We start from the raw sequence: 40858 nt of genomic DNA on the forward strand, positions 1-40858 counted from the left end.
ACCCCTGCTTTTCGCGCTCATCGGCCTGGTGCTCTACACCGTCCTCGGCGGCGCGGACTTCGGCGCCGGGCTGTGGCAGCTGCTCGCCGGCCGGGGTCCGGCCGCGGACCGGATCCGCGAGCACGCGCACCAGGCCAACGCACCGGTGTGGGAGGCCAACCACGTCTGGCTCATCTTCGTCGTCACAGTCCTGTGGACGGCGTACCCCACCGTCATCGGCTCGGTGTCGGCCACGCTGTCGGTGCCACTGGGGCTGGCGGCGCTGGGCATCGTGCTGCGCGGGCTGACCTACGCGATGCAGACGGCGATCGGCAGACCCGTGCCGCTCGTCGAGAACGCGTTCGCCCTTGCCTGCCTCGTCTCCCCGTTCATGCTGGGCGCGGTCATCGGCGCCCTGGCCTCCGGGCGCGTCCCCGTGGGCACCTCGGGTGGGGACCTCGTCGGTTCGTGGGTGAACCCGACCTCGGTGCTCGCCGGTGGCCTGGCCGTGCTCACCAGCGCCTTCCTCGGCGCGGTGTACCTGGCGGCCGACGCCCGGCGGCTGCGGGCGGCCGAGCTGGAGCGCGCGTTCCGGCTGCGGGCGCTGATCTCGGGCGCGCTGTGCGGGGCCGTGGCGATCGGCGGGCTGGTCGTGGTCGACCACGACGCCCACCGGATCTTCCTGGGGCTCGTCACGGGCTGGGGCGTGGTGGCGGTGGTGGTGTCCGGCGCGGCCGGTGTCGTGTCGCTGGCGCTGGTGGCCCGCCGGTCCTTCGGGGTCGCGCGGCTCGCCGCGGCCACGGCGGTCGCGGCACTGGTGGCGGGCTGGGCGGTGGCGCAGCGGCCGTTCCTGCTGCCCGGCCTGACCCTGCGGATGGCCGCCGCGGACACGCGGACGCTGGTCTGCCTGGTCGTCGCGACGGTGGCCGGTGCGCTCATCGTGCTGCCCGCGCTGGGCTACCTGTTCCGGCTGAGCCTGTCCGGCCGGTTCGATCCCGGGCGGGCTCCCGGCGCCGCGGTGGCACCGGCACCGGTTTCCCGGTCCCGCCGCCTCCCGGCCGCCCCGGTGGCCGCCGCCTGCCTGGTCGCGGGCTTCGTGCTGCTGACCATCGCGGACGCCCCCGCCGCACACGCGGCCGGTGTGCTCCTGCTGTCCGGTGCCGCGATCGCCGGGTTCACCGCGGTCGATCCGGCCGGGCTCGCCGGGCGCGGGGACGCGGTGAACGAGTCAGATGACTGATCGCCCCCGCCGCGCCGCGGCCACAGACTGGGCACGTGCCTTCCGCCGAACAGTTGCTCGCCTCGATCCTCGAGTGCGTCCCGCAGCCGGTCTGGGTGTGCGACCAGTCGGGCCGGATCCTCTACGCCAACCCGACGGCTGTCCGTACCGTCGGCTACGACGACCTCGCCCAGCTGAAGGGCAAGTCGAGTCATCACACGATGCACTACAAGCGGGTGACCGGGGAGCCGTACCCGGCCGAGGAGTGCAGCATGCTGTCGCCGCGCTTCACCGGTTCGCCGGCCCATTCGGACGACGACTGGCTCATCCGCCGGGACGGCACGATGTTCCCGGTCTCCTGGTGGTCGGCACCCCTGGCGCTGGAGGACGGCCGGGGCGTGGTGGTGGCGTTCACGGACATGACCCGGCACCGCGCGGCCGAACGGGCCCTGCGGGAGCACGAGGCCGAGCGGATCCGCGCGGAGGAGGCCCGCGCCGCCCAGCGCCGCACCATGGAGACGACGGTGTGGATCCGGCGGCAGACCGCACGGGACCTGCACGACGGCGTCCAGCAGCGGCTCGTGGCGCTGCTCATCCACCTGCATCTGCTCAAGGAGGAGCTGCCGGAGCACCTGTCCGGCCTCGCTGACGACGCGGTCTCCGAGGCCGAGGCGGCGATCGAGGACGTGCGCGCGGTCGCGGCGGGGATCCACCCGGCCATCCTCAGCTCACGCGGCCTGGCCGCGGCGGTGGAATCGCTCGCCGCACGCAGCCCGCTGCCGGTGTCGGTGCGCTGCTCGATCCCCGCGCGCCCGGCCGAGATCGTCGAGGCCAACGTCTACTTCCTGGTGTCCGAAGCGCTCACGAACGCCATCAAGCACTCGGCGGCCACCGAGGTCACCATCGACCTCGCGGTACAGGACGGGACCCTGGTCGTCGAGGTCGCCGACGACGGGGTGGGCGGCGCGGCCGTCGGCGACACGGGCACCGGTCTCCTCGGTCTCGCCGACCGGGTGCTGGCGCTCGACGGGAAGTTCCGGCTGGAGTCCCCGCCGGGGCGGGGCACCGTCGTCCACGCGGAGGTGCCGCTCTGAGCGACCGGTTTCAGTGGGACCACTGATGCGGGATCCGAGGAGACGGAAGCGGTTGCAGTGGCCGCACGGGTGTGGGGGCCACCGCGGGCGCGGTACGAACAGGCGGTGCGGACTGCCCTGATTTTCCGGCCCGGGAGGGCGCGGCCGTGAACCCGGTGGAGGCGCCGCGTTCCGGCGGCCGCACGGGTCTGGTCGGCCGCGAGGACGAGCAGCGCCGGCTGCTCGCTTTCCTGCGTGCCGCGGACGCCGACGGCGGCGCACTGGTGCTGACCGGAGAACCGGGCAGCGGCAAGAGTTCCCTGTTGCGCTTGGCCGAGATGAGCGCGAGCGGGACAACCGTGCTGCGCGCGACCGGTGTGGGGGCCGAGACAGCGCTGCCGTTCTCCGCGCTCGGTCAGCTGCTCCTGCCGCTGCGGGTCGCGTTGGGCCTCGCGGATGGACCGGTCCCATCTGTACCGGCCGTCGCGCACGCGGTTCTCGCGATCCTCCGGCGGGCCGCCGCCACTCGCGCGCTCCTCCTGCTCATCGACGACGCGCACTGGCTGGACGAAGCGAGCGCCGCCGTGCTGGCGTTCGTCAGCCGGCGCCTTTCCGGCACCCGGATCGGGCTTCTCGTCGCGACCCGGCCGTATCAGGGCGGCACGTTCGCGTCCTGCGGGCTGCCGCGGCTGCCGCTCGCCCCACTGGACCACGTCGCGGCGGCGACCCTGCTGCGGGCGCGGTTCCCGGCACTGCACCCCATGGTCCGGACCACCGTGCTGGACCTGGCGCGGGGAAACCCGTTGGCACTGCTGGAACTGCCCCCGGTCCTGGGTGAGGGGAGCCGAGGAATCGGCGAGCCGATACCCCTGCCCGCCCGCCTGCACGAGGCCTTCGCCGCGGACATCCCGTCGTCGCCGCGGACGCGGCGCGCCGTGCTGCTGTCCGCTTTGGACACCGAGGGTGACCTGCGGGCCGTCCGCGCCGCGCTCGGCCCGGCCGCCCACGACGACCTCGCCGCCGCGGAACGGGCCGGGCTGATCGACGTGGACGAGCACAGGGGAGTGGTCACCTTCCGGTACCCGCTCACCCGGTCGGCCGTCGTCGGGGCGGCGTCGCCCGAGCAGCGCCGGGCCGCGCACCGGGCACTCGCACGCGCGACGCGGGACCGGCTGGAACGCCGTGCCTGGCACCTCGGGCTGGCGGCGGTCGGACCCGACGGGCCGGTGGCCGCGCTGCTGGAGCAGGCCGCGCAGCGGCACCTGGGCCGGGGCGAGACCGGGCGGGCCGCCGACGCGCTGGTGCGGGCCGGCCGGCTGAGCCCGGTCCGCGCGGACCGGGGCCGTCGCCTGGCGAAGGCCGCGTGGCTCAACGCCGACCAGACCGGCCAGGCCGAATGGGGGCGGACGCTGCTCGCCGAGGCCCGGCAGGCGGGACCGGACGCGGCCGGACGGCTCTACGCCGCGGCGACGGCGGCGACACTGCTCGTCCTCGACGAGGGCGACGTGGCGGTCGCCCATCGGATGCTGCTCGGCGAGATCGACGCGGCCGCGCCCGGGGCCGGTGCGCTCGCCACGACCCACGCGCTGGGCGTGCTCGGCGAGCTGTCCCGGCTGTGCGGCGGGCCGGAACCGTGGGGGGCGTACCGGGACCGGCTGACCCGGTACCCGCTCGCCTCGCCCCAGGACGGCGTCCTGGCCGAGCCGGCCCCGGACCGCCTCGACTCGGCCGTCGCCGCGCTCTGCGAGCACGACGCCGACCCCCTGCTGGTAATGCGGCTGTGCCCCGCCGCCGGAGATTTCGACCGGACCGGGCCGATCCGGCACCTCCTGCACCGGATCGCGCGGGAAGACGCGTCACCCCCGGCCGCCCGGGCGTGGTACTTCCTCGGCCTGGAAGCGTTCACCGCCGGGAACTGGGACGAGACCGGGCAGCACGCCGACCGCGGGCTCGAGTTGTGCGGCCGGATCGGTCATCCGCACCTGGCCTGGCGGTTCCACCACCTGCGCGCGCTGGTGTCCGCCGCACGAGGTGATCCGGCGACGACGAAGGCGCTGACCGACGGGATGGTCACCTGGGCGGCCCGGCGGGGTGCGGAAGGCGTGCGCCGCAAGGCCCTCCACACCCGGGCGCTGGCCGAACTGGGCGCGGGCAACCACGCGGACGCACTCCGGTACGCCACAGCGGCCAGGCAGGCGGGTGACCCCGCCGCCGACGTACCGACGGCGACGGCGGCCGCGCTGCTCGTGGTCGAGGCGGCCCTGCAGACCGGTGGCACCGAGGTGGCGGCGGCCGAGGCCGGCGTACTGCGGGCCGCAGGGGTCGCCGGGCTGTCGCCGCGGCTGGCCTTCCAGGTGGCCGGAGCCGCCGCGATGACCGCCCCCGACGACCAGGTGGAGGACCTGTTCGAGCGGGCGCTCGCGCTGCCCGGCGCGGACCGCTCGCCGTTCGAGCACGGGCGGGTCCAGCTGGCCTACGGCCGGCGCCTGCGGCGGCTGCGTGCCGGCCCCCGCTCCCGCGTTCCGCTCACCGCCGCGCTCGACACGTTCACCCGCCTCGGGGCGGTGCCGTGGGCCGACCGCGCCCGCGCGGAACTGCGTGCCGCCGGCCTCGGGCCGGACCGCCCGGCCGGACCCGCCACCCTCACCACGCAGCAGCTCCAGATCGCCCAGCTGGCGGCGGCGGGGCTGACGAACAAGCAGATCGCGGAGCGGCTGTTCCTGTCCGCCCGGACCGTCAGCGGGCACCTGTACCGGGCCTTCCCCAAGCTCGGGGTGACCACCCGCGCGGGGCTGCGGGACGCACTCGCCTGCCGGGACCGGGCTTGAGACGGCGGGGCCGGGCTAGGATCGCCCGCATGGCACGCGGTGGTCCCGCAACTCCTCGCGGTGACGAGCCGGCCGGGTCCTACCACCACGGAGACCTCAGGCGGGCCATGATCGCCGCCGCGCTGGAGCTGGTCTCGGAAAAGGGGCCGCAGGGCTTCACCATGACGGAGGCCGCGAAACGGGCCGGGGTGAGCGCCGCCGCGCCGTACCGGCATTTCGCCCACAAGGACGCCCTGCTCGCCGAGGTGGCCGACCACGGTTTCGGTCTCCTGAGCACGAAGCTCGACCGGATCGCGGGAGGCCACCAGGACCCTCGTGAGCGGCTGCTCGCGCTGGCGCGCGGCTACGTCCGGTGGGCCGTCGCACATCCGGACTACTACCGGGTGATGTTCGTCGAGCACGGAGCCGGTGAGCTCCGTCCGGCCGGACGGCGGTCGTTCCTGGCGCTGGTCGGCGCGATCGAGGCCTGCCAGACGGCTGAGCTGATCCGGCGGCAGGACCCGCTCGCGGTCGCCGGTCCGATGTGGTCACTGGTGCACGGCGCCGCGCTGCTGCGGATCACGGGGAGGCTCCGGGCCGTCGGCGTCGGGGAGAACGCGGAAGAGCTGGCCGCACGCTCGATCGCCGCGCTCCTGGACTCCCCGGCGATCGCGCCCTGATCGCGTCATTGCGCCACGGGATCCGCTGCGGCTAATGTTAAGACCCTTAACATCACGGCGGCCGGGGAGCGCGCTCATCGCGTCCGATGTGGACAGCGCCGGTGGCGGGGGAGGTGGGCGCGTGGCGTTGCTGGTCGGCCGTGAACGTGAGGTCGAGCTGGTGGTGGGCCTGCTGCGGGAGCTGCCCCGGCGAGGCCACGCGCTGGTGGTGACCGGGGAGGCGGGCATCGGCAAGTCGGCCCTGCTGTCGGTGGCCCGGGAGGCCGCCGCCGAGGGGGACCGGCAGCTGTTGAGCACCACCGGGGTGCAGTCCGAGGCGCAGCTGCCGTTCGCCGGTCTGCACCAGGTGCTGCGGCCGGTCTTCCCCCGCGCGGCCCACCTCCCGCCGCCGCAGCGCGACGCCCTGCGGGTGGCCTTCGGCCTGGCGGAGGGACCCGCGCCGGAACTGTTCCTCGTCGGCCTCGCGACGCTGGAGCTGCTGAGCGAGGCGGCCGCGCGGGCGCCGCTGGTGCTGCTGGCCGAGGACGCGCACTGGCTCGACCGCCCGACCGCCGAGGTCCTCGCCTTCGTCGGCAGGCGGGCGGAGCCGGAGCCGCTCCTCCTGCTGGCAACGGTGCGCGACGGGTACGACAGCCCGCTCGTGGAAACGCGTCTGCCCGAGCTGCACCTCGGCAGGCTCAGCGAGGCGTCGGCCCGGTCCCTGCTCGATTCCCGCTACCCCGCACTGGATTCCGGGACACGGGCGAGGATCCTCGACGAGGCCGACGGCAACCCCCTGGCGCTGCTCGAACTGCCCTCGGCGCTGACGCCGGGACCGCACCCGCTGCCCGCCCGCCTGCCGCTGAGCGCCCGGCTGGAAAAGGCCTTCGCCGCACGGGTCGACGAACTCCCGCCCGAGACGCGGACGCTGTTGCGGATCGCTTCGGCCGAGGACGAGGGGCTGCTGTCCGCCACGATCGAGGCCGGCCGGATCGTCACCGGCCGTGCCCTGTCCGTGGCGGACCTGGCACCCGCGGTGGCGGCCCAGCTCATCACCCTCGAAGAGTCCCGGGTGCGGTTCCGGCACCCGCTCGTGCGGTCGGCCGTCTACCAGGCGGCGAGCGCGGCGGAACGGCACGCCGCGCACTCGGCGCTCGCGCGGGTCCTCGCCGCCGATCCGGACCGGCAGGTCTGGCACCGGGCGGCGGCTGCGCTCGGCCCGGACCCGGACGTCGCGGACCGCCTGGCGGAGGCCGGTCACCGGGCACGGCGGCGGGGTGCCACGGTCACCGCGCTCGCCGCGTTCGAACGAGCGGCGGAGCTGTCCCCGGATCCGGAGCGCCGGGGCGCCCTGCTGCTCCAGGCCGCGGAGGGCGCGGCGGAGCTCGGCCGCCGGGAGCTGGTGCTCCGCCTGGTGCGGAAGGCCGACGCGCTCGAGCTGGGCGAGCAGGAGCGGGCCCGGTCGATGTGGCTGGGTGACGCCTACCAGGACGGACCACCGGGTGACCCGGCGCGAGTGCGCGAGCTCGTCGCGACGGCGGACGCCGTGGCCGACCACGATCTCGCGCTGAACCTGCTGATGTCCGCGGGATTGCGCTGCTACTGGGGTGGTCTGGACCGGCACGGTGCGGGCCGGGAGGTCCTGGCCGCGGCCGACCGGCTGCCGCCCGCCGTTCGTCACGATCCCCGGCTGGCGCACATCCGGGCGTGCGTGGCGCCCGTCGAACGGGGTGCGGCCGTCCTGGAAGAACTCGGCGGAAGCGCGGACGAGGACCCCCGCTCCCTGCACCTGCTGGGCCTCGCGGCGACCCTGGTGGGGGACTACGGCGGGTCGCTGGCCCTGCTGGGCTCGGCCGCCGCGAAGTTGCGCGAGCGGGGCAGTCTCGGCTTGCTCGCCCAGGTGCAGATGGCCAGGGCGTGGACGGCGGTGGAGGTCGTGGATCTGGCGGTCGCGGTCCCGGCGGCCGACGAGGCCGAGCGGCTCACCGCCGAGACGGCGCAGCCGCTGTTCGCGCTGGGTGCCCGGATGGCCAAGGCCGGGATCGCGGCCCTGCGCGGGCAGCCGGACGTGACCGAGCAGCTGACGGCCGCGGTCGAACGGGTCGCGTTGCCGGCCTCCGTGGCCAGCATGCTCGCGCTCGTCCAGTACGTGCGCGCGCTCTCGGCGCTGGGGCAGAGCAGGCACGCCGAGGCCTACGAGTACCTGCGGCGCGTGGTCGAGCCCGGCGACCCGGCGCACCACCACCTGGTCGGCGCGTTCTCGATCGCGGATCTGGCCGAAGCGGCTGTCTACAGTGGACATCGCGAGGAAGCCGTCGCGCTGCTGCGGGAACTGGAACCACTGGGCGGGCGGGAGCCGTCGCCCCGGTTCGGCGTGCTGATCCGCTACGCACGGGCCATCACCGCCGGGGACGACGAGCTGGGGGAAGCCCTCGAGCGCACCCTGGACGAGGGCCTGGCGGGATGGCCGTTCCTGCGGGCCAGGCTGCAGCTCGCGCTGGGCGGGTGGCTCCGCCGACGGCGCCGCCCCGCCGAAGCGCGGAGTGTGCTCCGCGTCGCCAGGGACACCTTCGACGCACTGGGTGCCGTTCCCTGGGGCGAGCGTGCCCGCCGGGAACTGCGCGCCTCCGGGGAGACGAGCTCGCAGCGCGCCCCGGACGCGCTGGAGCTGCTCACCGCGCAGGAGCTGCAGGTCGTGCAGATGGTGGCCGAGGGGCTGTCCAACCGCGAGATCGCGGGCCGGCTCTACCTCTCGCACCGCACGGTCGAATCGCACCTGTACCGGATCTTCCCCAAGCTGGGCGTCACGTCGCGGGTGCAGCTCGCCGGGCTGCTGAGTGCCCGGACGGGGCTGGGCTGACCTCCCGCGTCAGGCGAGTCCTTCGAGCCACCGTTGGTGCCAGTGCAGCAGCCCGGCGCGCACGCGCGAGGTGAACAGTCCGGGGAGGAGGCCGCGCTGGGTTTCCTCGGTGACCACGGTGGTGGTGCCGTCGGGGTTGGCGGTGAACCGCCAGCGGTGGTGGGCGCGCGAGCCGAGGAAGGCGCTGCTCCAGGCGAGCTCGCGGTATGGCCGGAAGGTGGTCACGGTGCACGTGCCTCGCAGGCCGAAGGTCGTCCACCGGAACCGGACGCCTTCGGCGAGTTCGGCGGCGCCGAGGACACGCACGTTGCGGGCGTTGGGGTACCAGGCAGGCCAGGCGGTGGCGTCGACGAGCCGGTCCCACAGGGATTCGGGAGCGGCGGGGATGGTCAGTTCGTTGCGGGCGTGCAGGGTTGCCTGGTCGGGGGCCATGCCCTCGGGCCAGCCGGACATGTGCGGATCTCCAGGGTCGGGTGGTGAGGGGCCCGCCCGGGAAGCGGGCCCCTCACCGCGGGCGTGACTACTTGTTCCGGTTGGCGTGCCGCGCGATGCTCGCGGCGTAGAGCGGTGTCTCCCGGCGGCAGTGGTCGCCCGACGCGGCCTGCCGGGCCGCGGCCGCCTCCTCGAAGGTCTGGCCCTGTGCCTCGATGAACCGCATGAAGTCGGCGGTCGGGTGGCTGGTGACGGTGTTGGTGTACTTGCTGGTGTGCTCGTCGATGCGCTCGGCCTTGAGGTCCCAGATGACCTGGGTGGTGGTCCAGCCCTTCGGGGTGAACACGTCCGAAAGGGACACCATGTGGCAGTGGTCCTTCTCGGCGATCTCGTACACGTAGTGCTGGATGACCAGGCCGGTGCCGATCATCTCGACGTTGATGGACATCGGCCTGCCGTCGTCGGTGACGGTGTAGCCCGCCGCCTTGTGGTCGGGCGGTGCGCAGCGCTGGTACTCCTTGTCCGGCAGCGTGCGCAGCCACTCCGCGATGTCGACCTTCTCGATCGGGGCGTCGATGGTCGCGGTGTAGACGGCGTGCGAGAGGACCTTGTCGGTCAGCACGGTGCGATCGGGGGTGATCGTCTCGGTCATGGTGGCCTCCTGTCCAGGTCAGCGAACTGGAGCCGTTCTACGGCACCGCGCGGGCCTGCCGCTGCAGTGGAATCACTGAATCGGGCCGAGTGCGGATCATGGCTCGACCGGCGGGCAAGCGCGCCCTCAGGCCCGGCAGGTCAGGGGGCGGCCGCCGTTGTAGGTGACCATGTCGCGGAACGCGCCCGGGATGTCGATGCGGGCGCCGGGCGCGGCCCCGTTCTCCTCGGCGTACGCGCGGTGCAGGTTGCCGACGATGCGCTCACTGTCGAGCCACCCGGCGTACTCGCCGAGGTCGCACTCGCGGGCGGCTTCGAGCGGGGAAAGCCCCGCCTCGACGCCCTGTTTCGCGACCTCCTGGACGAAACGCAGATACCCCAGTGCGTCGTCGATGACGTCGGGGCCGCACACCGGGCCGTGACCGGGCACGATCGTCTCGGCGGCGAGCGGGGCGATCACGTCCTGCAGGACCGCGATCGAACCCGCGACCGAACCGGAGAGCAGGAAGGGCGTGCCGCCCGCGAACAGCAGGTCGCCCGCGAACAGGACGGACCGCTCCGGCACCCAGATGATCGAGTCGTTCGTGGTGTGGGCCGGGGTGCCCACGTGCCGGACCTCGCAGCGCAGGTCGTCGACCCACAGCGTCACGCCGTCGCGGTAGGTCAGGAACGGGGGTGCCGGCGGCAGCGAGCCCTCGTCGATCGGCTCGAAGATCCCGGTCAGCGGCGGTGCGGCGGCCATGGCCAGCAGCTCCGCCCTGGTGTCCTCGTGCGCGACGATCGTCGCGCCGGGCAGCCAGCCGTTGCCCGCGGTGTGGTCGGGATGGCTGTGCGTGTTGATGAGCGTGTGCACCGGCCCCGGCGACACGGCACGCATCGCGGCGTCGAAGGCGCGGGTCCGCCGCTCCGTCGAGCAGGTGTCGACGGCCACCGTCCCCGACCGCCCGACGAGCATGCCGGTGTTGTTGATCATCCAGCCACCGTCGGGCTGCACGTAGGCGTAGAGCCCGCCGCCCAGGTCCTCGACCCGCGGTTCACCGACACCGTCGTCACTCATGTGTCCACCTTCGCGCCCCGCGCCCCGCTGGGAAAGCGCGTTCCGCGGATACCCGATATCGGTCCCGCTTATAGGCCACGCCGACGGGGCCGCGCGGCCGCCGTCATCGGTTACGCTGACTTCCCTGATTGCCACATCAACGAGAGCGATGTGGGGGCCGCGATGAAGCTGTCGAACCTGGACCTGAACCTCCTGGTGTCGCTGGACGTGCTGCTGGAGGAGCGGTCGGTGACCCGCGCCGCCGCGCGCCTCGGCCTGTCCCAGCCCGCGCTTTCCGGTGCGCTCGCCCGGTTGCGGCGGCACTTCGACGACCCGCTGCTGGTCCGCTCGGGCAACACGTCGGAGCTGAGCCCGCTCGCCCAGGCGCTGCGGCTCCGCACCTCGCACGCGCTGAACGAGGTCGAGCGCGTGTTCGCCAGCGAGGCCGTGTTCGACCCGGCGACCTCCCAGCGCACCTTCACGGTGCAGGCCTCCGACTACGCGATGGCCGTGATCGGGCCGCGGGTCGCGCAGGTGCTCGCGGAGCGAGCCCCGGAGGTCATGCTGCGGTTCGAAGCCCACCCGGCCACGCTCGCGGGCGATCCCGCCGACTGGCTCCGCGGCGTGGACGGCATGATCCTGCCGCGCGGGTTCGTGTTCGACGTCCCCTCGATCGCCCTGTTCACCGACGAATGGGTGTGCGTGGCCGACGAGGACAACGACGCCGTCGGTGACGCCCTCACCATGACCGACGTCGCCGAAATGCCGTGGGTGCTCACCTACCACGGGCCGACGCGGTTCCTGTCCGCCGTGCGCCAGCTGGAACAGCTGGGCATCGAACCCCGGGTCCAGGCCGTCGTCGAGAGTTTCCTCGTGCTGCCGTTGTACATCGTCGGCACGCGCCGGCTCGGGCTCGTCCAGCGCCATCTCGCGGACATCCTGGCCGCGCGGGGCGGCCTGCGGGTGCTGCCGTGCCCCTGGGACGTGGTGCCCGTGGTGGAAACGCTGTGGTGGCACCCGCTGCACACGCGCGACCTGGGGCACGCGTGGCTGAGGTCGGTCCTCGTGGAGACGACCCGGAGCCTGGCCCGCCAGGACTGAGGGCCGCCAGGAAAACCGCATCGGTCCGCCTTATACGGGGCATCAGCTATTTCGGCTTCCCCGATGCGCTGGGACGAGCAGATAGTAGTGGCCGTCACAGCAAACGGAAGGACCGCCTGTGGTTGCCCCTTTCGCCCTCGCCACGGTCGCCGACGGCGGCGCCGAGCGTCCCGCGCTCGTCGTCGGGTTCGACGAAAACCCGCGCTGGCGCGACCTTTCCGATCTCGCCCCGACGGTGCACGCCCTGCTGCAGGACTGGGATCCGGTGCTGCGCAAGCTGTTCACGCTCACCGGCGAGGCGACGCGGCCGCTGGCGCGCGAACAGCTCCGGGCTCCGCTCGTGCCGGGCCAGATCCTCCAGGCGGGTGCGAACTACCGCACGCACGTCGTCGAACTCGCGGTCAAGCACGCCGCGGGGGAGCGGCCGGAGTCCGAGGTCCGGGCCGAAGCCGTCGCGGCGATGGAACGCCGCACCGCCGACAGCGAGCCGTTCCTGTTCATCGGGCTGCCCTCGGCCATCACCGGTCCCTACGACGACGTCGTCCTGCCCGGGTACTCGCGGCAGCACGACTGGGAGCTCGAACTGGCCGCCGTGATCGGCCGCGAGGCGTTCCGCGTGGAGCGGGACCGCGCGCTCGAGCACGTCGCCTGCTACACCATCGCCAACGACCTCACGATGCGGGATCTGGTGTTCCGCAAGGACATGCCGGCGCTCGGCGCGGACTGGTACCGCGCGAAGAACGCCCCCGGTTTCACCCCGCTCGGCCCGTACCTGGTGCCGGCCGCGTTCGTGCCGGAACACCCGCGGATCCGGCTCGAGCTCAACGGCGAGGTGATGCAGGACGAGTCGACCGAGGACATGATCTGCGACGTCGCGGCCCTCGTCGCCGCCGCGTCGCGGACGACCCCGCTCCGCCCCGGCGACCTGCTGCTCACCGGCAGCCCGGCGGGCAACGGCATCGCCCACGGCCGCCTGCTCCGCCCCGGCGACGTCATGACCGGCACCATCACCGGGCTGGGCGGGCAGCGCACGCGGGTGGTCGCGCCGTGACCGCGGTCGGGCCGGTCGGCATCGTCGGCGCCGGGATGGCGGGGCTGGGCGCCGCCATCCTCCTCGCCGAAGCCGGTGTGCCGGTGGACGTCATCGAGACCGCGGGGGAGGTCGGCGCCCTCGGCTCGGGGGTTACCTTGCAGGGCAACGCTTTGCGCGTGCTGCGCCGCCTCGGCGTGTGGGAGGGGGTGAGCCGGGCGGGGTACGCCTTCAACTCGGCCGGCCTGCGCGCACCCGACGGCACGCTGCTGGCGGAGGTGCCGGACAGCCGGACCGGCGGCCCCGATCTTCCCGCCACAGTGGGGATCTACCGCCCCGACCTGGCGCGCCTGCTCGTCGACCGCGCCACCGGACTGGGGGTGAAGATCCGGACCGGCGTCCGGCCCGTCTTGCTCACCCAGGACGACCACGGGGTGGACCTGGCTTGCTCCGATGGCACGCGCACGCGTTACGACCTCGTCGTGGGCGCCGACGGCGTGCGGTCCTGGACCCGTGACGCGCTGGGCGTCCGGTTGCGGACCGAGGCGGTGGGCATGGGGATCTGGCGTGCCTTCGCGAAACGGCCGTCGTCGGTGACGCGTACCGACCTCTGCTACGGCGGCGCGGCCTACATCGCCGGGTACTGCCCGACCGGTGAGGACACGCTCTACGCCTACCTGGTCGAGGACGCGCAGGACCGGAGCGGGCTCTCCGCCGAGGAGCGGCTGGCGACCATGCGCGGGCTCGCCGAGCACTACCACGGCCTGTGGGACGACATCCGCGCGAACCTGACCGACCCGTCCCGGGTGCACTACACGTGGTTCGAGTGGCACTTCCTCGACGGGCCGTGGCACCGCGGGCGCACCGTGCTCATCGGCGACGCCGCGCACTGCTGCCCGCCGACGATGGCGCAGGGCGCCGCACAGGCGCTCGAGGACGCGCTGGTGCTGGCCGAACTGCTGACGACGCGCGAAACCCTGGACGAGGACCTGTGGTCGGCGTTCACCGCCCGCCGGCTCGACCGTGCCCGCACAGTCGTCGAAGGCTCGGTGCAGATGTGCCGGTGGCTGCTGGCCGGTGAGCAGGGTGACCTGCCGGGCCTGCTGGGCCGGGTCCGCTCGCTGCTGGTGGAGGAACCGTGAACACGGAGCTGGTGGTCGACGTGCACGCGCATTGCCTCGTCGCCGAGGTGGAGGCGCTGGTGGCCGACGAGCCGGGGCTCGCGGAACTCCGCGCGCTCGAGCTGCGGCGGCACGGTGCGGAGTCGATGGCGGTGTCGGGGGAGATGGTCAGGGCGGCCCTGCCCGCGCTGACGACCGTGGCCCGTCGACTGTCCGATATGGACGTCGCGGGCGTGGACGTGCAGGTCGTCTCGCCGTCCCCGTCGCACTACCACTACTGGGCCGGCCCCGATCTCGCGACCGCCGTCTGCCGGGCGGCGAACCGCGGCGTGGCAGCCGTCGTCGCCCAGGCGCCCGAGCGGCTGGTGGGGTTCGGGCTGGTTCCCTTGCAGCACCCCGGTTTGTGCGTGGAGGCGCTGGACGACGCATTGGGTCTCGGCCTCAAGGGCGTGGAAATCTCCTCCTTCGCCCCGGGTGTCGAGCTGTCCGACGAGCGGCTCGACCCGTTCTGGGCACGCGCCGCCGAGACCGGCGCCGTGGTGTTCCTGCACCCGTTCGGCTGCTCGCTCGACGAGCGGCTGGACCGGTTCTACCTGGCCAACACGGTCGGACAGCCGGTCGAAAACGCCGTCGCGCTCTCGCACCTGATCTTCGCGGGGGTCCTGGACCGCCACCCGGACCTGCGGGTGGTCGCGGCACACGGCGGGGGCTACCTGCCCACCTACCTCGGCCGCTCCGACCACGCCTGGCAGGTGCGCCCGGAGGCCCGCCGGTGCGCCGAACCCCCGTCGGCGTATGTGCGCCGGATCTGGTTCGACTCCCTCGTGCACACGCCGCAGGCACTGCGCGCACTGGTCGCCGCCGTCGGCGCCGACCGGGTCGTGCTCGGGTCCGACCACCCCTTCGACATGGGGGTGCCCGATCCGGTCGCCCGCCTCGACGCCGCCGGACTGGACGCGGCCGACCGCGCCGCGATCGCCGGCGGTACCGCCCAGAAACTGGGGCTCGTCCCCGGAAAGGAATCCTGATGCCGGACCTGGCGGTTCCACGCCTGATCACCCACGTGCGGCACGTCGACCTCGGCGTGCCCGACCTGGCCGCCCAGCGAGAATTCTACAAAGGACAGTGGGGGCTGACGGAGGTCGCCACGGACTCCGGGCTGTCCTTCCTCGCCGCGGAGGGCTCGCCCGAGCAGTACGTCGTGCGGCTGCGCCAGTCCGCGGACAAGCGGATCGACCTCATCGCGTTCGGCGCCGCGACCCCGGCCGACGTCGACGCGCTCGCCGACAGGCTCGCGCGGGACGGTGTGACGCTCGTGTCAGAACCGGGCACGGTGGCGACGCCCGGTGGCGGATACGGGTTCCGGTTCTTCGACAACGAGGGCCGCACGATCGAGATCTCCGCGGACGTCGCGAAGCGCGCCCACCGCAAGGTCGAGGAGGGCGAGTCGATCCCCGTGCGGCTGTCGCACGTGGTGGTCAACTCCGCCGATCCCGAGGGCACCGTCGCGTTCTACGAGCGGCACCTCGGGTTCGCCCTGTCGGACATCCTCACCCACCCGCACATGGGGCACATGATGTGGTTCCTGCGGTGCAACCCGTGGCACCACAGCTTCGCCATCGCCCGCTGCCCGCACCCTTCGCTGCACCACGCGAGCTTCGAGCTGCGCGGGATCGACGAGTACATGCGCGGCACCGGACGGCTCCTGCGGGCGGGCGTGGAGAAGATCTGGGGACCGGGACGGCACAAGGCGGGCAACAACACCTTCTCCTACTTCCTCGACCCGCAGGGCAACACGGTGGAGTACACGACCGAGCTGGAGCGCCTGGACGAGGACACCTGGCACCCCGGGCTGCACGACTTCACCGATCCCGAGGTGTCCGACCAGTGGGGCACGGCCAACCGGATGGACGAGTTCGTCGCGCGGAAGTCGTTCAACGACCCGGACAAGGGCCTGTTCCTGGCCCCGCCCGTGTGAGGCCGGCCGATGCGCTTCGCCACGATCGCCGAAGCCTGCGGGCAGGTGCGGTGCGGGGTCGTGCGGGACGACACCGTGCTGCGCCTGCCCGCCGGGACCACCGTGCTCGACCTGCTCCGCACCGGCGGGCTCGCCGACGCCGGAGCACGTGCCCTGGCCGACGGTGACGCCGTCCCGCTGGCCGGGCTGCGGCTGTTGCCGCCGCTCGAAGCGCCCACCGTGCGCGACTTCGTCGCGTTCGAGGAGCACGTCGAGGGGATGGCGGCCGGTGCCGGGGTGGGTGCCGAATGGTATGAGGCACCGACGTTCTACTTCACCAACCCGTACGCGCTCGTCGGCGCGCACGACGACGTCGCGGTGCCGCCCGGCTGCGCCAGGCTCGACTTCGAGTGCGAGGTGGCGGCCGTCATCGGCCGGGGCGGCGCCGACATCGCCCCAGCCGACGCGTCCGCCCACATCGCGGGCTACACGATCCTCAACGACTGGTCGGCACGCGACCTCCAGTACCGCGAGATGGCCGTGCGGCTCGGCCCCTGCAAGGGCAAGGACTTCGCCACCACGCTCGGCCCCGTCCTGGTCACGGCGGACGAACTGGAGCCCTACCGTGACCCCGAAGGCTTCCTCGCACTCGCCATGACGGTGGCGGTCAACGGGACCGAGATCGGCCGTGACCTGCTCTCCAACATGGGCTGGCCGTTCGAAGACCTCGTCGCCTACGCCAGCCGCGGCACCGAGGTCCGTCCCGGCGACGTCCTCGGCTCCGGCACGTGCGGCAACGGCGGCTGCCTCGCCGAGCTGTGGGGCCGCGGCCGGACCGACCTGCCCCCGCTCCAGCCGGGAGACGTCGTGACGATGGCGGTCGAGGGCATCGGCACCCTCCGCAACACGATCGTCGCCGGGCGGGAACCGCACCCGATCCCGGCCGCCCGGCCCCGTCCCCGCACGCGTCCCTGAAACCGTCCTGTTCCGTCCCCACAACGTCGTGAGGTCACCATGAAAACCGAGACGTCCCGAACCGCCGGGCTGCCGCAGCTGATCCTGCTGCTGGCGGCCAGTTCCCTGCCCGTGATGGGCGCCGTCCTCATCGCACCGGTGCTCCCGCTCATGGCCGCGCACTTCGCGGCCGTGCCCGGGGCCGGTGTCCTGGTACCGGTCGTGCTGACCGTGCCCGCGCTCGTCATCGGGCTGACCGCGCCGGTCGCCGGGCAGATCGTCGACCGGCTCGGCCGGCTGCGGGTGCTGCAGGCGGGCATGGTCGGCTACGCCATCGCGGGCACCGCGCCGCTCTGGCTCGACAGCCTCGGCGCGATCATCGGCAGCCGCGTGCTCGTCGGGGTGTTCGAGGCGGGCATCACGACGGCGGCGACCACACTGGTCGGCGACTACTGGAAGGAGAAGCGCGATCGCTACATCGGCCTTCAGGCGACGACCGCGTCCTTGGGCGGGGTCGCGTTCATCGCGCTCGGCGGTGCGCTCGGGGCCGCCGGCTGGCGCACCCCGTTCTGGGTCTACGCGATCGCGCTGGTGCTCGTCGTCCCGATGACGTGGCTGCTGTGGTCGCCCCGGCGATCCACGGCAGCGGCGGATCCGCGCCCGGCCGGTGTGCCGTGGCGCGCGCTCGCCGCGCCGTGCGGGGTCACGCTCTTCGGCGGTGTCGTCTTCTACGTGCTGATCGTGCAACTGTCCACAGTGCTCACTTCGATCGGGATCACGTCCCCCGCGACCACGGGCCTGCTGACCGGCGTCCTCGCCGTCGCGATCGCCGTCGGCGCGGCGCTCTACGGGCGGCTCGCGAAGCTGGGCAGGCGAACGCTGCTGCCCGTGGAGTTCGCGATCTCGGGGCTCGGGCTCGTGGTCGTGTTCGCCACGTCGAACGTCGCCGTGGTGATGGTCGGAGCCGTCGTCACCGGCTTCGCGAGCGGTCTGCTCTTCCCGACGCTCGTGTCCTGGGTGCTGGACAACGTCGACTTCCCCCAGCGCGGCCGGGGAACGGGGCTCTGGACGGGCACGGCGTACGTCGGCCAGTTCCTCTCGCCGCTGGTCGTGGCGGGGCTGGCCGTGTTCACCGGTGGTCTGCAGGGCGGGATCGGCGCGCTCGGGGTGCTGTCGGTCGTAGTGGGCGCCGTGCTGTTGCTGGTGTTCCGCAAGCCCCAGCCCCGCGGCGAGCAGGTGCCTCAGTCCGCCACTTCCCACAGCAGCCGGTAGTAGCTGGTCCGGTCCGGGTCGGGCTCGACCCCGTAGGCCCGCAGCAGCGGTTCCTCCCAGCCCGGACCGTAGTTCCACTGTGTACTCCAGGTCGCGACAGCGAGGTCGGCCCAGCGGTCGCCGACACCGAGCGCGCCGAGATCGACGTGCCCGGTGCACCGCCCGTCGTCACCGATCAGGGTGTTGGGCGCGCAGGCGTCGCCGTGGCAGACCACGAGCCGGTCGACGGGCGGGATGTCGGCGAGCACGTCGAGGTGCGCCGCCGCTCGGGTCCGCGCGTTCTCCAGCCGCGCCTCGGCCGACCAGTCGAACGGGCAGCCGGCGACGGGCAGGGTGTCGTGCAGCGCCCGGAGGCCCGCGCCGATCGCGCGCACGGCGGTGGCGGGGTCGCGTTTCCAGTGGTCGTCCACCGCGCTGCGCCCGGTCAGGCCGTGCGTGACGATCCAGGACCCGGTTTCGTCCGCGCCTTCGCCGAGTACGTGGGGCACCGTGGTGAATTCGGCGGCCCAGCGCAGGCGCACCGCCTCGGCCGCGAGGTCGATACCGCTGCCCGCCGGAGTCCACTTCACGAACTGCCGCGTGCCACCCGAGCCGATCTGGAAGGTCAGCCCGCCGAGTTCGTTCTCCCACACGGCTTTCGCCGGCCGTCCCGCGGCGAGCTCGGCAACGATCCGCGGTGTCTCGACAGGTCCCCGGGGCGCGGCGGCGATCATCCGCTCATTCTCGCCGCGGCCGCCGGCGGGCGGCGAACGATTTCCGCTCCTCTGGATACCGGGGTTCCCCGGGGTCGACGTGCTGCGACCCGCCCGAGTGCTCCGCAGAAGGTGGTCCAGCGCAAGCTCGTGCGCCTGGACCTGGACCTGCTCTGCGAAACCTTGCTGCTCACCCTCTGCGCGAGGGCGCTGGACACCAAGCTGCCCCACCCGATCATCGGTGCCACCCACTCCGCCGCCATCGCCGACGCGATCGACTACGACGTCACCAAGCTCAGGCTGAAGCCCAGCCTCATTTGCGGCACCGCCCTGCGCGCCAGGAAATTCGGCGAAGCGGTGCAGGCGCTGTGACCCACCTGCGCAACTGCTCACCCGCGCCCCGGAAGTCGCCCGTTTTCCGCAGCCACTGCGGGCGGCCACCCGGCTCATGAGCCACAGCACAGCACTGTCGCGGCGCCGGCGTCCGTTCCCGCCGCATTGCGGGAAGACCCGCTCCCCGTGGCGGGCGACACGACGTCAGCGGCCCCGTCACCACGTTCCTCACCCTCGGCCCCCGGCGGAATACAGCGTCCGAGGGGGAGCGCCCCGACGGCTGGGTCACCCACCGCGCTGGTCACCGCTTCTTCGGGTTGCTGATGGAGGTGCGGTGGCGCATGGCACCGATGGCCTCCGGCACCCGGGTGACCTCGAACGTCAACCCCGGGCCCGCGGCCGAGCCGCGCACCGCCGCCACCAGGGCTCGGGAGGACCACGATGCCTGAACAGCTGGAGCACATCGGCGGGTCGAATGGTCCGTGAACGCGGGGACCAACGGAGCGAACCGGGCGGGCCTGCTCCGCGGCGGAAGCCGCGGTCGGCGCGGACTGCAGCCGGATCAAAGAAATGCCTCGGCCACGACGGCAGGCTGCGGATGGCTGTTCTGCGACACCAGCAAGAACGGACCGCGTCGCTGGTGCAGCATGAGCGCCTGTGGGACTTGGCGGGAGAACAGCAGGCGCAGCGCCGCGGCAAGGAAAGGCTGAACCGTGGGCGGCCCGCCGCCGTCCAGGGAGACCCCGGTCCGTTGGTCGGCCCGCGGATGCTCGGGCGCGCTGGAGGAAACCTGCCGGGTCAGGCCGGTGTCGCACGCGCATCCGGTGAACTGCGGGCTCAGTGGCGCTTTGACCGTTTGCAGCTCATCTCGAGGATTACGCGGTCTACGTTTTGATCAATTCCCGCAGAACTGATATTCCGCTTCATGGAACGTGTCTCCGCGCCAGCGGGCGGATTACTCGTGCGCGTTCTGGATAAAAATGTGCGCCTCCAGTACAGTACGAACGTCCGGCTGGCTGCTAGCTTCGAGTGCCGGACTCGCCGTACCGGCGTGGTTCGGCCGGGGTCAGCGTCGATCTTGGAAAGACATCGACGCGACTCTGGTGAGGGAGCATGGGGGAAAAGTTTCGGCTACGACCGCCTGTGCCGTCGACAGCCGCCGTCGGCGGTCTCTCGCGAGGTCGCGTGGTGGGGCCGTCAGTGCGGGGTGCGCGATGCCTGTTCGCACGATGATCGTTGGCGGTTCGCCAGTGATCCGGCACGGATTGGTGCTGGTGCTCGGCGAATACGGCGAGGTGGAGGTCGTGGGGCACGCTGACGACCAGGGTGAAGACATGGCCGAACTGCTGGAAAGTCGGCACCCCGCTGTCGTCCTGCGCTACTGCAAAGCTTCGGAACGCACTGAGGAAATTCTCAAAGAGGGTATCGCCGGAATGATCACGAACGGTACCCCGAGAATTCTCCTGATGACGGCGAACGCCGAGCAGCTGGACGTCGGGCTCGCCGTCCGTCGTGGAGTTGACGGTTATGTGACCGAAGACGACGGCCCCCATCGGATCGTGGAGGCCATCGTCACCCTCTCCAGAAATCAGGCATGGCTCTCACCGCAATTCGCCACCAGCTTTCTGAGTCACTACCGGGAGGGCACGGTCGACCGGGCCGGGCCGGCGCCGCAGGCTTTGCTGTTGAGCAGCCGCGAGCGCATGGTGCTACGCCTGGTGGCGCTCGGCTTGTCGAACTCCGAGCTCGCGAACGAGCTCAGCGTGGCCGAGTCGACCGTCAAGACCCACATCTCCCGCATCCTCCGCAAGCTCGACCTGCGCGACCGCACTCAGCTCGCCCGGTTCGCGCACGAGTCGAACGTCGTCTGAAGGCACTTCCTCAGGCGGTTTCCCGCTCGACGAGCGTGAGGTTCAGCGTGACGTGACGCAGCGTGGGATCCGGGATGGTCAACTGCTTGACGAGGGTCTCGGCCGCGATCTCGCCGGATTCCTCGAGCGGCTGCCGTATCGTCGTCAGGCCCAGGTGTTCGGCGATCTCGGCGTCGTCGAATCCGATCACCGCCAGGTCCTGGGGTACGCGCAACCCCCGTTCACGGGCGGCCTTGAGCACACCACCGGCCAGCACGTCGTCGTGGGTGAAGATCGCGGTCGGAGGTTCGGGCGAGCCGAGCAGCACGTGGGCGGCCTCGCGGGCCGGCTGCATGGCGTGCGGAACCGCGAGGACCCGGTCGGGGGAGAGCGGGTGCCCGGCCGCCGCCAGAGTCTGCCCGTACGCCTCGAGCCTCGATTCCGCGGGCAGGGTGACGTCCGCGGTCTCCTTCTGTTCGCCGATGAAGCCGAACCGCGTGTGCCCACGTTCCAGCAACAGGCGCGCAGCGAGCCTGCCGCCGGCGGCATCGTCGATCGTGACGCTGCTGAACCCGGGGCGCTGCACCTCGACCAGCACGGTGGCGAGCTTTTGGCGCAGGATGCGGTCCGCGCTGGGGTCGTCGATTGGCAGTGCCATGACGATCAGGCCGTCGAGCTTGTTGGTCAGCGGGATGCTCGCGAGGCTCGGCAGGGTGAACGCGGCCGACTCCTGGTCGTAAAGCACGATCTCCCACGCGTCGTCGCGTAGTGCCTTGATGACCCCGTTGAGCCGCCGGCTGAAGGACGGGTACGACGTGAACGGCGCCATCACACCGATTCGCCGGACGCCCCGTCGGGCGCGGACGACGGCCTCGGCCTTCGGCACGTACTGGAGCTCGTCGGCGGCCGCGAGGATGCGTTGCAGCGTCGCGGGCTTGACGCGGTTGGGCGAGTTGAGTGCCAGGGACACCGTGGAGATGCTCACGCCGGCGTGCAGCGCCACATCGTAGATGGTCGTCCTCATCCCGCCTCGCGTCTCGAAGTGCTTCGATCCGAAGCCTAGCTGACGGCATCCCACATGCCAATGATCCGGCGCCCGCCGCCGGATGGAGCGAGGGCCTGGAGTGCTCCTCCTTCAGGTGGACGGCAAATTCGTCACGAGGGCCGACGACAGGTGCCGGCGCTGAACGTAGCATTGAATCGTTCGCCCGGACGGCCAATCGGCTGCCGCTCCGCTTCCGGCACACGGTCGTGCCATTCCTTTTTTCCTCATACGTCGAAACGCGCTCGCGCGCGGCCTGGGGGCATTGGTATGGAAATTGCGAATAGTGTCGTGCTCGTGACCGGGGGAAGTTCGGGGCTCGGCCTGGCCACGGTGCGGCGGTTCCACCACGCGGGTGCCACGGTGGTTCTCGTGGGACGGCCGTCGTCGAACGGGAAGGTCGTCGCGGACGGTTTCGGCGATCGGGTGGTGTTCGCGGCCGCGGACGTCACCGACGAAACCCAGGTGGCGCAGGCACTCGAGGTTGCCGCCGATCTCGGTCCACTGCGGACAGTGGTGACGTGCGCGGGTGTTCTCGGTTCAGCGCGTGTGCTTGGCCGTCGCGGGCCGGCCTCGCTGGAGGACTTCGCGGAGACGGTCCGTACCAACCTCATCGGGACGTTCAACGTGGTTCGCCTCGCCGCTGAGCGCATCGCGGCTGTCCCGTGCGTCGGTGAGGAACGTGGCGTGATCGTGTGCACGGCGTCGATCGCCGCGTACGACGGCCAGGTGGGGCAGGCGGCATACGGTGCATCGAAAGCCGGTGTTGCCGCCATGACCCTGCCGCTGGCGCGCGAACTGGCGGCGCACGCGATCAGGGTGAACACCATCGCGCCGGGCGTGTTCGACACCCCGATGATCAAGGCGCTCCCTGAGGGCAGCCGCCGCGCGCTCGCCGCGCACAGCCCCCATCCCGGCCGCCTGGGGCGCCCCGAGGAGTTCGCCGCACTCGTCGCGCATGTCGTGGAAAACCCCATGCTCAACGGCGAGGTCATTCGCCTGGACGGTGCCGTCCGAATGCCCTCCCGATAGAACTTTCCGCTCTTTTCCGTCATCCGAAGGAAGGCGCCGTCAAAATGACTGTCACGATTTCGGGAACCGGTTCCCACGTTCCGGAAACGGTGCTGGGTAACACCGAGCTCGCGTCCCGGGTGGGCGTGGTCCCGCAGTGGATCACGGACAAGACCGGCATCCGCGAACGGCGGGTGGCCGCGCCCGGGGAGGCCACCTCCGACCTGGCTGCGCTGGCCGCGAGCCGGGCGCTGGCCGCGGCCCGGCTCGACGCTGCCGACGTCGACCTCCTCGTGCTGGCCACCTCGACTCCTGACCAGCCGATGCCCGCCACGGCCTGTCACGTGCAAGCGCTGCTGGGCGCCACCCGTGCCGCCGCGTTCGACGTCGACGCCGTCTGCAGTGGCTTCGTCTACGCCTTCGTGGTCGCCCACGCGATGCTCCTGGCGGATCCCGCGCGGACGACCGCGCTCGTCATAGGCGCGGACACCTATTCGCGTGTTCTGGACTACTCGGACCGGCGCACCGCCGTGCTCTTCGGCGACGGCGCGGGTGCGGTCGTGCTGCGAAAGACGCCCGATGCGGGCGCTGTGCTCGCGACCACGTTGTCCTCCGACGGATCGACCGCGGACCTGGTGAAGATCCCCGCCGGCGGCAGCCGGGAACCCGCGAGTGCCGACACCGTGGCGCGCGGGCGGCACTTCTTCACGATGCACGGCGGTGACGTCCGCCGCCTGGCCGCGAAGATGATGCCCGCGGTGGTCTCGGACCTGCTCGACGCGACCGGGTTGCGTCCCAGCGACATCGATCTCCTCGTACCGCATCAGGCCAACGGCGTGATGCTCGCCGATCTCGCCGCGGGCCTGGAGCTGCACCCCGGCACCATGCACCTGACCGTGGCGAGGTTCGGCAACACCGGGGCGGCTTCCATCCCGCTCACCTTGGACGACGCCGTGCAGAACGGCAGGCTGAGCCCGGGCTCGACGGTGTTCCTGGTGGCGTTCGGCGGCGGGATGACCTGGGGCGGTGTCGCCTTGCGGTGGAGCGGGACGGCCGGAAGCGAGGCCGGCCGATGAGCACCCAGCCGCTGCGCGTCCTGTCCCTGTACGAGGGCTTCTTCCACGGCGGAGCCAGGATCCTGCACACGGACCTCGTAGCCGGCCTGCACGGGCCGCACCAGGACCATTCGGTGTTGAGCCTGCACAGCGAGGTCTCCCGTGAGGCTTCCCGTCAGCCGATGACGAGCGACGCGTGCTACCGCCGGCTGGTCTCGGCCGGGGTGGCGGTGCACGCCTTCGACCGGACGGGCGACGAGCCGTTCCGGGAGCCGACTGAGAGCGAGGTGGCGATGGCCGCCGGGCTGGTCGGTGGCGCGGACGTGGTCCTGTCGCTCAAAGAGCAGCCGCTGAGGCTTCTCGGGTACGCGCGAATTCCCCGGCGCCCGGTGGTGGTGTGCCTGCACCGGACGGACCCGGAGCACCAGGGCCGCAGCCTGGCCGTGCTCAAGGCGGGCATCGAGGCCGGATACGTGACCACGGCAGTCTGCTGCGCCCACACCACGAGCGAAGCCTATGCCAGGGCCGGAATCCCGAGCGAGATCCTGAAGGTGATTCCCAACGGTGTGGACACCGGCCGCTTCCGCCACGACGCGACGGCGAGAACCGACCTACGGCGCGCGCTCGGTATCAGACGGTCCGCTCCCGTGATCGTGATGGCGGCCCGCTACGACAGGATGAAGAACGTTCCGTTGTTCCTCGAGGCGGCGCAGCTGTACCTGGAGAAGGAACCGGACGCGCACGTCCTGTTGTGCGGTGCCGGCATGCGGTCCGGCAACGCCGAACTGGCCGGTCTGCTGCCGGACGCCGGCGACCGGGTACACCTGCTCGGGGTGCGGAACGACATGGCGAAGGTTTACTCCGCCGCCGATGTGGTGGCCTTGACGTCCGCCTACGGTGAAGCGGCCCCGCTGTGCCTGATCGAGGGCATGTTGTGCGGTGCGGTGCCGGTGACGACCGACGTCGGCGACAGCGCCGCGATCGTCTCGGGCCACGGACTGGTCACTCCCGCGGAACCGTATGCGATCGCCGCCGCGTGGTCCGACGCCGTGGCGCAGCGCGCCGGCGGTCCGATCCGGCCCGAGCGTGCGAGATTCGACCGGAACAGGATGCTCGACGCCTACGCGGAGACGATCCACGCGGCGGCGGAGGCGAATCGCCGGCCGGTGGCCGCGCTGGATCGCCATCGCGAGGCGGTGCTCGAGCGCCGCCTCGACGTGACGGAAGTGCCGCTGCTCAACCGGGTGGCCGCCCAGACCTTCGCCTATACGGGCTCCGTCGACGAGGAGGCGCTGGCGCGGGCCTTCGAGGTGCTCTGCCGCCGCTATCCCGTCCTGCGCGGCCGGGTCGTCGAAGACCGCCACGGGCATCTGCTGACGGTGCCGGAGGAGAGTTCGCCCGCGCTGGTCGTGGAAGACGGTGACGAGACCACGCTGCGGGCGATGGCGCGCCGTGACTGGGATCCGGCGTCCGCGGTCTCGGAGCTCCGGCTCGTCCGCGGCCCGGCAGCCGGTTTCGTGGTGCTGTGCGTCGACCACGCCGTCGCGGACAACGCGGCCACGGAGGAGATGCTCACCGATCTGTGGACGTTCTACGCCGAGCTGGTCGGCGGCCGGACGCCCCGGATCACGCCGAAACCCCTGCCGCGTTCGCCCGCCGCGCTCCTGGCCGAACGAGCGGGCTTCCGGCCCGCCCCGCCGATCTTCGCGCCGTTGGACCACCGAGCCGTGCAACTGACGAGCCAGCTCGACGAGCAGGACACGGCCCGGCTGGTGCGGGCCGCCCGTGCGCTGGGCACTTCCGTGCACGCGCTCGTCTGCGGCGCCGTGCTCACAAGCCTGCGCCGCCGCTCGGCCACCCCGGGGCCCGCGAGGATGGCGTGCCTGAGCCGGGTCAACGTCCGGGCACAGGTGACTCCGCCGCCCGCCTCGGCGACCGACACGACCAACCTGCTCGGCCTGCACCGCGCCGAGGTCGAGGTGGCCCCGGAGTCCGACATGGTCCAGGTCGGCGCGACGGTCAAGGGCCAGCTGACCTCGGCAGTCGCGGCACTGAGATCCGGCGAGCTCTTCGCCACCGACCCGACCCGCCCCGTCGACGGTCCGCTCGAACAGCACGTGGCGAAGGTCCTGATCACGAACATCGGCGCCAGGCCGGCCTTCCCGGACCTGCCGGGGCTCAGCCTGCCACGCCGCATCATCGTCTTCAGCGACCGGACCGTCGGCTACCCGTGGCACTGCGTCTACACCTACGCCGGGAGGCTCAGTCTCGCCAGCCGCTATCCGGAGACGTTCTTCTCCAAGGACGATCTGCGTGAACTGGTCGGGGACGTGCTGGGCAACCTGCGGGCCATCAGCGCGGCAGTCCGGCCATGACCGGGAACCCGCCGTGGCGGGCCTGGCGCACGCTGATCGTGCTGTGCGCCGGGTCATTCGCCATCCTGATGGACACCACGATCGTCAACGTGGCGGTGCCGGACCTCTCAGCCGGGCTCGGTGCCGGGCTCGACGGCGTGCTGTGGATCAACAACGTCTACCAGCTGGTGTTCGGGGTACTGCTGATCACGATGAGCAGGCTCGCGGACCGGTTCGGCGCACGGACCCTGTTCCTCGCCGGGCTGGGGGTGTTCGGGCTCGCGTCCGTCCTTTGCGGACTCGCGCCGGACGTGCCCGCGCTCGTCGCGGCGCGCGCTGTGCAGGGTGTCGGCGCGGCGATGATCTCCCCGCAGCCACTGGTGATCATCGCGGCGGTGTTCCCGGACAACCGCCGAGGCACGGCGCTGGGGTTCTACAACAGCGTGCTCGGGCTCGCGGCCGTGCTGGGTCCGGTGGTCGGCGGGCTGCTGGTGACCCACGTGGGCTGGCGCTGGATCTTCTTAGTCAACGCGCCCATCACGGTCCTCGGGATCCTCTTCGGCAGCAGGTACCTGCCCGCGGTGCGTGCTCGTCGCAGGAGCCGGCTCGACGCCGCCGGTGCCGCTCTGGTCACCCTGGGCCTGGCCTGCCTGATGTTCGGTCTGATCGAGGGGGAGCGGTACCGCTGGGGTGCTGTCGCGGGCGGCCCGCTGACCATTCCGGAGGTCCTGCTCGCGGGGGGCGTCCTGCTGCTGGCCTTCGTCCTCTGGGAGCGCCACCGCCGTGAGGCCGACCCCCTGCTGCCGCTGGCCCTGTTCACGGACCGGGGGGTCACCCTGCTCGTGGTGCTGACCGGGGTCGTCCAGTTCGTCCTGCTGGGACTGCTGCTCGTGCTCACGTTCGACCTCCAGTCCGTGCTGGGGCTGAGCGCGGCCGAGGCGGGCCTGACGACGATGCCCCTGATGGCGGTGCTCACGGTGATCGCGCCGCTGGCCGGCCGCCTGTCGGCCCGCATGGGTGGCCGCGCCGTTCTGGTGGCCGGGTTTCTGGTCTACGCGGGTGGCCTGGTCGCCCTGGCCTTGGTCGCGGCTCGCGGCGCCGGGCCCGCGGGTTTCGTCCTGCCGCTGGCCTGTTGTGGGAGCGGGATGGCGTGCCTGCTGGCTCCGCTGGTCACCGAAGCGCTCCGGCGAACCCCGCCGGGGATGACCGCTGCGCTCGCCGGGTGCCTGAGCACGTCCCGCCAGATCGGGGCGGCTCTCGGCGGGGTGGTCGTCGGCGCCGTGCTGGCCAGCCTGCTCGTCGCGGGGATGCGCGGGCACGCGGAGACCTCCGCCGCGGGTCTGTCGCCGGGGGACCGTGCGGCGTTCCTCACCGAGGTGCACCGATCCGCGGGAGCCGTCCCACAGCCGGGTACCGGGCCCTTCCAGGCCCGGCTGCACGAGGTGTTCGCCCTCGGCTACGCGGACGCGGCCCGGACCGTGCTGGTACTGCTGGCGGTGCTGCTCGTGCTCGGCGCGGTGTGCTGCGTGGTGGTGCTGCGCCGGGCGCGAGCGGTTCCCGTCCCCGTCAACGCGCCGGCTCGTGCTCCGTCGTGAGCTCGGCGGCGGCGCACCGGGCGCGTTCGGCCGTCTGCCGGGCCAAGGTGGCGGACAGGCCGGTGTACCGGCTCGGGTCCAGCAGTCCCTTGACCTCGCCGGGAGTGAGGTGAGGTGCGATCCGGGGATCCTGCGCGAGGAGGTCGGCGAACCGGCCCTCGCCGGCCGACGCGCGTTCGGCCGCCTCGCCGACGAGGCCGTGCGCCCGCTGGCGGCCGACTTTTTCCCCGAGCGCCAGCATCACCGCCTCCGAATTGATCAGTCCGTCGGTCAGCGCGAGGTTCACCCGCATCCTGGACTCGTCGACCTCCAGACCGCTCACCAGCGCGACCAGGTAGGCCAGCAGGTCGCCGCCGAGCACGGACGCGTCGGCGACGACGCCGTCCAGCAGCGCCGACTGCGCGCCGTCGGCCTCGTGGTCCTGCACCATCGCTTCGAGCGCCGGCGCGGCGAGCGCCCGGAGCCGGGCCGACAGCGTGAGGACGTGGTCGCACAGCTGGGGATTCCGCTTGTGCGGCATGGTGGAACTGCCGATGCTTCCCGGCGGCGCGCCCTCCCGCACCTCACCGAACTCCGGCTTCATCAGCGTCCGGACCTCCCGCGCCATCGCGGCCCCGGTGGCGGCGAGCAGGCCCAGCACGCAGACGTACTCGGTGAACGGGTCGGCGATCGTGCGGGCGGGCAGGGCCATGGAGCCCAGGCCCAGCCGCCGCCCGACCAGTCCCTGGAGTTCGGGCCCACGGGCACCGTACGACGCGAAAGTCCCGGCCGCGCCGCCCACCATCGCCACGAGGAGGTCGTCCTCCAGCCGCCGGAGCCGGGTCCCGTGGCGCGCGAGCTGGTCGAGCCAGATCGCGACCTTGAACCCCAGGGTCACCGGCACGGCGTGCTGCCCGTGGGTGCGTCCCGCCACGACCACCTCGGCTCCCCGGTCGGCCAGGTCGGCGGCGACCGACAGCAACCCGGCGAGCGACCGCAGGAGGATCCGGTGCACGTCCCGCGTCACGAGCACGTCACCGGTCTGCATGATGTTCTGCGACGTGGCTCCCCAGTGGACCCACCCGCCGTCCGGCTCTCCCACGACTTCCGCCAGCTCGGCGATCAACGGCATCAACGGGTGGCTCATCTCGGCCATCCGCCGCTCGATGCGCGGCACGTCGAGCCGCCGGAGATCGGCGGAGGCGGAGATCGCCCTGGCGGCGCTGTCGGGGATCATCCCCAGCTCGGCCTGGGCGAGTGCCAGCGCGGCCTCGACGTCGAGCCAGCGCTGCCACCGGTTCGGCGTGGCGACGAGGGCGCGGACTCCCGGGTCAGGCACCCGGGAACCGGTGAAGTGCTGTCTGCCTGACATCGGCACTCTCCCGTTCAGGACGCCGTCCGGGCGCCGCGCCGCCGCGCCTGCTCCCGGGGATCGGGCACGGGCGCGGCGCTGAGCAACGCGCGGGTGTAGGGGTCGGAGGGGTACGACGTGACCTGTTCGACGTCTCCCTGTTCGACGATCCGGCCTCGGTACATGACCGCCACCCGGTGCGACACGTGCCGCACCACGTCGATGTCGTGGGTGATGAACAGGTAGCTCAAGCCGAACTGCTGCTGCAGATCCAGCAGCAGGTTGAGGATCTGCGCCTGCACCGACAGGTCGAGCGCGCTCGTGGGCTCGTCGCACACGACCAGTTCCGGCTCCGGTACGAGCGCGCGGGCGATCGCGATCCGCTGTCGCTGGCCGCCCGAGAACTGCGTCGGATACCGGTGCGCCGCGTCCGGGGTCAGGCCCACGCGGCGTAGCGTGTCCGCGACCTTGGCGAGGATCTCGGCCCTGGTCAGCCGCTCGCCGAAACGCAGGGGCTCGGCGAGCGTCTGCCCCACCGTGCGCGCCGGATTGAGCGAGTTGTACGGATCCTGGAACACGACCTGGAGGCGGCGGGCGAGCGGGCGACGGCGCTTCCCGCTGAGCCTGGTGATGTCCTCCCCGTCGAGCAGGATGCGGCCCTCCGCCACCGGTACCCGGCCGAGGATGGCGTTGCCCAGCGTGGACTTGCCGGAACCGGACTCGCCGACGAGCCCGAGCGTCTCGCCGCGGCCGATCCGGAGCGAGACCCCGTCCACGGCCGGCACGGTCCGCCCGTGCCGGCCGGGCACGGCGAACCGCACCCGGAGGTCGGCGACGTCGAGCAGCGGAGCGGAGCATGTGTTCACGCCGTCCTCCCGACCGCGTCGACCGGTGTGGCCTGTCCTCGTGCCACGTCCTCGTGGTGCAGGCAGCGTGTCCGGTGCTCTGGTTCGACCTGGAGCAACGGGATCGGCGCGAGGGTGCACTCCTCGGTCGCGAGCGCGCACCGGTCGGCGAAGTGGCAGCCAGCCGGCCAGTCACCCGGATCGGGCACCGAACCGGGAATACCGGGCAGGTGAGTCCGCGGGGTGCCGCGGCGCGGCATCGACCCCAGCAGCCCGGTGGTGTACGGATGACGTGGCCGGTCGAACAGTTCGGTGACCTCGCCCGTTTCCACGATCTGGCCGGCGTACATGACGTAGGCGCGTGAGCAGAGGTCTGCGACGACGCCCCAGTCGTGGCTGATCAGCAGGATCGCCAGTCCGGTGTCGCGCTGCAGCCCCCGCAGCAGGTCGAGGATCTCCGCCTGCACCGTGACGTCCAGCGCGGTGGTGGGTTCGTCGGCGATGAGCAGCTTCGGATTCCCCGACAGGGCCATGGCGATCGACACGCGCTGTGCCATCCCGCCGGACAGCTCGTGCACGTACCGGCGCGCGACCTGCTCTGGCTCGGGCAGGTTGACCTTCTCCAGCAGTTCGACGCTGCGGGCCCGCACCGCCTTGCGGCTGCCGGGCCGGTGGCGTCGCACGAGCTCGTCGAGCTGGTGGCCCACGGTGAACACCGGGTCGAGGCTCGCCAGCGGTTCCTGGGAGATCAGCGCGATCTCCGCGCCACGGAGCCTGCGCAGCCCGGTCTGGCTCATCGTGGTGAGGTCCTCGTCGCCGAACCGGATCCGGCCCCGGGTGACCGCCGCGCCGGCCGGGAGCAGCCCGAGCACCGCCCTGCCGGTCATCGACTTCCCACACCCGGACTCGCCGACGAGCCCCACCGTCTCGCCGCGTCCCACCTGGAGGCTGAGGTCCTCGAGCAGTGCGACCTCACGCCCGGGTTCGTTCAGCGCCACCGTCACGTTCCGCATGGACAGCAGGGCGGCCGGTTCCGGCTCGGCACTGTCCGGTGTGGACTCTGCCGGCCGGGTGCGCGCCTTCGGGCGCGGCTGTGGCGGGGCGTCCCGCTGCACGGTCGCGTCGCGGACGGTGTCGCCCAGCAGCCCGAACGCGAGCACTGTCAACGCGATCACGAGCCCGGACGGGACCAGCAGCCACGGCTGCTGGTCGATTGCGTGAGAGGCGTCGGCGACGCCGTTGCCCCAGCTGGGTGTCGGCTGCTGTACGCCGAGGCCCAGGTAGCCGAGCCCGGTCTCGGCGAGCACGGCCGAGCCGGCGAACAGCGCGGTCTGCACGATGATGGGTCCCGCCACGCGGGGTAGCACGTGCCGCGTAACGATGTAGGCCGTCGGCAGACCGGCCACGTAGGCCGCGGAGATGTACAGCTCCTGGCGGACGACGAGGGTGGCTCCGCGGACCACGCGGGCGAGCGCCGGGGAGCCTAGGAACCCGAACGCGATCATCGCCAAAGTCTCGTTGCTGCCGACGACCGCGACCACGACGAGCAGCGTGACCACGACGGGGATGGCGAGCAGCAGGTCGACCAGCCAGGAGACGATCCGGTCGGTCCAGCCACCCGCGAACCCGGCGGCCAGACCGGCGGACACCCCGACGACGAGTGCGGTCAGCACCGCTTCCCCGACGCCGGTGAGTGTCACGCGTCCGCCGTACATCAGGCGGCTGAGCACGTCCCGCCCCAGGCTGTCGGTGCCGAACGGGTGGAGCGCGCTCGGCCCGGACCTGGTGTGGAACAGGTCCGTCGCCGTCGGGTCGTAGGGCGCGAGCAGGGGCGCCGCGACGGCCGCGACCACGACCAGGACGAGGAAGCCGAGGCACACCAGGCCGAGTGGCCGTCGCGCGACGGCCCGCGGGATCCTGGCCCGCTGCACAGGTGCTGTCGCGGCTTGGGGGATCACGGTCATCGGACACGCACCTTCGGGTTGAGCCAGCTGTAGGCGAGGTCGACGAGGAGGTTGACCGCCACGACGATCAACGTGAACACCACCACGACGCCCTGGATCATCGGCAGGTCGTGCTGGGTGGTCGAGTCGACGGCGAGGCCGCCGAGGCCCGGCATGGCGAACACCGTCTCCACCAGCACGGTGCCGCTGAGCAGGTGGACGAACACGATGCCGACGACGGTCACGACGGGGATGGCCGCGTTGCGCAGCGCGTGCCGGAAGACGATCGACCGCTCGGAGACCCCGTGGGCGCGCAGCGCCCGCACGAACTCCCGCGACAACACCTCGAGCATCCCGTCCCTGGTCTGCTTGGCGATGACCGCGATGCCGTGCACGGCCAGCGCGGTGACCGGGAGCACCAGGCTCAGCGCCCACTGCCCCGGGGACGCGTCGAGCGCGACGTACCCGGTGGCCGGGAACGCCCGCAACCCGACCGCGAACACCGTCACCAGTGCCAGCCCGAGCCAGAAGCTCGGCAGGGAGTGGCCGGCCAGCGACAACACGTCCACGGTCCGGCCGAGCGCGCCGCCGCGCACCGCGCTGAACACCCCGAGCCCGATGCCGAGCGCCGCGGCGACGAGGGTCGTGACCAGGATGAGGGAGACGGTCACGCTCAGCCTGCTCGCGATCTCCGACGCCACGCTCAGCCCGCTGATGGGGGAGACACCCAGATCGCCTCGCAGCGCCTGGGTGAGCCAGTGCCAGTACTGGGTCAGCAGCGGTTCGTCGAGGCCGAGCTGGTGGCGCAGCTGGGCATAGGCCTCCGGGGTGTAGTTGATGCCGAGGATGGCGCGTGCGGTGTCGCCGGGAGTCAGTGCCTGCAACAGGAACGTCAGCAGCGAAACCCCGATCACCAGCGGGACGGAGATCAGCAGCCGCCGCAGTATCAGTCGCCTCATGCGTGTCTCCTCCCGCTCAGCTCTTCGGGAACCACTCGACCGGATTGGCCTTGGGCTCCTTCGCGGTCGCCTCTACGCCGCCCACCATGGGCCGGGAGTAGTACAGGTTGGGGGTGAACACGACCGGCACCAGCCAGGCGAGCTCGACGAGCCTGCGCACCACTTGCTGGTCCAGCCGCGCCCGGTTCGCGTCGTCGGCCACCGACGCCTGCTCGTAGAGGGACTGCAACTGGTCGTCACTGCTCTTCTGCGGGTTGTACACCGAGGCGTTGGGCAGGAACAGCAGCTGACCCATCGCGTAGATCGGCAGAGCCCCGGCGAGCACCCCGTAGGCCGGGTACTTCCCGCTCGTCAGGTCCTGGGTGTACTTCTGGAAGTCCGGTTGCGTGGTCAGCTGGACCTGGACACCGACCTGCTTGAGGTCGTCGGCCATCGCCTGGATGACGAGGTCGGTGCCGCGGGTCGTCCTGGTCAGCACCGGCAGGGTGAACCCGTTGGGGTAGCCCGCTTCCGCGAGCAGCTGCCGTGCTTTCGCCGGGTCGTGGCCGTAGAAGTCCTGCGGGTTGTACCCGTCTTCACCGGGGAGCTGGATCTGTTCGGTCGGTGTGCCGTAGTCGCCGAACAACGCCTTGGTGATCTTCTGCCGGTCGACGGCGTAGTTGAGCGCCTGGCGGACCCGGACGTCCCCGAGTGCGGGCACCAGTTGGCCGGCGCGGTCGGTCAGGTTGAGCCCGATGAAGCTCAACGGGGTCTGGGCGATCTGCAGGCCGGCGGACTTCGCCGCGTCGGCGGTGGTGTAGTCGGCGCGCAGCACGTCGACCTGACCGGTCTTGATCGCCGCCAGCGCGGTGTTCGCGTTGGTCAGCACCTTCACCACGACCCGGTCGTAGTGCACGGCGTTCTTGTTCCAATACTGCGGGTTGGGCACGTACGTGTAGTGGTCCTTCGACACGGTTGTCGCCGGGTCCAGGACGTAGGGTCCCGCGCCGGCCGACTGGGTGGCCAGTGTGTCGGGCTGTGCCAGCGCGGGGCCGCTCGCGACGTTCCCCGCCAGGAAATCCTGGGTGAACAAAACGGGCAGGATCGGGTTCGGCTGCGACAGCGACACCCGCACGGTGAGGGGATCGGGTGCCTCGATGGAGGCGACGGCGGCCAGCAGCGAGGCCGAACTCGAGGTCTTCTTGAAGTGCTCGATGTTGGTCTTGACCACGTCCGCCGTGAGCGGGGAGCCGTCGCTGAACCGCACGTCGGGCCGGAGCTTCAGCTCGAACAGCTTGTTGCCCGTGCCCACGTAGTTCCAGGAGGTCGCCAGCCGGGGCTGGAGCGAACCGTCGGGCGCCCGGTAGATGAGCGGGTCGTAGGCCAGGTTGGCGTACAGGGAGGCGTCCGTGCTGAGCTTGGCCGGGTCCATGCTTTCCGGCGGGACGGGGAAGCCGATGTTCAGCACGCGATCCGCGCTACCACTGCCCGTGCCGCCGCCGCACGCGGCCGTCAGGGACACCACGGCCAGCCCCACCGCGAACGCCGCGGCGGCCTTCCGCCAGCGGGGTTTTCCGGGATGAGGACGCCGCCGAACCAATGAGGCACCGTTGCCTTTCATGTGTCCAGACCTCTCTAGAAGGGAACAGCGGCACTGCTTCGCGTCAGTGCCGCGGGACGGATGTGGCCGGGTCGAGTTCTTGCCGCCGTTGTTGCCTCAGCACGAACCGCTGGATCTTCCCGCTCGGTGTCTTCGGCAGCTCGTCGACGAAATGAACCCGGCGTGGGTACCTCGTCCGGTACCGCCACCACGGCGCTTTCCACCGCCTTGCAACCGGCCGTGATGATCACGTCGTCGTCGCGGGCGGTGAAGTGGAAGTCCCCCCGGTCGTCCACGTGACCGGCTTCGCCGCTGAAGTACCAGCGGCCGTCCGCGCTGAACTTCCCGGGATCCACCCCGCCGTCGTAGCCGCCGAACCACGCCAGGGGGCCGGCAGGCAGGTCGACCGCGATTCGGCCGGTCTCACCCGGAGGTACCGGTTCGTCGCGGTCGCTCGCGAGCACCCGCACCGTCCAGCCCGGCATCGGTCGGCCCATCGTGCCCGGCTTGAGCGGTGCGGCGAGCCGGGGATCGTGGTGGTTGTTGATGACCCTCCCGGTCTCGGTCTGGCCGTAGTGATCGTGCACGCGCACCCCGAGCGCTGGCGCGGCCCACTCGTTCGGTGTGCCCGTCGTGCCCGAGGTGCGGATGTGCCCGAGCGGGCCGTCCGGGCCCACGACGCGAGGGGAAACCCGGGTTCGTTCCCCTCCACCAGTTCGGCGAAGCCGAGCGGCCCGGACGATTTCCCCACCACGATGACGCGCCACGACACGTCCGCGGGCAGGACGGCGCCCGGCTCCGGCGTGGCCACCCGGTCTCCTGGCCGCACCCCCAGCGCCGCCAGTGCCCGGGCGAACCTCTCGGACCTGTCGGCGCCGTGCTCGGCCAGCAACTGCCCTCCCCGGGCTGCCGGGTCGAGGTCACTGGGACGCATCGCGGTCACCGTCCCTTGGTGTCGGCTGCGTGGCCGCCGAATCGGGAACGGCCACTTCCCACGTGCGGGAGAAGATGGTGGCCCTGTCCACCGCCACCTCCCCGGACAAGGTCACCGTGGTCGCGGTCATCCGCAGCTCCCCGCGCGCGAGGATCTTCTCGCCGCTGCACAGGTGAGCCCTGGCGTACGAGCTGGCAACGGTGAGCGCGGCGCCCGGCTCCGCGCGTTTCACCGAGGCGGACGCGTCGTGGCGAAGCTCCAGCAGGTGTTTCCCATCGGGAGTCCGCGCGACCAGTTCCTGACCGAGCGCCACCTTCACTCCACTGTGGACGATGTCACGGCTGACCGTCCAGCTCGGGTGGATCGGTGTCGACGGCGGACCGGCATCGGGAGCGGGTCGCGGCAGCGGTACGACATCTGCGGAGCCCAGTGTAGCGGCGGGCAGGGTCAACGCCACCTTCACCAGGTGCATCGGGGTGTTCCCGTTCACCGCCGATACGGGCCACAAGCGAGGGAAATCCCCGTTGCTCAGGGCGATTCTGAGCCGCCTTCCGCGACGCACGCGGTAACAGGTCGGGGTGAACGGCACCTCCGTCACCGGTCCGGTGGCGACGGCGAGTCCCACGGTGATCAGCCGGGACCGGCCGTCCGCATCGACTTCGCTCAGCCGCGCCACCATGGGACGGCTCGGGGACCCGGGCAGTGTGCCGACCGAGAGCCGGGCACGGCCGGCGATCAGCACGTCCCGCTCCAGCGGTTCGCTGGTGCAGCACAGGCTTCGCATGTCGTCCTCGTGCTGGTCCAGAGGAAGGACGGAATCCTCGGCCGGCAGCGCCCAGAGACTGCTCACCGTCCCCACCGTGGGGTCCGGTGACCACACCGAGATCACCTCGCCCTTCTCCGGGACGGGTCGTGGCCGCAGGACGGTGTCGGCACCGGTGGCGAGCCGGACTTGTCCGCCGGGGGGCGGCCAGGAATCGAAGCCGCGCCACCCCGGTTCCGCGCCTTGGACGTAGAGCGTGACGGGAGGCTCGTGGAACAGGCCGGTGTCCCTCTCCCGCAGCCAGTGCTCCCACCAGCGCAGGCTCAGTGCCCGGAAGTCGACCGGTGCCAGCTGCGACATATCGGGCATCGTGTGGGTCCACGGACCGACCAGGAGCTTCTTGGGCGCGTCGATCTCCTCGAACGCGCGAATCGTGCCGTCGCAGAAGATGTCCTGCCAGCCGCCGATGCAGTAGGTGGGTGTGGTGATTGCCCGGGCGTCCACCACCCGGGTGCGCCAGGCCGGATCTCCCGGTGTTCGCCGCGCGAGGTCGAGCAGCCAGGGTTCCGCGTTGCGCAACCGGTCCGACCAGCGCTTTTGTTCCGCGGCGGTGCCGTACTGGCGAAGCGGGGGGAGCAGCTGGTTCAAGAACGTCTGCATGCCCCACCGGGCCACGGGGAAGAGTCCGCCGCGAGTACCGCCCGGATGCGCGAAGTCCCGTTCCGGATCGAGCATGCCCATCACGGGGAGGATCGCCTTGAGGTGCCCGGGCCCGCGGCTCGCGGTGCGCAGCGCCAGCACCGCGCCGTAGGAGTGCCCCCACATCCCCACGTTCCCGTTGCACCACGGTTGCCGGGCGGCCCACTCGACGGCGGCCACCCCGTCGTCGGCTTCCCCCGGATCGAACGGGGGGCGCTGCGACCCGTCCGACGAACCGACACCACGGAAATCGACCAGGACGCAGGCGTACCCGCGCTCCGCGTACCACCTGGAGGTCGGGAAATCGCGGATGCCCCACGTCGCGTCCTTGCGGTAGGGCAGGACCGTCACCAGAGCCGGCACGAGCCCGGCGGCGACGGGGAGGAACAGGTCCGCGGACAGCGTGGTGCCCGGGGTCCCCGAGGGGATGCGCACGTCTTGGACCACCTCCACGGCGAAGTGGGGGCCGTGGTCGTCGACCGATGGCGCGGAGGTGGCGAGAGGCTCGTAAACCGACAACAGGACCCTCCACAGTGGTCGAAGGCAGGACTGCCGAAGGACACGCGACGCTTCGGTGGACTGTTCCGATCGAAGGACTTCGATTAACTTGCCCGAAACGCTACGTCCACCTGCGGGGGCCGTCAAGGCTCAGTTCCGTCTCACGACGGATACGCGACGCGACTGCTGTCATCAACGTGGCGGACAGTCGCTGTTCGGTAGATACTGAATGCAAATTGCATCTCGCGGGACAGAAATAGGCTCCGGCACGTACCGCCGAGAGCCTTGGCGGTCGGCGCGGGCGTCGAACAGGCTGTACGCGTGGACGGGGCCGGTCCAGAAAAGCCGGTAGCAGGGAAGGCGCTGATTCCCTTTTCCGTCCAATCAGGACATCCCGCAGAGCGGTTGAAGGGTTCTTTGAGGTCGTCCCGCCACCGAGGGCGACCGGAAGAACGTGGTCGTACTGGAGGCCGAAGGTCGCACCGCATTGTGCACAACGGCCCCCGGTCGCCCTCGTAGACCGCCCGTCGATGCTCGCGGGGAATCGGACCGGCGGGTGTTCCCGGTGAAGGGCCACCCCTGCTCCGGTTCTCAAAAGCGTGCCATCGAGCTTGAATAGAAGGCCGCGTTGGGGTCGTGACCCAATTGCCCGCTCGCGCTGGTGGCCCGCGGTTTCGCGGAAGGAGGCGTGAGCGGCGGCTGGATCATCCTGATCAGCGATATGACGGCCAGTACCGCGAACCCGAAGGTGCCGAGATCTAATTCGTTGGCCGGTGACTGGCCGAGTCCGGACAATCCCCGACCTGTCAAGCCGAGAAGTGGACGCGCACGGCGGTCCCCTTGGGACTCATCGTGCCGGCGCTCGGGTCCTGGTTGTCGACCTTCGCCGCGGGGTCGGGGGAACTGGTGGGGTCGCGCTCCAGCTTGAGGGCGGTCAGGCCGAGCGTCGCCGTGGCGGTGGCCTCCGTCATCCCCTCCAGGTCGGGCACCAGCTCCGTGCCGATCGCGGCGCTCAGCAGGTCCTGGCGTGCCTGGTCCGAGGAATTGGCCGAGAAATAAAAGGAAACAGCCGAGCCCACGCTCGCCGTGAGACCGCCGACCAACGTGCTTCTCAGTGCGGTGTCATCGACGGCGAAAGCGAACGCTGCGAACAGAACGAGGCCGAGCACGAGGCTGACCGCGATCCAGCTGCGCACCACGCTGCCACCCGCGTCCGACCGGGGTGCCTTGGCCCGGGCCAGGATCACGATCAGTCCGGCCAGCAGCACGGCAACCGCGATGATCAGCGCGACGAGCAGCGTCTGGCTCCACGGCAAGGTGGCCGCCGCGCTCGGAACCGGCGCCGGCACGGGAACCGCTGGCATGTGCCCCCTCCATGCTCGACGCACGAGAGCCGCCGCGGGAATCGCCCCCGAGTGTCCACCTCGCCCGGCCTGATCGGAAGTCGCTGGTTCGCTCAGCGGACCCCGAGGTTGCGGGTGACCTCGGCGGCGGCCCGCACGAGGAGGTCGGGCAGCTGCTTGGGGACCGTGCGGCTGATCACCAGCGCGCTGATCGAGGCGATGCCCTGCTGGCGGGGAAGCACGACGGGTGCCGCGACGCAGCAGATCCCGGGCACGGCCTCCTGGTGGTCGACGGCGATCGTCGCCTCGTGGCGCAGTCCATCACGGATGCGCCGCCATTCGGCTTGCGAGTACCCGTCCGGCGGGTCCGCGCCGGGCTGCGCCGCCAGGAGTACGCGGCCGGCCGCGGTCCGGCTGGCCAGATCGCTGTCGGCCCGCATCTGCGGGAGCTCACCGAGAGCGCCGCGCGTCGCCGCCACGATCCGCACCCGGTCGCCGTGCAGCACGGTCACCGCCACCGCCGTGGCCGACAGCGACGCCAGTGTCCGCACCGGCCCGACCGCCGCTTCCCGCAGCTGCGGGTGCGGCTGCCAGGCTTGGCCGAGCCGTGCGAGGACCTTGCCGACGAAGTACCGCTGCCCGTGACGCTGCACCGCGCCGATTCCCACGAGTTGTTCGAGCAGCCGGTAGGCGGTGGCCTTCGGCAGCCCGCCCGCACGCGCGACCTCGCTCAACCCGGCGCCGCCGCGCTCGGCCGCCAGCACGTCCAGTACCTGGAACGCCCCTTCGAGTACGCCACGCCCCGGGGTTCTCTCCGCGCTGTCGCCCATTCCGCCACCCCAACCGTGTCCTCGCAGGTCGAGATGGAACTCGCGGGCCTTCGAACCGGCGTTACCGGATTCCCGCGCGGTCAGCCGTTCGGCAGAGCGGCATCACCTGAACGGGGCAAAGCGCCTGAACCACCCTATTCGGTGCCGGTCTTTCCGATCTGCATGTGCAGATGGTTGCGGTGCGCCTCACGCCCGTTGGGCCGGCCTGGTGACGACGTCGGGTGGTCCGGGTTCATCACGAAGCTGTGCTCGCCGATCGACGAGCCACCGGGATCGTCGGGACCGTCCGACCTGTCCTGCCACTCGCTGGTGATGAACGCGTAGACGTCACGGAAAAAACCGGCCGCGAACTGGTCGGCTGCCGGGTCGTCCAGCCGGTACTGGACATTTTCGCCGGTACCGGCCGGCCAGTCGCCACCCGGGGTGAAGGTGGTGTCGGCGGTGCCCCAGTCGTCCCGCACGGTGAGGCCGAACTCTCCGGCGTCGGCGGTGCTGCCGCGCACGCCGGCGAAGTCGACCGCCCGGCCCTGGCCGTGGCAGTCGACGCGCGGATTGCCCTCCGCGTCGGTGCCGCCGCCGCTGATGCCCAGGTGGTAGAGCTCGGTCACGCCGTAGTTGTCGCTCAGCCACTGGCACAAGCGGATCAGGGCGAGCGCGTTGCGCGGGTCGAGCCGGTCGGGCGCGGAACCCCCGCTCGGCGTGCCCGAGGTCAAGGTGCCGCTGGGGAGGTAGCGGATCACCACTCCGGCCACGTTGCCGTTCGACTTCTGCGCGAGCACCGGATCCCAGCCGTCGAGGCTGACCTGGTCAGCCGTCGCCGCGCCCTCGAGCAGGATCACGCCGTCGGTCTGCAGCTGGAGGACCTCCTCGAAAGCCTCGTCCTTGCTCAGGCTGCGCGCCGCTCCGCTCATCACGTCCTCCTCGGACTTCCGGGCAAACCGCTCCGAGCCATCAGTGCTAGCTGTATGAGGCGTTGACGTTGGTGACGCCGGTGTGGAGCCGGGAGGCTGGCGGCTGGTTTCCGGCGGCGGTGTGTGGTCGATGGTAGTTGT

Annotated in this window: 34 protein-coding genes (1 of these 34 only partly in view); 19 read left to right on the forward strand and 15 right to left on the reverse strand. The window is 71.8% G+C overall.

Annotated features, from left to right (window positions below; all coding sequences use genetic code 11):
- From BMZ92_RS21955 to BMZ92_RS21975, 5 genes are all read left to right on the forward strand, one after another.
- Positions 1-1219 carry the 3' portion of a cytochrome d ubiquinol oxidase subunit II gene (locus BMZ92_RS21955; protein WP_091510734.1) on the forward strand. It extends 11 nt beyond the left edge of the window, so the window shows 1219 of its 1230 coding nt (coding positions 12-1230); its start codon lies off the left edge, out of view; the stop codon is at positions 1217-1219.
- Positions 1220-1254: 35 nt separating this feature from the next.
- A complete protein-coding gene (locus BMZ92_RS21960; protein WP_091510736.1) occupies positions 1255-2292 on the forward strand; it encodes a PAS domain-containing sensor histidine kinase in 1038 nt (345 codons plus the stop codon).
- Between the two features lie 146 nt (positions 2293-2438).
- Positions 2439-5099: a helix-turn-helix transcriptional regulator gene (locus BMZ92_RS21965; RefSeq protein WP_143249916.1), complete on the forward strand. Its 2661-nt coding sequence runs from the start codon at positions 2439-2441 to the stop codon at positions 5097-5099.
- A 29-nt stretch (positions 5100-5128) separates the two neighbouring features.
- Entirely contained in the window at positions 5129-5758 is a 630-nt protein-coding gene (locus tag BMZ92_RS21970) for a TetR/AcrR family transcriptional regulator (RefSeq protein ID WP_091510740.1), read from the forward strand.
- Positions 5759-5879: 121 nt separating this feature from the next.
- Positions 5880-8597 (forward strand): ATP-binding protein, encoded by a 2718-nt coding sequence (locus BMZ92_RS21975; RefSeq protein WP_218153524.1) that lies wholly within the window; start codon positions 5880-5882, stop codon positions 8595-8597.
- Positions 8598-8606: 9 nt separating this feature from the next.
- Here the strand turns inward: BMZ92_RS21975 and BMZ92_RS21980 are convergent, their stop codons facing one another.
- The 3 genes from BMZ92_RS21980 to BMZ92_RS21990 all read right to left on the reverse strand — a co-directional run bounded on the left by BMZ92_RS21980 (position 8607) and on the right by BMZ92_RS21990 (position 10737).
- The gene (locus BMZ92_RS21980; protein WP_091510745.1) at positions 8607-9050 is read right to left on the reverse strand and encodes an SRPBCC family protein; all 444 of its coding nucleotides are present in this window, start codon (positions 9048-9050) and stop codon (positions 8607-8609) included.
- Between the two features lie 67 nt (positions 9051-9117).
- Positions 9118-9681, reverse strand: a complete 564-nt coding sequence (locus BMZ92_RS21985; RefSeq protein WP_177228816.1) for a hypothetical protein — start codon at positions 9679-9681, stop codon at positions 9118-9120.
- 126 nt (positions 9682-9807) lie between these two features.
- Positions 9808-10737: an MBL fold metallo-hydrolase gene (locus BMZ92_RS21990; RefSeq protein ID WP_091510748.1), complete on the reverse strand. Its 930-nt coding sequence runs from the start codon at positions 10735-10737 to the stop codon at positions 9808-9810.
- Positions 10738-10899: 162 nt separating this feature from the next.
- Here BMZ92_RS21990 and BMZ92_RS21995 point away from each other — a divergent pair, with 162 nt between their 5' ends.
- The 7 genes from BMZ92_RS21995 to BMZ92_RS22025 all read left to right on the forward strand — a co-directional run bounded on the left by BMZ92_RS21995 (position 10900) and on the right by BMZ92_RS22025 (position 18151).
- Positions 10900-11817, forward strand: coding sequence for a LysR family transcriptional regulator (locus tag BMZ92_RS21995; protein ID WP_091510825.1), 918 nt, complete (start codon positions 10900-10902; stop codon positions 11815-11817).
- 118 nt (positions 11818-11935) lie between these two features.
- Entirely contained in the window at positions 11936-12868 is a 933-nt protein-coding gene (locus BMZ92_RS22000; protein ID WP_091510750.1) for a fumarylacetoacetate hydrolase family protein, read from the forward strand.
- Positions 12865-13989, forward strand: a complete 1125-nt coding sequence (locus BMZ92_RS22005; RefSeq protein WP_091510752.1) for an FAD-dependent monooxygenase — start codon at positions 12865-12867, stop codon at positions 13987-13989. The genes BMZ92_RS22000 and BMZ92_RS22005 overlap by 4 nt, the downstream gene beginning before the upstream one ends.
- Positions 13986-14996: an amidohydrolase family protein gene (locus BMZ92_RS22010; protein WP_245783192.1), complete on the forward strand. Its 1011-nt coding sequence runs from the start codon at positions 13986-13988 to the stop codon at positions 14994-14996. The genes BMZ92_RS22005 and BMZ92_RS22010 overlap by 4 nt, the downstream gene beginning before the upstream one ends.
- Positions 14996-15946: a VOC family protein gene (locus BMZ92_RS22015; RefSeq protein ID WP_091510754.1), complete on the forward strand. Its 951-nt coding sequence runs from the start codon at positions 14996-14998 to the stop codon at positions 15944-15946. The genes BMZ92_RS22010 and BMZ92_RS22015 overlap by 1 nt, the downstream gene beginning before the upstream one ends.
- Before the next feature lie 9 nt (positions 15947-15955).
- Positions 15956-16900: a fumarylacetoacetate hydrolase family protein gene (locus tag BMZ92_RS22020; protein ID WP_091510757.1), complete on the forward strand. Its 945-nt coding sequence runs from the start codon at positions 15956-15958 to the stop codon at positions 16898-16900.
- A 39-nt stretch (positions 16901-16939) separates the two neighbouring features.
- A complete protein-coding gene (locus tag BMZ92_RS22025; protein ID WP_091510758.1) occupies positions 16940-18151 on the forward strand; it encodes an MFS transporter in 1212 nt (403 codons plus the stop codon).
- Here the strand turns inward: BMZ92_RS22025 and BMZ92_RS22030 are convergent.
- Positions 18121-18864, reverse strand: a complete 744-nt coding sequence (locus BMZ92_RS22030; RefSeq protein ID WP_091510760.1) for an aminoglycoside 3'-phosphotransferase — start codon at positions 18862-18864, stop codon at positions 18121-18123. The genes BMZ92_RS22025 and BMZ92_RS22030 overlap by 31 nt on opposite strands.
- Before the next feature lie 111 nt (positions 18865-18975).
- On the opposite strand from BMZ92_RS22030, the gene BMZ92_RS22035 reads away from it, so the two are divergent.
- From BMZ92_RS22035 to BMZ92_RS22045, 3 genes are all read left to right on the forward strand, one after another.
- Positions 18976-19215, forward strand: a complete 240-nt coding sequence (locus BMZ92_RS22035) for a hypothetical protein (RefSeq protein ID WP_091510763.1) — start codon at positions 18976-18978, stop codon at positions 19213-19215.
- A 443-nt stretch (positions 19216-19658) separates the two neighbouring features.
- Complete coding sequence (locus tag BMZ92_RS22040; RefSeq protein ID WP_091510764.1) at positions 19659-19886, forward strand: CGNR zinc finger domain-containing protein; 228 nt, start codon at positions 19659-19661, stop codon at positions 19884-19886.
- A gap of 504 nt (positions 19887-20390) precedes the next feature.
- Positions 20391-21047 carry a LuxR C-terminal-related transcriptional regulator gene (locus tag BMZ92_RS22045; protein WP_091510767.1) on the forward strand — a complete coding sequence of 219 codons (657 nt, stop codon included), beginning with the start codon at positions 20391-20393 and terminating at the stop codon, positions 21045-21047.
- 10 nt (positions 21048-21057) lie between these two features.
- On the opposite strand, the gene BMZ92_RS22050 is transcribed toward BMZ92_RS22045, so the two are convergent.
- A complete protein-coding gene (locus tag BMZ92_RS22050) occupies positions 21058-22050 on the reverse strand; it encodes a LacI family DNA-binding transcriptional regulator (protein WP_091510768.1) in 993 nt (330 codons plus the stop codon).
- Between the two features lie 288 nt (positions 22051-22338).
- Between BMZ92_RS22050 and BMZ92_RS22055 the strand changes: the two genes are divergently transcribed.
- Genes BMZ92_RS22055 through BMZ92_RS22070 form a run of 4 tightly spaced genes read left to right on the forward strand, consistent with a single transcriptional unit; the run spans position 22339 to position 28083 of the window.
- Positions 22339-23100: an SDR family NAD(P)-dependent oxidoreductase gene (locus BMZ92_RS22055; RefSeq protein ID WP_091510771.1), complete on the forward strand. Its 762-nt coding sequence runs from the start codon at positions 22339-22341 to the stop codon at positions 23098-23100.
- A gap of 44 nt (positions 23101-23144) precedes the next feature.
- The gene (locus BMZ92_RS22060; RefSeq protein WP_091510773.1) at positions 23145-24155 is read left to right on the forward strand and encodes a 3-oxoacyl-ACP synthase III family protein; all 1011 of its coding nucleotides are present in this window, start codon (positions 23145-23147) and stop codon (positions 24153-24155) included.
- Positions 24152-26509 carry a phthiocerol/phthiodiolone dimycocerosyl transferase family protein gene (locus tag BMZ92_RS36950; protein ID WP_143249917.1) on the forward strand — a complete coding sequence of 786 codons (2358 nt, stop codon included), beginning with the start codon at positions 24152-24154 and terminating at the stop codon, positions 26507-26509. Before BMZ92_RS22060 ends, BMZ92_RS36950 begins: the two co-directional genes overlap by 4 nt.
- The gene (locus tag BMZ92_RS22070) at positions 26506-28083 is read left to right on the forward strand and encodes a DHA2 family efflux MFS transporter permease subunit (RefSeq protein ID WP_091510775.1); all 1578 of its coding nucleotides are present in this window, start codon (positions 26506-26508) and stop codon (positions 28081-28083) included. Before BMZ92_RS36950 ends, BMZ92_RS22070 begins: the two co-directional genes overlap by 4 nt.
- On the opposite strand, the gene BMZ92_RS22075 is transcribed toward BMZ92_RS22070, so the two are convergent.
- The 10 genes from BMZ92_RS22075 to BMZ92_RS22120 form a co-directional block, all read right to left on the reverse strand.
- The gene (locus BMZ92_RS22075) at positions 28055-29434 is read right to left on the reverse strand and encodes a class-II fumarase/aspartase family protein (RefSeq protein WP_091510778.1); all 1380 of its coding nucleotides are present in this window, start codon (positions 29432-29434) and stop codon (positions 28055-28057) included. The genes BMZ92_RS22070 and BMZ92_RS22075 overlap by 29 nt on opposite strands.
- Positions 29435-29448: 14 nt before the next feature.
- The gene (locus BMZ92_RS22080; protein ID WP_218153525.1) at positions 29449-30279 is read right to left on the reverse strand and encodes an ATP-binding cassette domain-containing protein; all 831 of its coding nucleotides are present in this window, start codon (positions 30277-30279) and stop codon (positions 29449-29451) included.
- Positions 30276-32222 (reverse strand): dipeptide/oligopeptide/nickel ABC transporter permease/ATP-binding protein, encoded by a 1947-nt coding sequence (locus tag BMZ92_RS22085; RefSeq protein ID WP_091510781.1) that lies wholly within the window; start codon positions 32220-32222, stop codon positions 30276-30278. The genes BMZ92_RS22080 and BMZ92_RS22085 overlap by 4 nt, the downstream gene beginning before the upstream one ends.
- Positions 32219-33160, reverse strand: coding sequence for an ABC transporter permease (locus BMZ92_RS22090; RefSeq protein WP_091510783.1), 942 nt, complete (start codon positions 33158-33160; stop codon positions 32219-32221). The genes BMZ92_RS22085 and BMZ92_RS22090 overlap by 4 nt, the downstream gene beginning before the upstream one ends.
- A gap of 16 nt (positions 33161-33176) precedes the next feature.
- On the reverse strand, positions 33177-34760 hold the full coding sequence (locus tag BMZ92_RS22095; RefSeq protein WP_091510785.1) for an ABC transporter substrate-binding protein: 1584 nt from the start codon (positions 34758-34760) through the stop codon (positions 33177-33179).
- A 14-nt stretch (positions 34761-34774) separates the two neighbouring features.
- The gene (locus BMZ92_RS22100; protein ID WP_218153526.1) at positions 34775-35416 is read right to left on the reverse strand and encodes an AMP-binding protein; all 642 of its coding nucleotides are present in this window, start codon (positions 35414-35416) and stop codon (positions 34775-34777) included.
- Between the two features lie 243 nt (positions 35417-35659).
- Entirely contained in the window at positions 35660-37654 is a 1995-nt protein-coding gene (locus BMZ92_RS22105; protein ID WP_177228817.1) for a CocE/NonD family hydrolase, read from the reverse strand.
- A gap of 785 nt (positions 37655-38439) precedes the next feature.
- On the reverse strand, positions 38440-38982 hold the full coding sequence (locus BMZ92_RS22110; protein WP_177228818.1) for a PASTA domain-containing protein: 543 nt from the start codon (positions 38980-38982) through the stop codon (positions 38440-38442).
- 107 nt (positions 38983-39089) lie between these two features.
- Positions 39090-39806 carry an IclR family transcriptional regulator gene (locus BMZ92_RS22115; protein ID WP_091510791.1) on the reverse strand — a complete coding sequence of 239 codons (717 nt, stop codon included), beginning with the start codon at positions 39804-39806 and terminating at the stop codon, positions 39090-39092.
- Positions 39807-39940: 134 nt separating this feature from the next.
- Entirely contained in the window at positions 39941-40717 is a 777-nt protein-coding gene (locus BMZ92_RS22120) for a hypothetical protein (RefSeq protein WP_091510793.1), read from the reverse strand.
- Between the last annotated feature and the right edge of the window lie 141 nt (positions 40718-40858).

It is taken from the genome of Amycolatopsis sacchari (assembly GCF_900114035.1).
GTDB lineage: Bacteria > Actinomycetota > Actinomycetes > Mycobacteriales > Pseudonocardiaceae > Amycolatopsis_E > Amycolatopsis_E sacchari.

Excerpts from the sequence above, each read along its gene's own strand:
- BMZ92_RS21970 (WP_091510740.1), top strand. The coding sequence starts at position 5,129 with ATGGCACGCGGTGGTCCCGCAACTCCTCGCGGTGACGAGCCGGCCGGG.
- BMZ92_RS21980 (WP_091510745.1), bottom strand. The coding sequence starts at position 9,050 with ATGTCCGGCTGGCCCGAGGGCATGGCCCCCGACCAGGCAACCCTGCAC.
- BMZ92_RS21985 (WP_177228816.1), bottom strand. The coding sequence starts at position 9,681 with ATGACCGAGACGATCACCCCCGATCGCACCGTGCTGACCGACAAGGTC.
- BMZ92_RS21990 (WP_091510748.1), bottom strand. The coding sequence starts at position 10,737 with ATGAGTGACGACGGTGTCGGTGAACCGCGGGTCGAGGACCTGGGCGGC.
- BMZ92_RS21995 (WP_091510825.1), top strand. The coding sequence starts at position 10,900 with ATGAAGCTGTCGAACCTGGACCTGAACCTCCTGGTGTCGCTGGACGTG.
- BMZ92_RS22015 (WP_091510754.1), top strand. The coding sequence starts at position 14,996 with ATGCCGGACCTGGCGGTTCCACGCCTGATCACCCACGTGCGGCACGTC.
- BMZ92_RS22020 (WP_091510757.1), top strand. The coding sequence starts at position 15,956 with ATGCGCTTCGCCACGATCGCCGAAGCCTGCGGGCAGGTGCGGTGCGGG.
- BMZ92_RS22025 (WP_091510758.1), top strand. The coding sequence starts at position 16,940 with ATGAAAACCGAGACGTCCCGAACCGCCGGGCTGCCGCAGCTGATCCTG.
- BMZ92_RS22030 (WP_091510760.1), bottom strand. The coding sequence starts at position 18,864 with ATGATCGCCGCCGCGCCCCGGGGACCTGTCGAGACACCGCGGATCGTT.
- BMZ92_RS22045 (WP_091510767.1), top strand. The coding sequence starts at position 20,391 with ATGCCTGTTCGCACGATGATCGTTGGCGGTTCGCCAGTGATCCGGCAC.
- BMZ92_RS22050 (WP_091510768.1), bottom strand. The coding sequence starts at position 22,050 with ATGAGGACGACCATCTACGATGTGGCGCTGCACGCCGGCGTGAGCATC.
- BMZ92_RS22055 (WP_091510771.1), top strand. The coding sequence starts at position 22,339 with ATGGAAATTGCGAATAGTGTCGTGCTCGTGACCGGGGGAAGTTCGGGG.
- BMZ92_RS22060 (WP_091510773.1), top strand. The coding sequence starts at position 23,145 with ATGACTGTCACGATTTCGGGAACCGGTTCCCACGTTCCGGAAACGGTG.
- BMZ92_RS36950 (WP_143249917.1), top strand. The coding sequence starts at position 24,152 with ATGAGCACCCAGCCGCTGCGCGTCCTGTCCCTGTACGAGGGCTTCTTC.
- BMZ92_RS22070 (WP_091510775.1), top strand. The coding sequence starts at position 26,506 with ATGACCGGGAACCCGCCGTGGCGGGCCTGGCGCACGCTGATCGTGCTG.
- BMZ92_RS22075 (WP_091510778.1), bottom strand. The coding sequence starts at position 29,434 with ATGTCAGGCAGACAGCACTTCACCGGTTCCCGGGTGCCTGACCCGGGA.
- BMZ92_RS22085 (WP_091510781.1), bottom strand. The coding sequence starts at position 32,222 with ATGACCGTGATCCCCCAAGCCGCGACAGCACCTGTGCAGCGGGCCAGG.
- BMZ92_RS22090 (WP_091510783.1), bottom strand. The coding sequence starts at position 33,160 with ATGAGGCGACTGATACTGCGGCGGCTGCTGATCTCCGTCCCGCTGGTG.
- BMZ92_RS22095 (WP_091510785.1), bottom strand. The coding sequence starts at position 34,760 with ATGAAAGGCAACGGTGCCTCATTGGTTCGGCGGCGTCCTCATCCCGGA.
- BMZ92_RS22115 (WP_091510791.1), bottom strand. The coding sequence starts at position 39,806 with ATGGGCGACAGCGCGGAGAGAACCCCGGGGCGTGGCGTACTCGAAGGG.
- BMZ92_RS22120 (WP_091510793.1), bottom strand. The coding sequence starts at position 40,717 with ATGAGCGGAGCGGCGCGCAGCCTGAGCAAGGACGAGGCTTTCGAGGAG.